Origin of the sequence: Micromonospora sp. NPDC047187, from assembly GCF_040643355.1 — a bacterium.
Classification (GTDB): domain Bacteria; phylum Actinomycetota; class Actinomycetes; order Mycobacteriales; family Micromonosporaceae; genus Micromonospora; species Micromonospora salmantinae.
The window spans coordinates 1-57,671 of record NZ_JBEYUF010000010.1; the positions used below are offsets into that span (position 1 = coordinate 1).

44 protein-coding genes and 2 pseudogenes (1 of these 46 running past the window's edge) are annotated in these 57,671 nt (G+C 67.9%); 15 read left to right on the forward strand and 31 right to left on the reverse strand.

What is annotated here, in order from left to right:
• Both ABZ794_RS17790 and ABZ794_RS17795 read right to left on the reverse strand, forming a co-directional pair.
• Positions 1–751 (reverse strand): ISL3 family transposase (locus tag ABZ794_RS17790; protein ID WP_357516321.1); only part of this gene is annotated, 751 nt, incomplete at its 3' end.
• Between the two features lie 555 nt (positions 752–1,306).
• Complete coding sequence (locus ABZ794_RS17795; RefSeq protein WP_357516323.1) at positions 1,307–2,017, reverse strand: hypothetical protein; 711 nt, start codon at positions 2,015–2,017, stop codon at positions 1,307–1,309.
• A 158-nt stretch (positions 2,018–2,175) separates the two neighbouring features.
• Between ABZ794_RS17795 and ABZ794_RS17800 the strand changes: the two genes are divergently transcribed.
• Complete coding sequence (locus ABZ794_RS17800) at positions 2,176–3,039, forward strand: helix-turn-helix transcriptional regulator (protein ID WP_357516325.1); 864 nt, start codon at positions 2,176–2,178, stop codon at positions 3,037–3,039.
• On the opposite strand, the gene ABZ794_RS17805 is transcribed toward ABZ794_RS17800, so the two are convergent.
• Positions 3,036–3,242, reverse strand: coding sequence for a hypothetical protein (locus tag ABZ794_RS17805; protein ID WP_357516326.1), 207 nt, complete (start codon positions 3,240–3,242; stop codon positions 3,036–3,038). The two genes, ABZ794_RS17800 and ABZ794_RS17805, sit on opposite strands and share 4 nt — an antisense overlap.
• A 291-nt stretch (positions 3,243–3,533) precedes the next feature.
• Between ABZ794_RS17805 and ABZ794_RS17810 the strand changes: the two genes are divergently transcribed.
• The gene (locus ABZ794_RS17810) at positions 3,534–4,514 is read left to right on the forward strand and encodes a DUF6745 domain-containing protein (RefSeq protein WP_357516328.1); all 981 of its coding nucleotides are present in this window, start codon (positions 3,534–3,536) and stop codon (positions 4,512–4,514) included.
• A gap of 674 nt (positions 4,515–5,188) precedes the next feature.
• A complete protein-coding gene (locus tag ABZ794_RS17815) occupies positions 5,189–5,440 on the forward strand; it encodes a hypothetical protein (RefSeq protein WP_357516330.1) in 252 nt (83 codons plus the stop codon).
• 51 nt (positions 5,441–5,491) lie between these two features.
• Here the strand turns inward: ABZ794_RS17815 and ABZ794_RS17820 are convergent, their stop codons facing one another.
• From ABZ794_RS17820 to ABZ794_RS17830, 3 genes are all read right to left on the reverse strand, one after another.
• Positions 5,492–6,160 (reverse strand): HNH endonuclease family protein, encoded by a 669-nt coding sequence (locus ABZ794_RS17820; RefSeq protein ID WP_357516332.1) that lies wholly within the window; start codon positions 6,158–6,160, stop codon positions 5,492–5,494.
• Between the two features lie 190 nt (positions 6,161–6,350).
• Positions 6,351–8,849, reverse strand: coding sequence for a tetratricopeptide repeat protein (locus tag ABZ794_RS17825; RefSeq protein ID WP_357516334.1), 2,499 nt, complete (start codon positions 8,847–8,849; stop codon positions 6,351–6,353).
• Complete coding sequence (locus tag ABZ794_RS17830; RefSeq protein WP_266305468.1) at positions 8,849–9,199, reverse strand: hypothetical protein; 351 nt, start codon at positions 9,197–9,199, stop codon at positions 8,849–8,851. The genes ABZ794_RS17825 and ABZ794_RS17830 overlap by 1 nt, the downstream gene beginning before the upstream one ends.
• Positions 9,200–9,409: 210 nt before the next feature.
• On the opposite strand from ABZ794_RS17830, the pseudogene ABZ794_RS17835 reads away from it, so the two are divergent.
• A pseudogene (locus ABZ794_RS17835) lies at positions 9,410–12,597 on the forward strand (WD40 repeat domain-containing protein).
• Here the strand turns inward: ABZ794_RS17835 and ABZ794_RS17840 are convergent.
• Positions 12,592–12,879: an NIPSNAP family containing protein gene (locus ABZ794_RS17840; RefSeq protein ID WP_357516336.1), complete on the reverse strand. Its 288-nt coding sequence runs from the start codon at positions 12,877–12,879 to the stop codon at positions 12,592–12,594. The pseudogene ABZ794_RS17835 and the gene ABZ794_RS17840 overlap by 6 nt on opposite strands.
• 257 nt (positions 12,880–13,136) lie before the next feature.
• Entirely contained in the window at positions 13,137–14,315 is a 1,179-nt protein-coding gene (locus ABZ794_RS17845; protein ID WP_357516623.1) for an IS701 family transposase, read from the reverse strand.
• Between the two features lie 972 nt (positions 14,316–15,287).
• Between ABZ794_RS17845 and ABZ794_RS17850 the strand changes: the two genes are divergently transcribed.
• Positions 15,288–15,443, forward strand: coding sequence for a hypothetical protein (locus ABZ794_RS17850; protein WP_357516338.1), 156 nt, complete (start codon positions 15,288–15,290; stop codon positions 15,441–15,443).
• Positions 15,444–15,494: 51 nt separating this feature from the next.
• On the opposite strand, the gene ABZ794_RS17855 is transcribed toward ABZ794_RS17850, so the two are convergent.
• From ABZ794_RS17855 to ABZ794_RS17870, 4 genes are all read right to left on the reverse strand, one after another.
• Entirely contained in the window at positions 15,495–17,933 is a 2,439-nt protein-coding gene (locus ABZ794_RS17855; RefSeq protein WP_357516340.1) for an ATP-binding protein, read from the reverse strand.
• A 59-nt stretch (positions 17,934–17,992) separates the two neighbouring features.
• Entirely contained in the window at positions 17,993–18,688 is a 696-nt protein-coding gene (locus tag ABZ794_RS17860; protein ID WP_357516342.1) for a hypothetical protein, read from the reverse strand.
• 20 nt (positions 18,689–18,708) lie between these two features.
• On the reverse strand, positions 18,709–19,323 hold the full coding sequence (locus ABZ794_RS17865; protein WP_357516344.1) for a lysophospholipid acyltransferase family protein: 615 nt from the start codon (positions 19,321–19,323) through the stop codon (positions 18,709–18,711).
• 63 nt (positions 19,324–19,386) lie between these two features.
• On the reverse strand, positions 19,387–20,007 hold the full coding sequence (locus ABZ794_RS17870; protein WP_357516346.1) for a response regulator transcription factor: 621 nt from the start codon (positions 20,005–20,007) through the stop codon (positions 19,387–19,389).
• Positions 20,008–20,474: 467 nt separating this feature from the next.
• On the opposite strand from ABZ794_RS17870, the gene haaT reads away from it, so the two are divergent.
• From haaT to ABZ794_RS17890, 4 genes are read left to right on the forward strand one after another with little or no spacing between them, the layout of a single operon-like run.
• Positions 20,475–23,159 carry a cyclophane-containing RiPP biosynthesis TPR protein HaaT gene (gene haaT / locus ABZ794_RS17875; protein WP_357516348.1) on the forward strand — a complete coding sequence of 895 codons (2,685 nt, stop codon included), beginning with the start codon at positions 20,475–20,477 and terminating at the stop codon, positions 23,157–23,159.
• A gap of 48 nt (positions 23,160–23,207) precedes the next feature.
• Positions 23,208–23,348 (forward strand): hypothetical protein, encoded by a 141-nt coding sequence (locus tag ABZ794_RS17880; protein ID WP_357516350.1) that lies wholly within the window; start codon positions 23,208–23,210, stop codon positions 23,346–23,348.
• 19 nt (positions 23,349–23,367) lie between these two features.
• Positions 23,368–24,462, forward strand: coding sequence for an FxsB family cyclophane-forming radical SAM/SPASM peptide maturase (locus ABZ794_RS17885; RefSeq protein WP_357516351.1), 1,095 nt, complete (start codon positions 23,368–23,370; stop codon positions 24,460–24,462).
• 12 nt (positions 24,463–24,474) lie between these two features.
• Positions 24,475–24,960 carry an N-acetyltransferase gene (locus ABZ794_RS17890; protein ID WP_357516352.1) on the forward strand — a complete coding sequence of 162 codons (486 nt, stop codon included), beginning with the start codon at positions 24,475–24,477 and terminating at the stop codon, positions 24,958–24,960.
• A gap of 346 nt (positions 24,961–25,306) precedes the next feature.
• On the opposite strand, the gene ABZ794_RS17895 is transcribed toward ABZ794_RS17890, so the two are convergent.
• The 8 genes from ABZ794_RS17895 to ABZ794_RS17930 form a co-directional block, all read right to left on the reverse strand.
• Positions 25,307–25,498 (reverse strand): hypothetical protein, encoded by a 192-nt coding sequence (locus tag ABZ794_RS17895; protein ID WP_357516354.1) that lies wholly within the window; start codon positions 25,496–25,498, stop codon positions 25,307–25,309.
• A 322-nt stretch (positions 25,499–25,820) separates the two neighbouring features.
• The gene (locus ABZ794_RS17900) at positions 25,821–26,006 is read right to left on the reverse strand and encodes a hypothetical protein (RefSeq protein WP_204944840.1); all 186 of its coding nucleotides are present in this window, start codon (positions 26,004–26,006) and stop codon (positions 25,821–25,823) included.
• On the reverse strand, positions 26,003–28,120 hold the full coding sequence (locus ABZ794_RS17905; protein ID WP_357516356.1) for an N-6 DNA methylase: 2,118 nt from the start codon (positions 28,118–28,120) through the stop codon (positions 26,003–26,005). Before ABZ794_RS17905 ends, ABZ794_RS17900 begins: the two co-directional genes overlap by 4 nt.
• A 690-nt stretch (positions 28,121–28,810) precedes the next feature.
• A complete protein-coding gene (locus tag ABZ794_RS17910) occupies positions 28,811–29,875 on the reverse strand; it encodes a transposase (protein WP_357516358.1) in 1,065 nt (354 codons plus the stop codon).
• Positions 29,876–30,305: 430 nt separating this feature from the next.
• Positions 30,306–31,181 (reverse strand): IS5 family transposase, encoded by an 876-nt coding sequence (locus ABZ794_RS17915; RefSeq protein WP_357516625.1) that lies wholly within the window; start codon positions 31,179–31,181, stop codon positions 30,306–30,308.
• Positions 31,182–31,325: 144 nt separating this feature from the next.
• Complete coding sequence (locus ABZ794_RS17920; RefSeq protein ID WP_357516360.1) at positions 31,326–31,730, reverse strand: HNH endonuclease; 405 nt, start codon at positions 31,728–31,730, stop codon at positions 31,326–31,328.
• A gap of 407 nt (positions 31,731–32,137) precedes the next feature.
• Positions 32,138–32,728 carry a hypothetical protein gene (locus tag ABZ794_RS17925; protein WP_357516362.1) on the reverse strand — a complete coding sequence of 197 codons (591 nt, stop codon included), beginning with the start codon at positions 32,726–32,728 and terminating at the stop codon, positions 32,138–32,140.
• Positions 32,729–33,015: 287 nt separating this feature from the next.
• The gene (locus tag ABZ794_RS17930; protein ID WP_357516364.1) at positions 33,016–33,720 is read right to left on the reverse strand and encodes a hypothetical protein; all 705 of its coding nucleotides are present in this window, start codon (positions 33,718–33,720) and stop codon (positions 33,016–33,018) included.
• A 349-nt stretch (positions 33,721–34,069) separates the two neighbouring features.
• Here ABZ794_RS17930 and ABZ794_RS17935 point away from each other — a divergent pair, with 349 nt between their 5' ends.
• The gene (locus tag ABZ794_RS17935; RefSeq protein ID WP_357516365.1) at positions 34,070–34,270 is read left to right on the forward strand and encodes a hypothetical protein; all 201 of its coding nucleotides are present in this window, start codon (positions 34,070–34,072) and stop codon (positions 34,268–34,270) included.
• A gap of 57 nt (positions 34,271–34,327) precedes the next feature.
• On the opposite strand, the gene ABZ794_RS17940 is transcribed toward ABZ794_RS17935, so the two are convergent.
• Positions 34,328–34,993 (reverse strand): DUF1524 domain-containing protein, encoded by a 666-nt coding sequence (locus tag ABZ794_RS17940; protein ID WP_357516367.1) that lies wholly within the window; start codon positions 34,991–34,993, stop codon positions 34,328–34,330.
• 792 nt (positions 34,994–35,785) lie between these two features.
• Between ABZ794_RS17940 and ABZ794_RS17945 the strand changes: the two genes are divergently transcribed.
• Positions 35,786–36,013, forward strand: a complete 228-nt coding sequence (locus tag ABZ794_RS17945; RefSeq protein ID WP_357516368.1) for a hypothetical protein — start codon at positions 35,786–35,788, stop codon at positions 36,011–36,013.
• On the opposite strand, the gene ABZ794_RS17950 is transcribed toward ABZ794_RS17945, so the two are convergent.
• Positions 36,010–36,837, reverse strand: coding sequence for a helix-turn-helix transcriptional regulator (locus ABZ794_RS17950; protein WP_357516370.1), 828 nt, complete (start codon positions 36,835–36,837; stop codon positions 36,010–36,012). The genes ABZ794_RS17945 and ABZ794_RS17950 overlap by 4 nt on opposite strands.
• 404 nt (positions 36,838–37,241) lie before the next feature.
• On the opposite strand from ABZ794_RS17950, the gene ABZ794_RS17955 reads away from it, so the two are divergent.
• Positions 37,242–37,451 carry a DUF397 domain-containing protein gene (locus ABZ794_RS17955; RefSeq protein ID WP_357516372.1) on the forward strand — a complete coding sequence of 70 codons (210 nt, stop codon included), beginning with the start codon at positions 37,242–37,244 and terminating at the stop codon, positions 37,449–37,451.
• A gap of 1,536 nt (positions 37,452–38,987) precedes the next feature.
• Positions 38,988–40,754, forward strand: coding sequence for a macro domain-containing protein (locus ABZ794_RS17960; RefSeq protein ID WP_357516374.1), 1,767 nt, complete (start codon positions 38,988–38,990; stop codon positions 40,752–40,754).
• Here the strand turns inward: ABZ794_RS17960 and ABZ794_RS17965 are convergent.
• Positions 40,666–41,124 carry a toll/interleukin-1 receptor domain-containing protein gene (locus ABZ794_RS17965; RefSeq protein ID WP_357516376.1) on the reverse strand — a complete coding sequence of 153 codons (459 nt, stop codon included), beginning with the start codon at positions 41,122–41,124 and terminating at the stop codon, positions 40,666–40,668. The two genes, ABZ794_RS17960 and ABZ794_RS17965, sit on opposite strands and share 89 nt — an antisense overlap.
• Here ABZ794_RS17965 and ABZ794_RS17970 point away from each other — a divergent pair.
• A complete protein-coding gene (locus tag ABZ794_RS17970) occupies positions 41,117–42,151 on the forward strand; it encodes an effector-associated domain EAD1-containing protein (protein WP_357516378.1) in 1,035 nt (344 codons plus the stop codon). The genes ABZ794_RS17965 and ABZ794_RS17970 overlap by 8 nt on opposite strands.
• Here the strand turns inward: ABZ794_RS17970 and ABZ794_RS17975 are convergent.
• The 3 genes and pseudogenes from ABZ794_RS17975 to ABZ794_RS17985 form a co-directional block, all read right to left on the reverse strand.
• Positions 42,129–43,070 (reverse strand): hypothetical protein, encoded by a 942-nt coding sequence (locus tag ABZ794_RS17975; RefSeq protein WP_357516380.1) that lies wholly within the window; start codon positions 43,068–43,070, stop codon positions 42,129–42,131. The genes ABZ794_RS17970 and ABZ794_RS17975 overlap by 23 nt on opposite strands.
• A 267-nt stretch (positions 43,071–43,337) precedes the next feature.
• On the reverse strand, positions 43,338–45,599 hold the full coding sequence (locus tag ABZ794_RS17980; RefSeq protein ID WP_357516382.1) for a restriction endonuclease: 2,262 nt from the start codon (positions 45,597–45,599) through the stop codon (positions 43,338–43,340).
• A 74-nt stretch (positions 45,600–45,673) separates the two neighbouring features.
• Positions 45,674–46,000: pseudogene (locus tag ABZ794_RS17985) on the reverse strand (IS701 family transposase); the annotation flags it as partial.
• A 391-nt stretch (positions 46,001–46,391) separates the two neighbouring features.
• Between ABZ794_RS17985 and ABZ794_RS17990 the strand changes: the two are divergent.
• On the forward strand, positions 46,392–47,312 hold the full coding sequence (locus ABZ794_RS17990) for a hypothetical protein (protein ID WP_357516384.1): 921 nt from the start codon (positions 46,392–46,394) through the stop codon (positions 47,310–47,312).
• Here ABZ794_RS17990 and ABZ794_RS17995 read toward each other — a convergent pair.
• The 5 genes from ABZ794_RS17995 to ABZ794_RS18015 form a co-directional block, all read right to left on the reverse strand.
• Entirely contained in the window at positions 47,309–47,497 is a 189-nt protein-coding gene (locus ABZ794_RS17995) for a hypothetical protein (protein WP_357516633.1), read from the reverse strand. The two genes, ABZ794_RS17990 and ABZ794_RS17995, sit on opposite strands and share 4 nt — an antisense overlap.
• A 61-nt stretch (positions 47,498–47,558) precedes the next feature.
• Positions 47,559–52,487 (reverse strand): DEAD/DEAH box helicase, encoded by a 4,929-nt coding sequence (locus tag ABZ794_RS18000; RefSeq protein ID WP_357516386.1) that lies wholly within the window; start codon positions 52,485–52,487, stop codon positions 47,559–47,561.
• Positions 52,484–55,600: a hypothetical protein gene (locus tag ABZ794_RS18005; RefSeq protein ID WP_357516388.1), complete on the reverse strand. Its 3,117-nt coding sequence runs from the start codon at positions 55,598–55,600 to the stop codon at positions 52,484–52,486. Before ABZ794_RS18005 ends, ABZ794_RS18000 begins: the two co-directional genes overlap by 4 nt.
• Positions 55,601–56,051: 451 nt before the next feature.
• The gene (locus tag ABZ794_RS18010) at positions 56,052–56,456 is read right to left on the reverse strand and encodes a hypothetical protein (RefSeq protein ID WP_357516390.1); all 405 of its coding nucleotides are present in this window, start codon (positions 56,454–56,456) and stop codon (positions 56,052–56,054) included.
• On the reverse strand, positions 56,453–57,671 hold the 3' end of the coding sequence (locus ABZ794_RS18015) for an AAA family ATPase (RefSeq protein WP_357516392.1). The gene runs 1,247 nt beyond the window's last position; the window shows 1,219 of its 2,466 coding nt (coding positions 1,248–2,466); its start codon lies off the right edge, out of view; the stop codon is at positions 56,453–56,455. The genes ABZ794_RS18010 and ABZ794_RS18015 overlap by 4 nt, the downstream gene beginning before the upstream one ends.

Below are 57,671 nucleotides of genomic sequence, written 5' to 3' on the forward strand. Positions count from 1 at the left end.
GTGCCCACGGATGACCTTCTCGATGGTGTCGCTGAGGTTTCTTCAGCAGGTGCCACCGGTCAGCGACCTGAACCGCGTCAGGTGCTCCCTTGCGGACGCCGTCGGCGTAACTGCCGCCGCGATCGCGGCAGATGATCTGAACGCCGGGGTGTTCGCGCAGCCAGGCGGCGAGGGTGTCGGCGGTGCGGTCGGGTAGAACGTCGATCGGCCTGCGGAAATGCATGTCGATCAGCACGGTGGCGTATCGGTGCCCACGACGTCGGGCGAAGTCGTCCACACCCAGCACCGTCGGCGTCACCGGCGGCGGGTCGGGCATCCGCCGGATCATCCGGATCAACCTCATCCGAGACACCGACACCGCCAACCGATGCGCCAACCGGGAGCCCGGTCGACCGCCCAACGCCACCGCGACCGCCTGCAGGTCACCCGCCGCCAGGACCGTGTGACGGGCATACCGCGACGGGTCAACCCGGGCACCTGCTCGACGAACGTCCGCCGCCGGCACCCGACGCTTGACGCAGGTGAACCTGCGAACCGTCAACGCGACCAACACCTCATGGCCGCCCAGCCTGACGTCGGCCAGCCGCCGCACATAGCAACCATGCAAGGTGGTCGACCAGGTGCCGCAGACTCCACACGCGGACCGAACCGTCCGGGTCGCCGCGTCGATCCTGACCCCGACGCCGCGGACCACCACCGCTTCCAGCCGCAGGCCAACCAGGTGCGGAAGCAACGCCACGATGATCTCCACCCCGGCACCCAACCCGAACCCTCAGCGAGCACGACTCACAAAATGTGTGCCAGAGCCAACTTTCAGCCAGCGTTGACACTACTCCGGAATGCCGGAGCTTCGAGCGGTGAGGGATCGCTTCTTAAAGCTGTACGGCGGATGGGGCGCAACGAATGACCAGGCAGAGGAGGCGGTAGCGGCCATGAAGGCTGCGGCGCAGTCGTTCCTTTGCGACCATCCAGCAGATGACCCGACTCCTTGACCCCCAGGCAACCAACACAGCCGCCCGACCTGCTCCCCCATGACTAGTGAGCTGCAAGAACGGTCCTCCTTCGTCCACGCCCGTCCGTCGAAGTCCGTCCCCGTCGTCACTCGGTTAGTCACCCGGCCCCCTCGGGACCCGCACCGCCGACCTGGCGTTGCCCTCTGCCCGACGGCCTGCGTGCCAGCCTCCGTGGCTGGTACCGGGGAACCGATCAGGGACGAGCGGACTCCAGCGGAGTCCGCTCGTCCCTTCCCGCCCCGCTCGATGTTCCCGTTGGTGGGAGCCTTCGCCTTCGAGCAGCGGTGCGCCGGCTACCAGCAGCGGCCGGTCTGGGGCTGGGGGTTCGCAGCGGTGCCGGGCGTGTTGAGGTTGGTGTCGTTGATCCAGCCGTAGGTGTTGCGGTTGACGTCGTAGGCCAGGTACCAGAGCTTGTTGCCGTACTGCCCCGCCGGCCCGCCGAAGAAGTAACAGTGCAGCTGCGCGGTGTCGTTGTTGACGAAACCGAACCCGGCCGCCCACATCGTTGAGGGCGAGTTCCCCCAGTTGACCGTGCTGGCCGCGTTGACGACCTTGAACTGAGGGTCGCCGGGGTAGTTGTAGTCGGACCCGGTGCCCGCCGGCAGGCACGGCTCGGCCTGCGGCTGGGGGTTCGCGGCCGTGCCGGGCGTGTTGAGGTTGGTGTCGTTGATGAAGCCCTGCTCGCCCCGGGTGTAGTTGTAGGCCCAGTACCAGAGCTTGTTGCCGTACTGCCCCGCCGGCCCGCCGAAGAAGTAGCACTGCAGCCACATCGAGTCGCCAGCGCCGAACGTCCCGGCGTTGCCGTAGTCGGTGTGGGGGTTGGCCCGCAGGCTGCCGGAGCCAACGGCGTTCCACCAGCTGGAGCTGACGGCAGCCCGCGTGGTGGTCTTGGTGTCGGCGAGGCGCGGACCCGACTGCGCCGCAGCGGGGCTCGCGACCATGAGGCTGGCGCACGCGGCGAGCACCGCAACGACGGCCATGGTCCGGTTGAGTGGTGCTGACATAGACGTTCCCTCCACAGAGTGAACCGGCTGCCGGAACATTGACACCTCGCTATCCGGCTGGGCCGGTTGTTGACATAGTCCAGCCAAACCGGCCGCAGGTTCTCCTGGGCGGGCGACGGTCTACCAACAGGGACGACGGTCTATCAGGAGGATGTGCGATGCCGCGGCCGCTACGCCCGATTGATCCGAGCGCCGGTCCGGTTCAGGCGTTCGCCGCCGAGTTGCGTCTGGTTCGGGAAAAGGCCGGCTCGCCGAAATTCCTGCAGATGGCCCGGGCATCCGGCCGTTCTCGCACAGCGCTGTCCGAGGCGGTTGGTGGTGATCACCTGCCGACATGGGAAACCGTCGAGGCATTCCTGCTCGCCTGCGGAGAGCCGCCCGGTCCGTGGCAGATCCGCTGGGACCAGGTCCGCGCCCAACTCGAAGCCGCAGTCGCGCCACCAGCTGAACACAGCGCGACCGCCGCCGTCGATCACGACGGCACTGCGGACCAGGACGGCGCCGTGGCTGAGCCGCTTGAGCCGACCAACAACCGTCGTCGAGCGCGCATCGCCCTGCTCGTCCTGGCGGGACTGGCCGCGGTGACCGCGACCGTCATCGTGCTCATTCCTGCGCCGCACCGGCCGTACACCGACGCCCCGCCCACGCTTGCGCCGTCCGGGCCGGTCGCCGCCGTGGTGGCAAACAAGATCGCCACCGGCTCAGACGGGCTCCTCGAGGACTCCACCCCGGCCTACTTGTCCACCAGGCCGATCCCGTTCTGCGCCCGCAACGGATGCCAGGTCCCGGCCACCACGATGTGGGGCGGCGCCATCGTGCAGGTTCTGTGCCAGCGCGACGGCGCTACCATGACCAACGCCGACACCACCAGCACCGGCATCGAGCACAACCCGCACGCCGCCACCTCCAGCCGCTGGTACCTGGCCACCATCCCCAGCGGCGCCACCGGCTACATCGCCGAGGTCTATCTTGCCCCGGCATCCCGCGGCGGCCTTAACCTGCCGCCCTGCCCGCCCGGCTAGCGGGCCGCTGACTTGGCCAGTCGCTGGGCGCGGGCGTAGAGCTCCTCCCGGGCGACCATGGGTGGCGACCAGCCGTCGGCCCAGGTGCTCAGGAACCGTTCGGCTACCTGTTTGCGGGCGGCGGCTGATCCGGCCCGCTGGTAGGCCTGAGACTTCTCCCACCCTCCCTGCTGCCGTCTGCTTGCAGTCGCACGAGTGCGCATGCGGCCAAGGTGAGTGCTCACGCCTGAGGGGCCCTGTCCGTTGCTAGCTAGGTGTGCGTCATCGATGACGTATGAGCTACGACGGTGCCGTCGGTGCCAGGAGCGCCCCGGCGCGTCCCTTGAGACAGCTCCGACTTGACTGCGGCGATCGCCCGGCCGAGAGGCGAAGCAGCGGGGAAGGACCGCAACGGGGCCCTCCCTGTGCCCGGCCGTCGTGGCTCCCCGCACATTCGTCGCCGACGTCCAGCCCGGGTCTCTTGCCAACGACACCAACACGTATTGGATGGAACCGTGGACCCCTCGATCACACCCGCCCACCCCGTTGCCGACGACATCGCCCGCACATGGGCCCGTGCGGTCCTGACATCCGAACCGGCCGACTATGGCCACGCCAAAGCCGCGGCCCGCGCCGCCTATCGCGCCGCTGGCAGGCCCGAGCCCTCCGAGTTCATCTGGTGCCCGTCCCCGTGGGCCGCCCTCGACCTCGTCAGGAGTTTGATCGAGGCCGGACAGGTTCCACTCGTCCATGCCGTGCGTCGCGCGGTGTTGAACAAGGCGCTGTCTACGGCCCGCAGCCCACTGGTGGATCGAGCCAGCGACACCGAGCGGTTGAGCGCCTTCGGAGAGTTCCACTCCTACTTCGAACGCAAGGGGTTCTACGGCGGGCAACGCTACGACGGCATGGACGAGCGGTACGACATGATGGAGCGCCCCTACCGGTGCCCACCGGTCCTGCCGTCCGAGCGATCGGCGCTGCGGCCGGTGCTTCACGCCGTGCACCAGACCTACCGGCACGTCCTGAGCCCAGCGTGGTCGGCGATCGACCGCGCGATCAGCGCCGATTACACGCTCCAACCAGCCTCGTACTGGTCCGACGAGCACGGGCTCGTCGACCAGAACGACGAGGCTCGTGCCGTCGTCCGCTACAGCACACCTGACCTCAACGACCGATTCTTCGACCCGGCCTGGTGCTTCTACCCCGACCTCATGGTCCTGGCGGCCATCGACACCTACCGCAGAGTTTTCGATACGGACCCCGGCGCCGCCTGGCAGGGCTGCCGCGACGTCGCGCTGACCAGCGGACCCTGGTGGCCCTTCCCCGAAACGGTGGTCATGAGTGAGCGACCCATCCTGCTCACACTCGACGAGCAGGACCGTCTCCATGCCGACGACGGGCCAGCTATTCAATGGCGCAACGGTCACCACGTGTGGGCCCATGACGGCGTTCTCATCGACCCACCTCGCTCAGGATCGGCAACGAGCGGCGCATGATCCCAGAAGCCCGCAGTGATCATCTGGCTATCCACAGGCACCTGAGTTGTCCACAGCTAATGCGATCAGGCATTGATCGGCCGGATCACCCCTGCTGAGGTACCTGCCCGGGGACGATGCCACGTCCCATCCAAACGAAGAAGGAGCGCTGCCATGACCCGGGGTGAACGCAGCCGATCACGGCGCACGGATAGGCCGACGCCACTGGAGCACCTCGCCGGTGTCACAGGCCTGGTCGGCGCGACGGCCGCCCTCGTCGCCGCCCGTCGCCGGCTGCTGACAGCCGCCGCCACGCTGACGGGGAATCGCTGATGCCCGCTGTCGAGGCATGGCTGCTCGGCGGACCTGCCGACGGGCGCATCACCCACATTGAGGTTGACGACGACGGGTCCCTTCCGTAGGCCATCGTCCTGCCGCAGAGCGGCGCCTACGTCGGTGCCCGCGAGTATCCCAGCCCGCCGGTGCAGCACCGCTACCTCCGCTGCTCCGGCGACGTCGACCCGCCAGCCTTCCAGTACGACGGCCCTGTCGCCCAGGACCAGTGACGTCAGCATGGGCTGCCAACCGACCAACGCCTGAGCGGCCGGTGTTCCGACCAGAGAACGACACCACCCCAGCCCGGCCGCACCGCTACCCAACATCATCCGCTAATCGAACGCTTGTACGATTCGCTGGTGGAGGATGTGGCGGCGGGGTGGTGGAACGGGATCTGGGGGCGCCTGGGTCGCCGAGATGTCTGGCTCACCCGCGAGGTCCGGTGGAAGGTCACCGCCCGAGCCGGCGACACCGACACCGGCCGGGTACTTCGGTGGGAGTTCGACACCGAAGGCGAGGCACTCGCCATGGTCAAGCGCCTCCTCGCCGCCGACGCGGGCGGCCAGTGGCGCAAGCAGTCCGGCGACAGCCAGCCGCCACAGCAGACCTAGCACCCGACTGACGGTTGCACCTCGGGGCGCAGACCGTCAGCCGGATCGCGCTCAGGAGCTACAGGTGTTGAGCATGCCCTGCAGGGCGGACTTCTCCGACGACTGCAGGGTCAGGCCCCAGCTGTACTTCACGGTGATCCACATCTTGCTGTAGGTGCACCGGTACGACGACAGGGGCGGCTGCCAGGTGGAGGGGTCCTGGTCGCCCTTGGACTGGTTGACGTTGTCCGTCACCGCGATCAGCTGCGGGCGGGTGAGGTCGTTGGCGAAGCTCTGCCGGCGGCTGGTCGTCCACGAGTTCGCGCCGGAGCGCCACGCCTCGGCCAAGGGGACGACGTGGTCGATGTCGACGTCGGAGGCGGCCGTCCAGGTGGCGCCGTCGTACGGGCTGTACCAGCGGCCCGAGGTGGCAGCGCAGGAGCTGTCGACGACGACGGAGGTGCCGTCGCGCTTGAGAACCTGCTCGCGGGTGTTGCAGCTACCGCTGATCGTGACCCAGTGTGGGAACAGGTCACGGGAGTAGCCGCTGGTCGAGCCCTGTGCCGCCACGGTCAGGGCGTTGAGCTGCGACTGCGCCGTCGCCTTCGACGGGATCCCGGGAGGTGCGGCGGACGCGGGCTGCGCGCTGACGCCAACTAGGACGGCGACGGCGGCGAGGACGACTGCGGCGGCATGGCGCGTGACACGTGGGAAACGTGCAGGGACTGGGGTTACCCGCATAGGGGCCTCCTCGGCACTGGGGTGGACGGCAACCGTCTCTGACGATCGTTGCCATCGAAGGGCGCCTTTGTGAAGGGGTGAGGAAGCAGCCAGGAACTTTGAAGCGCTCTGTGGCTGGCGTGCGGCACGGGCCGGGTCGATCTAACGCAGCCTCGCCGGCCGCCTGTTCTGGGCACGCGCGGTACGCCCATCAGCTGTTGAACGACTGCGCGCCCAACTCCCAGCGACGCAGGTCGACCGGAGACTGCTTGGCGCGCATCGCCGCGATGTTCTCCCGGAGATGGCGCAGGTGCAGGGAGAATGCCTGGGGGTTCGCCCCGCCCCAGCGGCCGAAGATCTCCTCGGCCTCGGCGTTGTACTGGAACGCCTCGGTGCGACGGTCCAGCTGCCAGAGGTATCCGCTCAGGTTCGCCAACACGGCGGCCAGGTCGAGTTCGAAGGCCACCGCGTTGGCCCGGACGAGGTCGCGGAAGATTCCGACCGACTCCTCGGCCGCCGCCACCGCGGCGCTCAGCTGCCCCAGCTCGGCGTGGCGCAGGCTGACCGTGTTCAACGTCAGCGCCAGTTCCGGCCGGTACACCGACGGCTCGTCGTCGCTGAGCCGGCGCCAGATCCGCTCCGCACGACGGACGGTCGCCAGCGCCTCCTCGCGCCGGCCCCGATGCGCCTCGATCACCGCCAGGTTGGCGAGCGCCCCGGCGAGTCCCCGCTCACCCCGCGCCGATCTGCGACCACCGGTGAACAACTCGACCGCCCGTCGACCCGCCACCTCGGCTTTCTCGTGCAACTGGACGTGCGACAGCCGGAGAGCGAGATTGTCCAGCGCCTCCGCGAGCGCCCACCGGAACGACCCGGCATCGTCGCCCGGTCCCTCGGCGAGCGGGGTGAGCAGTTCCACGGCCCGTCGCACACTGGCCAACGCCGCGGAGTAGCGGGTCAGGGCGGCGAGTCGGTGAGCCCGCAGGTGCAGAGCCAGGGCGAGTAGCGCGGACGTCTCCGGCGAGGCGGCGGCCACTGCGGCTTCGCCGGCCGCGACGGCCAGGTCGGTCTGCTCCAGCGCGGCCTCACGGTCGCCGGCATTGGCCAATCGGCGCCCGTACGCGATGTGCAACCGGGCCCGCTCGACCGGGTCCGGGTCCCGGGCCAGGCGGTCAGCGGCGAGGCGAGCCACCACCTCGCGCGCCACGTTGTCGAAGTCGACGTGACGTCCGGGCGGCAGGAAGGGTTCGATCCGGGCCAGAAGCTCGACGTCCACGTCCGGCAGGTCGATGATCTTCGCGAGCACCGCCCCGCCGGCAGCGGTGGCGAGCGCCGGGTCGTCTCGCAGGGCCGGCAGGAGCACTGCGGCGGCCACATGCGGCCAGCCGGCGGCCACCTCGGCGAGCACCGTGAGCGCGCCAGCCCGGACCCGGGCCGCCGGCGCGGTGGGCATGCCCGCACCGCGCAGCAGCGCGCGGACGACGCCGACCGCCCACGGCTTCGGAGCGTACGACGACCACCGGTGACCGGGAATTGCCAGCGCCAGGTACGCCTCCCCGAGCCGGTCGGGCTGCAACGGCTCCAACACCCACCCGGCGTTGCGGGGCGGATAGCAGGTCGAGTGATCGGCCAGGAGTTGGGCCACCCTGCCCGGCTCGCTGCCCACACCGGCGCAACCCACGACCGCCTGGCCCACGTGGTACGGGACGGGACCGGCCAGCATCGCGACGAGAACCACGCGATCGAGCTGCTCGACCCCGCTGGTGACGGCGTCGCCGGCGAGCAACTGCCGCCAGTGCCCGACCTCCCGGTCGAGCAGGTATCCGTACATGTCCACCAACGTGGACGGCACCTGCAGGGTCCGATCGTGGCTGACCGCCACCGCGACCAGCGCGGCCAGCTGAAGACTCAGTGCCGATCCGTACGCCGGGTCGGCCAGATCCGGCACACGCACCGCGTCGATTCGCGCATGGGAGACGAGTGCGGCGAAGCGGGCCGCAGCGGTACGGAAGAGCCGTTCCCTGGTGTCCGCGTCGGGTGCCAACGCGGCCAGCTCGAACTCGTCGACCGCCATCCCCAGGGTGGCCCGCAGCCAGTGCCGCAACGCCTGCCACCAGTACCCCACGGCCCGGGCCAACACCAGCACCCGGACCGGGCCCTCGCGGTGCAGTCGAGGATCGGTGAACAGGGCTCGCAGGTCGCTGGCGGGCCACCAGTCGCCATAGTCGACGAGCACCAAAAGCCCGGCGGTGGCCCGACGCTGATCACCCGTGGTGACGCGATCCGGCTCACCGGGATCAAGATATGCCCGCAGCACCTCCCAGCCGGCCTTGCGGGCGGTATCCGCGAACTGGTCGGCGAGGCGTGTCTTGCCCTGGCCGCCCGGCGCGTGGATCAGCTGGACCGCGCGGTCCGGCCGGTCGCGTGTGGCGGTCAGCCACTCCCCCAGTGACTGCTGCTCCTCGTCACGGCCGAGGAATGGCACCACACGATGCCGTGCGTCGAGCAGTTCGGCGAGGCGCAGGGTCTCCGCCGGGCGTGGTGTCCCGCCGGCCAGGGCGGTCAGTCGATAGCGCGGCAGCCCGAGGGTGACGTCGCCGTCGACGAACCCGGAGATGGCGATGCTGCCAGGGGCGTCCGCCCAGGCGTCGCCGGTGTTGGAGAGGGTGTACCCGGCCGGGGTGGGTACGTCGGAGTGGTCGCGGTTCATCAGGGACGGCGAACGATTCCGGTAATCGCCTGTCCACCGTCGCCGGCCGTGGCGTCCCCGGTGCGGGAGACCTCCATCGGCGTGGCGTCGCTGGCCGGGGCGTCGATGCCCGAGTTGGCGTACCCGGCGCCCCGGGCCCACGTCGCCCCCGTCTCCCGGGCGCGGACTCCGGACCGGGCTGTAGGCAGAGCGGCCCACAGGGCCACCCCAACCCCGGCGAGCCCCGCCAACGCGGACACCGCAGTCGCGATCCTGTCGGCCGAGTCCCACCGCAGGACGACGAAGGCGCTAGCCAACACGGCGACCAGCAGCCCCGTGATCAACAACACGATGTGACGACGCGACCTCATAAGGTCATCCTGACGTGCTCGTCAAGCGACGCGCTACCGAGGAACCCCGGGTGAGGCCGTGGCTGTCGGGCGCGGCCGGAGCAGGTCGAGTCGGAGCGCCCCGCAGCAGGCGCAGGAAGGCTCAAGGTCGCCGGTCGGTGCCGCCGTGATACGCGGGCGGGCGCATACCCGCTACCGTAAACCCATCGGGGATCATCGCTGGGAGGGTTGGTGCGGCCGAGTCGACGTCCACCTATTGCCCTTCAACTGTCGCTGCTCATCATCGCCGTCCTGCTGGAGATCGCGGCGAACTTCTTCGCCAATGCCGACACGTCACCCCTGACGGCCGGGATCCGTCAGGTTGCCGGTCCGGCGCTGATCGTTCTGTTGGTGGTGCTGATCGTCGGGAACGGCCTGGTGCTGTGGTGGCAGGCGCCCCGTAGTCCGCGGCCGATGTGGCGGTCGGATCGCAGCCCTTATCCCGGGTTGTCTGCCTTTACGGAGCAGGACGCGTCGGTGTTCTTCGGTCGGGAGGAGCAGGTCGCTGAGCTGGTAAGACGCCTGCATGAGCTCGGTCTGGACGGGTCCGACCGGTTCGTCTGTGTCACCGGCGCCTCCGGCAGCGGCAAGTCCTCACTGGTGCATGCTGGCGTGGTTCCCCGGCTGCGAGTGGGACGGTGGCAGGTGTTGCCAGCGGTCACGCCGGCAGGTGAACCGCTCGGTGTGCTCGCGGACCGGCGGACCTTGTCGCGGTCGTGGAGCAGCCCGCCCAGCTCGCCGGCTTGCGCTTCGAAGACGGTCTCGTCGACCAGATCGTCGCCGACACCGCTACACCGGACGCGTTGCCACTGCTGGCGTACCTGCTTCAGGAGCTGCACCGGGCGTCCGGGCCCGGCCAGACGGCTACCCGCCAGGCGTACCAGGCACTCGGCGGCGTCGCCGGGGCTCTGAGCCGCCAAGCCGACAGCGTCATGGCGGACGTGCGCCACGACAGCAGCACCGAGGACGTCCTGGACACCCTGCTCCGTCTGGTAGCGATGGAGGGCACCGAACCGACCCGACGCCGGGTGCCCCTGCGGGACCTCTCCGACAGTCAGCGTCGGATGATCGCCGTCTTCACCGACGCCCGGCTGCTCACCACCGACGTGATCGACGGTGAGCCCTACGCCCAGGTCGCACACGAGGCGTTGTTCCGCCAGTGGGCGCCGCTGCGCCAGCAAGTGGAAGCGCGGGCGGAGCAACTGCGCCGGCGTACCGAGCTGGAACGGTGGGCGGCAGACTGGGTGCACGCCGGGCGCAGCGCCGACTACCTCCTCACCGGGGAACGGCTTGCGCTGGCCGGGCAGTGGCTGGAAGCAATGGAGTCGGCCGGCCAGGACAGCCCAACCGCCCGCGCCTTGGTGAACGCCTCCCGCAGCCGGGACACCGCGTTCCTGCACCGGGTGTCGGAGACGATCGGTCAGTTCGCACTCGGCAACGTCGACCGGCACCCGGAGCTCGCGGTGCTGCTGACCTCGGCCGCCCTCCAGGAGTGCCCGCCAACGCCCGTTGCCCGCCGGGCCCTGATGGCAGCCTTGGCGTTCAGCCACACCGAGGCAGTACTCGCCGGACACACCGACGCCGTCCGCGGAGTCGCGTGGGCACCCGACGGGGCGCATCTGGCCACCGCGTCCAGAGACGGCACCGCGCGGATCTGGCACGCCGACACCGGCACGGTCGTCCGGGTGCTGCGCGGGCACACCGGCATGGTGGACGCCGTCGGCTGGTCCCCCGACGCCACCCGGCTCGCTACCGCCTCCCGAGACGGCACGATCCGGGTGTGGCACGCGGCAACGGCGGCAACGGTCGCGGTGTTGCCATGCGGAGACGTGGCACGCGGTGTTACCTGGTCACCCGACGGGTCCCGCCTCGCCGGGTCAAGCCGGGACCGGACGGTCCAGGTATGGGACACCGCCACCTGGGAGCTTGCCGCTCATCTGGTCGGCCACGAAGGGGACGTGTGGGGCCTACGGTTCGCCCCCGACTCCCGTCGGCTGGCCTCCGCCTCCCACGACCGGTCCGTCATCGTCTGGGACCTCACCACAGCTACAGCGGAGCAGAGGCTCACGGGGCACGGCGACTTCGTCGAGGCCGTCGACTGGTCCCCCGACGGCAGCCAACTCGTCACCGGCTCCGGTGACCACACCGTACGAATCTGGGATCTGGCGACCGGCGAAACCCGACACGTCATCGGCGGTCAGGGATCACCCGTCTGGTCGGTCGCCTGGTCCCCCGACGGCCGCACCGTCGTGTTCGCCAGCGGCGACGGCAGCATCCGCGCCTGGGACGTCCGCAGATTGCGCGAAGTAGCCGAGCTACGCGGGCACTCCCAGGTCGCCTGGTCCATCGCACTGTCTCCCGACGGGCGACGGGCCCTCAGCAGTTCCGGTGACGGCACCGCCCGGCTGTGGACGATCCAGCCGCATGGCGCCGAACAACGGCTCCTCGCCGGACACGACGGACCGGTCACCGCGCTCCCGCTGGATCGGACGGGAAGGATCGTCACCGGTGGCGCCGACGGCGCCGTACGAACCTGGCAGCCGGACGGCACAGCGGACGTCACGACGTGGCCGGAACCGGTCGTGGCCCTTGCCTGCTCACCGACAGCCGACGTGATCGCCGTGGCCCTGCGCGACGGCTCGGCCCACCTGGCCGGCGCCGACGGCGACGTGCGCTTCGGGGCCGAGGTCGAATCGCTGGCCTGGTCACCGGACGGGTCCCGCTTGGCCGCAGGCTGCAAGGACAACTCGGTACGAGTCTGGGACGTCCGCACACGCAGTTCCGCCGGCGTCCTGCGCGGACACGCCGACTGGGTAGGAGCGCTCGCCTGGTCGCCGAGCGGCCGCTACCTCGCCTCCGGCTCCGACGACCGAACCGTCCGCGTCTGGGACATCGAGCACCCCGGCGACAGCACGGTCCACTCCGGTCACCAGAACTACGTGGACGCCATCAGTTGGGCGCCTGACGAGAGCAGGCTTGCCACCTGCTCCGCCGACTGGACCATCCGCGTCTGGGACCTCACCGGCACAGACCAGCCGCGGGTACTGACCGGCCACGACAAGCGCGTCCGCGCAGTGGCATGGGCACCGGACGGCCAGCGCCTCGCATCCTGCTCCGACGACCGCACCGTACGGATCTGGGGCAGCGCGAACGACGACCACAGTGAGGTGATCGGCGTCCACCGTGACGGCGTGACCAGCCTGACGTGCTTGCCGGACGGGCGGCAGGTCGTGACGGGTTCAGCGGACGGCACTGCCCGCGTCTGGGAAGAATCCGTCGACTTGGCCGAGTTGACCGCGGTAGCGCGCTCGCGGGTGTTCCGCGCGCTCACCGACGACGAGAGGCAGGCGCACCTACTGCCCGGCGATGCGGACTCATAGCGTCTGCTCGACCTCGCGGGTCTCCTCGCCCACCAGGTAATCGTCCGGATCCAAGCCGAGCGCCTTGCGACGCTCCGAGGCCCAGTAGGCAGCGTTGGCCTCATCGAACGACTCAGGGCCCTCGTGCGAGATCACCCAGACGTGCTGATTCCGCGCCCGGTCCTTCCACGACCCATGGATCTCGAAACCAAGATCACGACGCAGCGGGACGACCAAACGCTGCCACCGGTCCACCCACTCATCCAGCAGCCCCGCACGGACCGTGTAGGTACGGATCTGCACAGTCCTTGCCATACCTGTCACCTCATCCGTGGCGCGACCCAGGGCGCCATCGACCCTAACCGAAGCAATGGACCCGCGCCGGCCACCCAGTCCAGCACCGGACGAGATCTCTGGCTCACCCTCTGGCCCTTAGTACTCCAGCCGCACTTGGTGGAGTCGGCATCTTCGCTGGTAGTGGGCTGTCTTGGCGCGGTACTGGTGTCGGCGCTGCCATCGTGACCATCGATGTATGTGATCGAAGGGTCGGATGGTGGTGATCAGGTGTGCCAGCAGACGGCGGACCTCGCCGAGGGTGAGCGGAATGAGGCCGTCATCGTGTCCGGCGCCCCCTTTTTGGCGTGGGCGGCGGTGACGGCGAGGTAGGCGTGGGCGCACAGAACGAGTGTTATGTGGCGGTACCAGGCGACGTACCGACGCACCTGGTAATGATCCAGGCCGACCTCGGTTTTGGCGGTCTGAAAGCACTCCTCGACCGCCCAGCGGGTTCCGGCGATGCGGATCAGGTCCTCGTCCTGGGTGCCTGCGGGGCCGAAGCACAGGTAGTAGGCCAGGTCCGTGGGGTCGGTGATGCTGCGCCGAATCAACAACCAGTGGCCGTATCCGTCGGCGGCGCCGGGCAGGGAGGCCACGGCCCAGTCGTAGAGCCGTGGCCCTTTGGCGCCGTCGCCGCAGCTGCGCCGCTTCCACGCCAGGGCCGGCGCATTCGCGGCGAGGACGTCCGGGCGGGAGTTGCCGGCCGTGGTCGGGATCCGCTGGTTGCGGGGCACGGCGACGACGTAACCGATGTGGTGCTGCTGCAGCCAGGTCCGGAACTTCGAGTCCTGTCCGTATGCCTCGTCTGCGGTGACCCACCTCGCCGGTAGGCCCGCGGTGATGGCGCGTTGAATCATCCGCAGGCCCAGCGCGGGCTTGGCGGCGAACCCACTGTTCGCCTCGATGCCGGCTTCCTCGCGGCGGACGGGGTCGTCGCACCAGCCGCGGGGCAGATACAACTCCCGGTCGATCAGCGTGCGCCCGACCGGGCTGGCGTAGGCCAGGAACACCCCAAGTTGGCAGTTCTCCGTCCGCCCGGCCGTACCGGAGTACTGACGCTGCACCCCAGCCGACTTGATGCCCTTCTTCAGGAAGCCTGTTTCATCGACGATCAGCACCCCGTCGTCGTGGCCGAGATGCTCGCTCACGTAGGCGAACAGGTCGTCACGAACAGCGTCCGGATCCCACGCGGACCGGTTGAGCAGCCGTTGCATCCGGTCCGGTGTCGCATCGCCGGCGGCCTCTGCCAGGGTCCAGCCGTTCTTGCTCGCCAATGGCGACAGCAACCCGACCAGGTAGGTCAGCGCTTGCCGGCGCGGCTCTGCGCGCCCGAACCGGTGCGCAAACCGCGCCAGCAGATCGTCCAACCCAGCCCGCCAGCCCACGATCTCATCGATCATCACAAGCACGGGAGCCTGCCCGCCCTCCGACCAGCCACAACAGACAGACGGTGCGACCACGTACCCCATCCGGCGAATAGCATCGACGTCTGCAGCTGCACGGCCGACATGACTCGGCAGCCGATCCTGACGATGAGCTGCCGAAACTTCAGATCAGGCAAGTGCGGCTGGAGTATTAAGCCGTGACGACCTCAGAGACGTCTCGTAACTCGTGGCAGCTTGGGCGAGGCGATCCAGAGATGGCTGATCGATGGCTGTTGGGTTGCTGGATGGACCGGACGCGCGAGGCGACATCAATGCATGGCAGGGTACTGAGCTCACAGCCGTGTCGGGTGTAGGCGGCGACCATCACGTCGTGGCTACGGGTGGCTTCCGCGAAGTCTTGGTGTCGTCGCTGCCGGTGGTGTAGATCTGCGGCAGGGCCGGGCGATCAACACGCTGGTGGTAGCGAAACAGACGCGCTGCGGCTGTCAGGTGCCTGGAATGGGCTGGCCGAGTAGGAGGTAAAGCCGGCCGGGTCCGGAATCCCCGGTCGAAGACGTCGCCGCCATCGGTTGCCCGATCGCCACGACGCAACGGGCAGGCTCGGTAAGCCGTTCGCTGGGCGACGTCGTAGACCTGTCACGGCGGTGGGCATCTGCCGCATCGACCAAGCGTTGAGCGCGGGTACCGCAACTCGTCCGTCCACTGTCAGGACCTCGCCCACCTCGTCCGGCGCGCCCACGCCGCCAACCCCAGCACCTCGTTGCCGCTCAGTGCGGTGAGTGCAGTCTCATCGACCGTCCGGGGGCCCGCCGGCGTGCCGATCGTGCTCAAGCCAGATGGGCGCGGATCGCGGCACGCGCCGACCGTAAGATCGCTCGCCGGAGGATTGCGGGGGTGATTCTGCCAGGACTGATACCGACAATTGTTGTCTACCCTCCACATTGGCGTTGCCGCACCCTGGGAACCACACGAGAGGCTAAGGGGTGCGAAGTGAAGTTGGTTCTTCGAGCCATGATTGAGATCATGCACGCCGTGCGCGACGGCAGCGAGAGCAGCGCCCGAGCGATTCGCATGTGTGTGCTGTACGTGATCTTCGTCAGCGGATTCGTGGCGACCTTGTGGCTAGTCACGATTCTCGGCATCTAGCGGTTCAGGGCGGGACTGGAGCGCCGGCAACATCCGGAACCGGTCTCGCCCTCAGCCAGCCGTCGGACTTCGCCAACTCAACTGGGTTCTCGTCCCATTGCCGGGTTCAGAACGAATCTTGGCCGAGCCACCGACGTGACTCATGCCAGCGTCGGCCAGGCGCCGGGCGACATCCGCCTGTTTGAGTGTGCCGAGTCCGTGATCTCGAATCACGACCTCGAATCCCTCGCCGGTGCTGCTGGCTCGCACCACTGCGTGAAAGACCGAGGCGTGGTTGACAACGGCCTGCAGCACCCCGTCAACCGCGCTGAGGAAGGCGTTCGAGACGGCACTTGGTGGGTCAGCCGCCAGTTGAGACGTGACGAGCTCAATCCGCAGCCCACCGCTGCGGAATGTCGCTACAAGCCGACCGAGGTCGGCCGCGAACCTTGAGCCGGACCGGCTGTGGTCGATTGTTGACCGGAGGCGGGCCACCTCGTCTAAAGCAATGCCACGTATATCCATGAGATCATCACGACTGATGACACTCTGCGTCTTCACCGTGATCGCGAGCAACGACCGGGACACGCTGGAGTAGAGGTCACGCAAAGCCCACGCGCGCTCGATTGCTAGTCCGGTCTTGATGCCCTCGTCAACTGCCTGCTGGGCGCCCCGCCGCGCGAGCCGGGTCAGGAGCCAGGCAATTGCGAACGTGGCGATCAGCCATCCTTGCCGGGTCACCAGCTGTGGGAGTACGCCGACCGAGAGCGCGGTGTGGTTCGCGATAGTCATCACGACGAGCAGGATGAGCCCGCCCGCCACGATCGCGGCGCCGGCGCGTACGCCACGCAGCCCTGTCCAGAACGCGACTGCACCGAGGGTGTACCCCCAGAGCACCTCGTGACCGGGGGCGAGCAGCGTCCCCTCCGGCAGTTGGTAGGCCGACCAGAGGTTGAGGCCAGCAGTCAGGCCAAGGTCAACCGCAACCAATGCCCACGACCTGAACACCCGGGCGAACCGACCCAGAAGGAGCGCGATCAGAAGTGCAAAGTCAAATGCCAGAACGCCAACAACCGCCACGAGAAAAAGCCACTCCTGTCGACCGTCCAAGTTCGCGAAGAGGCCGCTCACCTGCAGGGGGCTCAGCGCAACGCGATAGGTGAGCGCGACGACCACGAACCAGGCCAGCGCCTGATTAGTCAGTGCATCCACGCTTGTCGAGGTCGTCGGGCTCAATGCGATCGCCGCGTGTGGGGCCACGCCTATTCGCATCTTGCGTACCGCGTCGAAGTTCACCACAAGCTTCACCCGCGTACCGCCGCCTGGCTCCGACCAGATCGCGGCGTGGCCGCCGACCTCCGTCATCCGCCGGTGAATCGACTCCGGTATGCCGACACCGGATCGCCGTGCCGTTGCGTCGAACCCCCGGCCATGGTCGCGGATCGTCACCTCGTATCCGGCGCCGTTTGTTGCCGCATGGATCACAGCCCGGTCGACCCCGGCATGTTTGCCAACGTTGGTGAGCGCCTCTCGGGTAGCAGCGAGGAGACGGTCCGCGACTGCCCGGGGCGGATCCGCGGCGAGATCGGCTGTGACCAGTTCGACTCGCAGGTTCTGGACGTCGAGGCGGCGCACAAGATCTTGGAGACCGTCAACCAGACCGGTTCGTTGCTGGTCGTCGAGGAGGATCGCCCGGTCAAGCGAGGCGACTTGGTCGGCCGCGAGACGGTGGATGTGGCGGGTTCTCTCTTCGATCGGAACTTCACTGGCGACCGCCCGTTGAGCGATCTGCGCCAGGGTCTGCAACACCGTGTCGTGTATCAGCCGGAGGGCCTGGATCCGTTCCAGGGCTCGGCCGGCTCGACGGCCCTCGGCGTTGCCGAGCCCGACGCCCTGCCTGGCCAGCCGCATGATGACGACCGGCAGGGGAACTGCGGACACAAGCCAGCCAAACCGGGCCAGGATGTGGCCGACGCCGGGGCCGGCGATCGGCGCCTGGTTGATGGCGACCATGCCCAGCTGGACGAGTCCGCCGCCTACGACGAGCCAAAGCCCGAACCGAGCTCCCTTGAGCGCAGTCCATACCGCGACCGTGCCCATCGCGTAAATCCAGAAGACGTCGTGGTACGGCTGGAGGAGCGCACCTTTTGGCAGGATCGCGGCGCCCCAGAGGTTCACTAGAGCGGCGGGGGCGATGTCGATGGTCGCGAAGGCCTGGTTGCTCATAAATGTCCGTAGCCTCGGCCGCAGCACCCCTACGGCCAAAAGCCCGTTCCACAGCATCAGGCCAACGACCACCGGTAAGTACTTCTCCGCAGTAGTTCCCAGGGTTGAAAGGCCTCCGATCAGCGCGAACGGCGCGACAACGACGCGATAGACGAAGCACGCAACGACGACCCAATCGGTGGTACGGACGGCGAAATCCTCATGCAGGTCATCCCGAACAGCATCCCGGAGGCCAATCTTCTCCAGATGTGCCGGCAAATCCGTCCGCAGGAAACTGTCGATCATGCGGACCGCGGCTTGCACGGCGCGCACGAGACGCGCGACAGTGACGGAAGGTGGCATGGCTACGCCGCTGCCTCGGCGACCACCGAAGGCCCGGCGAGCAGCGCCCGCCCCAGAGCGCCGATGACTTCGGGACACGCAAGGTACGCCGACAGCTTGTGAGGGTTGCCTGATGCCAACCGGATCGACCGTTCCTCGATGCGCGTACCGTCGCCAAAGTGCCGACGCAGACGCCACCAGGCCACCGGGTCCCGGCCATCGACGAAGTTGCACCACCACTCGACGGTCCTGGGCCACGCATGCCGGCCACACGCGGAGAACGTTGCTAGACGCCCACGAACATATACCGGGATCGCCAGCGGCGAGCCGAGGGTGAGAAAGTGGGTCACGTTGTGCCGCGGCAGTAGGCAGAGCGCTTCGTAGGCCGCCACAGAACCCCACGAGTGCGCGATCACGATGCGGGTATCCGTGCTGATCGACATCGCCGCGGCCTCGATGGCGCGGACTCGCGCATTGGCGTCAGTCACCAATCGGTAGACCTGTCGGGCAATCAGCGCCGGCAACGCCGTCGGCGGCCGGTGCTTTCCGCGCGGCAGAACCACGGCGTCGACAACCTCCACCGCGGCGAAGTTTCGCGGTGCGATCAAGGGCAGCCCCGCCGATTGCAGGCGGTTGTTCATCGCATGTATCGCCATCTCCCGGTGGGCGTCGGCGCGCGATGCCCGGCCGCACCCATACACCAGGATGCACTCAGCCATGATCTCCCCCTACTCGCCGGCTATGGCAACGGTCGATCGGCGGTGCGAACCGCGTCGGATAACGCGTCCTGGAGGCGCGCCATGATGAGGGCGACAGGCTCGCCTCGCGCCACGGACACATGGTTGATCGCGACGCCTACCACCGGCCGCGCCGACTTACGTGCTCTGATCCTTGGTAGGCGGGTTCCGTGCGGCCATACCGCGTCCGTGTTGACAAGGCCTATGGCAACGATCGGGGTGCCGAGCTCGGCAGCGAGACGACCCGTGCCAGTCCGTAGGTCACTGACCGCGCCCCGCCGGTCGGCCGCACGCGCGACACGCCCCTCTGGGGCCAGCGCCACGATTCCGCCCGCCTGGAGTGTGGCCGACGCCGCTTCCATAGTTGCCCGCGCGGTATCCCGGCTCGCCGGTATCGCGCGCAGCAATCGCAGCAGCGGTCCGGCGACCGGCGTAGCGAAGTAGCGCGCCTGCACCAACATGCGCGGAGCGACGCCCCAGTGCCAGAAAAGCGCAAGTCCGACAAGAATGTCGACGACGCTGCGGTGATTGGCGACCAGGATGAGCCCTTGTCCGGGTCTGGGCTTCAGTTCCAGATCGACCGGATCCAGGCTCGCTGCAGGTCGTAGCAGTAGCATGGCAATCAAGCAACACAGCCGGAACGCGAATCGTCGCGTGCTCCGCACCTCCACTCGTGCCGGTTACCTCTTAGGTTTGCGGCCGGGCCTAATACCCTTCTCGAATGCAAGTCGGGTAAGGTCCGCCTTGTTGCGGTAGCCAGTTTTGTTCCGGATGTTCTCGAGGTAGCCGTTGACCGTGCTGACCGAGATGCAAAGCTGCCGCGCAATGTCGACAGCCCTCTCACCATCGGCGAGCAACGCGAGAACTTCGATCTCCCGGGCGGTCATCTGACGCTTGTCACGAAGCAGATACCCGGCGACTGTCGGGGAAAAATGCGTTCCGGCGTCCGCAACGGCACGTACGGCCCGAGTGATCTCATCCGGCTCGGACTCCTTGGTGAGGTAGCCGTGCGCCCCCGCTTGGATAGCCTCTACGACAGGCACCTCCTGGCTGGCCATAGAAACGACAAGAACCCTCAGTCCAACTCCGACGAGTCCGCGCACGGCGGCTGCACCCTCAATGCCACCCCCACGAAGCCCGAGATCAAGAAGCACAACGTCAAGGTCAAATACCCGCTGCCGCATGAACTCCTCATATGACCGTGCAACCACGTCAAGCCGAAAGTCATCTTGCGTCTCCACGATGGCCTTGAGCCCGATCTGGTAGCCAGGGTCGTCCTCAACGATGCCAACCCCGATCATGCGGACCTCCTCCAGATGCCGATGCCGCAATTCCACCCCGTCGCACTGCATCGTGCCAGGGTGAAAATGCCCCTTCAGACGCAACCGACCTACCGGGTCCATCCACAGGGGATGCTCCGCATTGTGCTCGGCACATCCATGACAGGTTCGTCGAGTTTGCCAGCGACTACTACGAAATCGAGGCCGACCGGTCCTTAGTTGAGCACGTCATCGCCCTCCGAGCACCGGCCGACTCCGTGATACGGGCGTTGAACCCCCAGGCTCACCCTCGCCGACCTCCCGGACGACATCGTCGCGACGCAGCGGCAGGCTCGGTAAGCCGCCCGCTCGGGCGAAGACGTAGATCTGTCACGGACCATGGACACTCCCCCGCAACGCCCTCGGCGCACGATCCTGTCGGTTCGGTGGGGCGATGACGTCCATCGGCGAAGGACACGTCGTAGTGCTTCTTGTCGATATGCCTTACGGTGCTGATCGTGAAGTTGCGCCGAGTAACCGTTGCGGGACTGGTTGCTGCAGGCGTTGCCGCAGTGACCCTGATGATCGGCCTGGTCACTAACGCCGCCTCCAATCAGCAGCGGTGGCCCGGCTGGTTGGCGCTGGTGCAGCGGTACCCGTGGCAGTCGTTTCTGATGCTGGCGGTCGTTGCCGTGGCCCTCGCCGCATTGCTGCCAGGCCTGACCGACCCCGGCCAAACCGGCATGCAGAAAACTGACGGGGAGCCCACGCCCTCGGTGGGGTCGGCGGCGGTCTTGCGGACGTTGCCGCGCGACGTCGCCGGTTTCACTAACCGACGGGCCGAGATCGAGCAGATCCTGAACGACGCGTCGAAAGATCAATTGATCATCCCTGTCCGCACCATCGACGGCATGGCTGGCGTCGGCAAGACCGCCTTCGCCATCCACGTCGGCCACCTGCTGGCGCCGAAGTTCCCGGACGGGCAGCTGTTCCTGAACCTCAACGGGCATACGTCTGGACGTGGGCCGGTCGGACCCGCCGACGCCCTCGCATCGCTGCTGCTCGCCGACGGCGTCGCCCCGCAGAAGATCCCGAACAGCGACGATCAGTGGGCGATGACCGAGGCGCGAGCGGCATTGTGGCGCACCCGGGTCGCTGACCGGCGGATGCTGCTCATCCTCGACAACGCCGCCTCGTACGCGCAGGTGGAGCAGCTGCTACCGGGCGCGGCCGGCAGCCTCGTGTTGGTCACCAGCCGTCGTCGGCTAGCCGCACCGGACGCGACGAGTCTGCAGATGAGCGCATTGTCTGCGACGGACGCCACCGCGTTGTTCATACGCCTGGCCGGCCGTAGCCGGCTCAGCAAGGAGTCGGTCGGTGAGCTCGTCGCTGTCTGCGGCTACCTTCCGTTGGCGGTTGCCCTGCTCGCCGCGAGGCTACGGCACCACCCGTCCTGGACCGTCGAGGATCTCAAGGATCGCCTGCTGTCGGAGCAGCACCGCCTGGTGGAGATGCAGGCGGGCGAGCGCGCCGTCGCAGCCGCGTTCGACCTGTCGTACCAGGATCTGCCAGTCGAACGTCAGCGGTTCTTCCGTCGACTCAGCCGGTTCCCAGGGCTCGACGTCGACGAAGAGGCCGCGGCGGCGCTGGCGTCGGTCACCCGGGAGGTGGCGCGGTCCGAGCTTGAGGCGCTGTACGGGGATCACCTGCTGGATGAAACCGGGCACGGACGGTACCGGTTCCATGACCTGGTCAGGGACTATGGACGCAGCCTCGGGGAAGACGGGCAGGACGGGACGATGTCGATCAAGAACCTCGCGGGACACTACCTGGAGACCATCGACGCGGCGAACACCCACATCAGCCGTGGATCCACGACCACCACGGCCCGATTCGACTCGCTGGTCACGGCCTCGGCGTGGCTCGACGCGGAGCGCGCGAACGTTCTCGCCTGCGTCGAGGAGTGCGTGCGCCGCGAGCAGCACGCCCTGGTCGTGAGACTCGCCGCCGCGATGGCGCCGTACCTGCGCCAGGCCGGCCCGTGGGACCAGGCCGCCGAACTGCACCGCACCGCGGTCGTGGCGGCACGCCGCGCGGGTGACCGGAAGGCAGAGGCCGACGCGTTGGCGAACCTCGGCGTGGTGTCCCGCCTCATGGCCCGGTACCGGGCGGCGGTGGAGACCCTGGACGAGTCGCTCGCGATCTACCGCGCTCTCGGCGATCTGCGTGGGCAGGCGTCGGTGCTCAACCAGCGCGGCATTGCGCATTACCTGACCGCAACGTACGACGAGGCTGCCCGAGCCCAGACGGAGGCGTTGAGTCTCTGCCGGAAAGCCGGTGAGCTGCTGGGCCAGGCAAACGCACTTGCCGACCTGGGCATGGTGCGGCGCATGACCGGTGACCTCGGCTCTTCCGCCGAAGCGTCGACGCAAGCACTGGAGATATACCGGCAGCTCGGTGATCGTTACGGCGAGGCCAACGCACTCCGCGACCTCGGACTGGTCCGCTCCCTGACCGGCGACTACGCCGAGGCCGAGCACCACGCCCGCGAGGCGCTGAGGATCTACACCAGCATTGGCGATCCGGTACACCAGGCGTACGCGCTCAACGAGCTGGGCGTCACCTGCCGTCTGAAGGGAGACCTCGACGGTGCGACCGAATCGCACGAACAGGCACTGGCCAAGTACGCCGAACTCGGAGACCGCTTCGGCGAAGCCAACGCCATCCGGCACCTCGGGGTGCTGCACCGGCTCCGAGGGGACCAGGTAGCGGCGGTCGAGGCCCAGGATCGGGCCGTGACCATCTACGCCGAGTTGGAGAGTCGGGGTGGGTTAGCCGCCGCCACGGCCGAGATGGGCGTCCTGCGTCGTCTCGAAGGCAACCTCGTCGGTGCCAGAAGCGCGCTGGACAGCGCCGCGGCGTGGTACGCCGAGCTCGGAGACCGCACTGGTCAACTCGAAGTGCACAACCACATCGGCGCGTTGCACCTCGACGCCGGTGAACTCGACCGGGCGACTGACCGATACGAGCTCGCGCTGTCCCTCGCCCGCGAACTGGGCGTGCCGCTGCAGGAGGCGCATGCGCTGGACGGCCTCGCGCGCTGCGAACTTGCCCGGGGGCGGCCTGAGCAAGCGGCCGACCTCCGCAGCGCCGCCCAGATGCTCCACGAGCGGCTCGGAGATCGGCATACGTAACTTCACTGCGTCCCGGTATCGTCACCGTCAGACAACAAGGAGGCGACCATGCGGCAGTCGACGACGTCAAACGTGCAGCCCGTGCTGGCGACAGTGGTCCAGCGGGTCCGCGCCCGAATCGCGGCCGAGCAGGTCAAGCCCGAGGCCGTTCGAGCCGCGCACGCGGCGTCGATTCCCGCGCAGCCCTGAGCAGTCGCGGAGCGCGGGCATGCCACCACTGCGGACCTTCATCCTCAAGGTGGTCAACCGTTGCAACATCAACTGCGACTACTGCTATGTCTTCAACGGGCCAGACCAATCCTGGCGGGAACTGCCCGTACGGATGAGCGTCGAGGTGGCCCACACCGTCGCGCGGCGAATCGCCGAGCACGCCACCGCCCACGACCTCGACTACGTGCACGTCGTTCTGCACGGCGGCGAGCCCTTGCTCGCCGGGCCGCGCCACCTCGGTGTCATCCTGCAGATCCTTCACGACCAGGTGCCGTCCGTCCGCTTCGAGTTGCAGACCAACGGCATGCTGCTCAACGACGACTGGTTGGACCTCTTCGAACGGTTCAACGTCCGGGTCGGCGTAAGCATCGACGGCCGGCCCGCGGCGAATGACCGCCACCGGGTCAGCCACCGCGGTCGGTCGACGTCGCACGCGGCGGTCCGTGGTATCGAGCTGCTCCGGAACCGGCCCCACCTGTTTGCCGGCGTCCTGGCCGTCGTCGACCTCCACAACGACCCCGCCGACGTTCACGACTATCTCGCGTCACTCGGGCCTGCGGTCATCGACTTCAACCTGCCCCACGCCACGCATGACACCCCACCGGTACGCACCAATCCCGCTGAGCCGGAGTACGGCCGGTGGCTAAGCGACGTCTACGACGCCTGGACCGGCGCCGCCTCCTACACGCACTCGGTGCGCATCCTCGAAGACATCGTGGCCCTCAGCCTCGGCGCGAAAAGCTCCGTCGAATCGCTCGGACTCGCACCGGCCGACATCGTCGTGGTTGAGTCCGACGGCTCGATCGAGAACGTCGACACGCTCAAAGCCGCAGCCCCGGGCGCCGCAAACCTCGGCCTCGACGTCTTTTACCACAGCTTCGACGAGGTGGCAAACCACCCGGCGATCCAGCGACGGCAGGTCGGAGTGGCGGCCCTCGCAGAAGAGTGCCAAGGCTGCCCGCTGGTGTCCGTCTGCGGCGGTGGGTATCTGCCGCATCGGCTCAGCGCTGAGCGCGGATACCGCAACCCGTCCGTCTACTGTCAGGACCTCGCCCACCTCATCCGGCACGTCCAAGCCACGCTTCCGGCCTGAAGGAGAAGCACAGTGCAGCACCTCGTCGTCCGCCACGCCGAGCCCAGCGACGCCAAGACCGTCGCCGGGATGATCGAGGAGATCGAGCGGTACTACGGCGCCACATCGATCCAGCCGTTCAATGAACGACTGACACAGGTCGAAGCCGCCCTGTTCGGCACGCCACCCCTGGCATACTGCGTGCTCGCACTTAGCGGCGACGAGATGCTGGGGTTGGCGGCGTACTCCTTCTTGTGGCCAGCGGCCGGATCGACGCACTCGCTATTCATCAAGGAGCTGTACGTACGGCCGGACGGCCGGCGGCTTGGCACCGGAACGCGACTCATGCGGGAGATACAGGCAATTGCGGCCGCCGCGCCGGGGTGCAGTCGAGTGGAGTGGATGACCGACCGGGACAACGACGGCGCACGCGCCTTCTATCAAGGTCTCGGATTCGAGGAATTTGAGGGAAAGGTGAATTACCGCGTCGGATTCGACATTCCGGAGCCGCTCGGCTGAGTCGACATGCCAGGCTCCGGCAAGGAGTCTGATCGGCATCAGCAGCGACCGCTTCGGTGCGGTCGATGTCAGACCGACCTCCGCAGTGCCGCAACACCACGGGCTGCCTCAAACATGACCGCGATCAGTTCGATCCACAACCAGGGCACATCCCTGCTCGGCCGTACACCGATCGACACCGCCAACGCCAGCTGTGCCAGCAGGGCCAGGCAGATGACGACGCCGAGCGACCGTTACTTGTTGCCAAAATCGGACCAGAACACCCAGGTGCCGTAGATGGTCGGAACTACAAACAGCAAGCTCAGGCCGATCAACGGGACGGCCAGCCGCCATCGCATGCTGGCGCTCACCGCTGCTCCTCCCGGCCCTCGCTGGCGGGACTGCCCAGGGTCTCCGCCTCGACGGTCAGCTCTGCGCCCGCCTCACGAAACTGCTGCGCCTGACGCTCCCATTCAATGCGCTCGTCGCGCGTGAGGGCGTCGCGCTCGTTCAGCGATGCCGCGAAGGCGTCGTCCAGCGCCTGGCCGTGCCAGGACAACGCCGCTGCGCTGCGCAGGTAAGCCTCGCCGCTGAGGACGTGCGGGCCAGGGAACCCAGCGGGTCGTTGCCACCGCGGCTCCTGGCGAGTGTCGTCAGGACCGCGCGGGCCAGCGGCTGGCGGTGGATCTCGTCGGTCATGGCCTATCCCTACTGTCCGGGGTGCTGACCGACGACCAGGAAGGCCAAGCGCCCACAAAATAGCGATATGGGCTAATGCACGGATGAAGCATCAGTTACGCACCGAGTCGGGTAACTCATTTGCCGCCGACCGAGTGTCACGGTCCGTCGCAGGTGGCCTGGACGTCCTGCCAGGTCTTGCCTCACAGCGTCCCGAGGATGCCAAGACCTAAACCGAATGCGGTCGCGAAAGCAGCTCCGGCGGCCATGGTGGCCTCGGCCGCTGAGGAGCCGGTGCTTGTCTTGAGCATCGCGGTGATGAGCGCTACGACGAGTGAGGAAAGGCCCACCACGAGGATCCACAGGTGGGTGCTGCTGGAGCTGCTCAAGAGGGTTCCACTCCGTTCAGAACGACGGTGCCGTCGGCGAGGTGCCGGGTGAAGGCTGTCTGGGTGGCACGGGCAGTGGCGAGTCGTTTGTCGATCATGGAGATCTCGTCGTCGACCAGTTGAAGTGCGTTGAGGATCCGCCGCTGATCGGCGACCGGAGGTAGCGGCATCACCAGGTCGCCGAGTGTCGTGGTGCTCAGTGAGGTGGTGAGCGACCGGACTGATCGGTCGCGGATGCGGGCCTGCACGGCCGTCTGCGATAGGTACGCCAACAGGTAGGCGGGATCCAGCTTGGCCGGTTTGGTAACGCGCAGTCGGAGCAGGTTGGTGTGTGGCAGCCAGCCGGATTCGCTGGGGCGCACGATTGCCGTCTGTCCCATAGCTCCTGTCCGGACGTAGAGCACGTCGCCGGTCTGTAGCCGGTGCTGCTGCTCAACGGTGTCGAGGTCTGCGTCCGGTGCGTCGCCCGCCGCGATGAGGCCGTCCCGCAAATGCCGCGGGTGGACGACGGGCACTGCCTCCCGTGCGGTGTGCGCCTGGGACATCGCCCGTTTGATCGGGCGTGGCGGCACGCCGCTGCGGATCTCGCAGAGGTCGCGCAGACGATGCTCGGGCCAACCTTCATCGGTGCCCGTCGTGTAGGGGGGCAGGTCGAGAACGGCGGTCAGCGCGTCCAGCTCCGCGCGCGCGGCATCCGCGGAGGCTCGGGCGAGCGTGCGGTCCTGGTATTCCGGCGGGTTCAGCGAGTACCCGTGGGCCCGGACCTCGTCCGGCGCGACCACGACGCTGAAGCCGGATTGTGGCTCGGCCGCCGTGAGCGTCGCCGCTATCGTCGCGATGTCCGCCGGGTCAAGGACGTACACGCCCTTCGCCTGGGGGCCGGACGGTCGGCCTAGATGGCGCGCGTCCACCATATGTACCGGCGCGGCGCGGCCTATCGGCTTTCCCAGCAGCCAGACGCAGACGCCGATCGAGCTCCCTGGAAACATCCGCGCCGGTAACGCCACAACAGCGTGCACAGCACCCTGTTCGACGAGTTCACGGCGGGTGTCGTACGCCCGGGCACCAGCGGCGTACCCGGCGCCGTAGGGCATGAGCACAGCGGCACGACCGTCGTCGGCGAGTGCGGCGATGCATCGTCGCAACCAGGTGGGCTGTTCCTTCTTGTCGAACGGCGGGTTGGTCAGCAGGACGTTCGCCCCACCCGGTGGCGGCGAGGACGTCACGGCCAGTTCGGGGGTCGCACCCGTCGCCGCCAGCGACATGCCAGCAAGGCGCAGGTCGGCCGGGTGTGGGTGCTCGGCATACACCTGTACGACAGCCTCGCCTGCGGAGGTCCGCGTGAACTCGGCCAACAGCTCTCCGAAGCGAGCGAAGGGGTCGTAGACGGCCACTTCGCCCCGCACGGTGCGGCCGGTCAGCAGGGCGACCATGGCGCGGGCGACGCTTGTCGGCGTAGATATGACGCCGTCGCGACCGCGCGTCTCCCGCACATATTCGGCTAGAAGCTGGTGGTATGCGCCAGGACCGAGGTTGGCGCTAAGCACGACCACCTTGCGCACCGGCTCGAAGGTGCGGGGCCGTAGCCGCGTCGGCGGGGCATCCGAGCTGCTGAGCAGGTCCGGGTGACCGAGGGACGCGTCGACTGTCGCCACCACGAACCGCAGCAGCTTCCGGGCCGTTCCCGCATCACCGGCAGCGGGGAGATGCCGGGTCACCTGCATCCAGCGATCCTGGTCATTCAGGCGTAGGAACGCCAGGCAGAGCAGCAGGTAAAGGAAATCGGTCCGGGGCGCGTCACCGCAGACGTCGGAAGCCAATGCGCGCAGCGATTGGGGGATCGGGTCTATGTCGGCGCGCGGGGCGGGACGTAGGCGTTGCCTGACCCGATCACCATAGGTGGCCCCGACACTCTCGCCCGGCACCTGGCGGTTTGCGGGAATGCGCCGCCCGTCGAGCCAACCGATCACCTCGCCAAGATGGAGCCGGTCGCCGCTACCGCTCACCGGCGGCGGGAAGTCGTCGTGCCCGCGCCATTGGGTGACGGCAGCCCTCGTGACTCCCGCGAGCCTGGCCACGTCTGCCTGAGAAACCGTTCTCGCAAAATCGTTCACGAGGCGAAGCTAAAGCCCAACCTGGAGGGCGTCCAGTGTGCACTCGACGGTGCGCCGGGATCTGTTAACAAATAAGGGTCAGGTATCGGGCATCTTGGACCTATCGACAGTGATCCTAGTCAGGCCATCCGGGAGGATCCCGGTCGGCCAGCTCCGACGAATTGCCGCAGTTTCGGCAGTCAGCACGAACCGGCGGGACGGCTTTACTGCCGTCCCGCCAGCGCTGCTCTCGCTCCCGCCGCTGCAGCACCCGATGGAGCGTCAGTCCTACCAACTCCACCAATCCTCAGGCGCGGGCTGAGTCGGCACCTCCGACGACGAGTGGTGTCACGCCTCTCCGAGGTCGCTGCCCACGTCGCAGTTGCGGAGAGGTCCGTCGTCGCCGTGCAGGATGGGCAACTCGTGGTCGAGCTCCCGCAGCCAGGGCAGCATGCCGGTCATCTGGAGGCGGGCTTGTTCCCAGCCGTACTACAGGGCTGTCAGCCGTGTGACCGCTTCGTCGTGGCGCCACCCACTGCTCAACCGTCGAGTACAGCGGCGGCTGATCATCCCCGTCCCCACCGTGGGCGCGTTCGGCACGGGTCTGCCGCAGGGACGCAACTTACGCCGCCAGTCTCCCCACGTCAGCAGCGAGCTCGTCGAGTTGGGTAGCCACGTCAGTGCGGGTCCGTTGCGACGTGGTGGCCGTCATCATGTCCTGCCCCGCATCGGCACCGCGGTGACCGCTGCCGCGGGTTGCTTCCCGGCGACTACGGAGCTGACCTGGGCTACGCGAAGCTTTGGGAAGGCCTGCACCCAAGCCGGCGTCGCGAGCGTGTCAGCGTAGTGGACGGCAGCCGCAGAGACGACGCTGTGATCGGCATTGTCGTCGTGAAGCATGCCTGCCGACTGCCCGGCTGCGTGCTCGTTAGCCGAGGTACGGGGATCGTCGATTGTCCCGCCGTCGCGGACTCCTTCGCCGCGCTCGGCAGCCGCTCGGCCCTGCAAGTCGCGGGCCAAGGCCTCCTCCACGTGGCTCTGCGCGAGGCGGATCGCCTCGACCGGCCGCCCTTCGGCGTCGCCAGCCCTGACCGCCTGGTTCATCTCTGCGGCGAGGTCGCGAAGCAGCTGCACCGGTTCGCCAGCGGGGAGTTTCCCTGTGGCGCGCCATTGGCGCTGCGACTCGTCGAGGGCCTCCGGCCGGACGTACTCGGCTAGCTTCATCGCCTCCTGCCTAACGGCGGCATCGAAGCCGTCGACCGGTGCACGGCCACCCGGCGGCAGTGCGGCCGGGCCGTCCGGGGCGATCCCCCGCAGGTTGGGCGTACCGCCGTGCGCGCGAGTTCCGCCGTGCTGACGGCGACCTGAGCGCGCGTCGCGCTCCCACACCTCCCGGGCAGCACGCCATCCCCGCCGCCGGGGGCATCCTCTGGGACAGCGTCCTGGAGCCTGGTCGGTTTTGCGGCCGTGTCCGGTCGAGAGCATCCGGACGCGACGGGCAAGCTTCGCGGGTACATCGACCACGTCGATGTGGTCGGTAGCTAGTTTGGCGGTCAGCGTGGCGCCGAGGCTGGTGGTGCCTTCGATTGCCCAGGAGGCGTGTGACCAGCGGCTGGCGAAGCGACGCAGCTGCCGATAGCCGTCGCGGTTGACCTCGACGCGGATCGCGGCCAAGGGCTGGAGTCGGTTGTCGACCGCGACGGCGGTCCAGGACGCCTTGTGGGGATCAACCGCGATGATGACCGGAGCTGGTGCTGAAGGCGGGGCGGGGGGCACGGAGGTCTCCTCGGGGGCCGGGGGAAGGGGGATCCGGCGAGGAGGGCAGACCAACTTCGGGCTAAACAGACCTCTCTCGAGCCACTCTCGCCGGCGGTCGTGGCCGGGGCGCAGGCCGTTCGAGGGCCAGCCCGTGGGCGGCAGGTGTTTCCCGAGCGACCCCGACCACAACCTCGAAGATCATGGCTGCAGACCCTGACCTCCGCTGCCAATTCAACAAGTTGGAGACCTCTCTGTTGCCAACGCATTGACACAGAGAGGTGCCGTTATATCCACAGTCCCGGATCTCCTGCTGGAGCATTAGGCGACTGCAGGAGACGCGCGGCGATGCGGGACCATTACCAGACGATGCTGCGCCGTGAGTTTCCGTGGGACTTGAAGCGCGGGCGCGACCTCGCCTCCATGTCTAAGAGCCTGGTAAATAAGGGTTTCAGGCGGTTGTGTGTCGGGCGAGGCGGCGGGTCATGATGATGATCATGGCCCATTGGACCATCGCGGCGTGGTGGTCGGGTAGCCGTTCGTAGTCACGGACGGTGCGTCGGCACCGGTTGATCCAGGAGAAGGTGCGTTCGACCGCCCACCTGCGATGTAGGACGACGAACGTGGTCTGCCCGGCGAGTTTCGCGACGATCCGCATGGTCAGGGTGAGGTGGGTGGTGGCCCAGTTGACGAGCTTGCCGGCGTAGCCGCTGTCGGCCCAGACGAGACGGATGCCGGGGAAGCAGGCGTGTAGTGCCCAGAGCAGGGGTCGGGCGCCGTCGCGGTCCTGCATGTTGGCGCCGGTGATGAGGATGGCGAGGAGCAGACCGCAGGTGTCCACGGCGATGTGCCGTTTGCGGCCGTTGACCTTCTTCCCGGCGTCGTAGCCGCGGCTGGCCCGCCCGACGGTCTCCGCGCCGCGTACCGACTGGGAGTCGACCAGCGCGGTCGACGGCTGGCGGTCACGGGCCTCGACCTGCTGGCGGACCTGTTCACGCAGGCTGTTGTGCATGCGGTTCAACGTTCCGTCGGCGGTCCAGGTCTTGAAGTAGTGGTAGACCAGCTTGTGATGGGGGAAGTCGGCCGGTAACGCGTCCCACTGGCAGCCGGTGCGGTCGAGGTAGCGGATCGCGTCCACGATGTCGCGGCGGGGGTAGATGATCGGCCGGCCGCGTCCGGTCCCGGCCGGGACGTGCGGGGCGAGGATCGCCCATTCGGCGTCGCTGGTATCGGACAGGTAGTGCCGTGGCCGGGCGGTGGGCAGGTGAGCATCAAGGGTGGCCAGGGTGGTGGATGCGGCGACACCGGCGACAAGGTATACAGACAGGGTTGGGCCTTCGGTCGTGCTGGTTTAGTCGCCTTTGCTCGTACCGGAGGCCCTTCCTCATGTCACGCCACCACGCCGGCACCACCGCCGTAGTCGATCTTCGTTACGCCCAGCGATGGCCTGAAACCCTTATTTACCAGGCTCTTAGACCGTTAGCTCCTTGTAGGCAAGGAAGTCGAGTAGGGACTTGGTCCCCTTGCTGGAGTTGCACGGCTTACAAGCCGGTGCCAGGTTCATCCAGTCGCTGCGGCGGCTTCGGGAGACAGGGTCGATGTGGTCGACGGTGTCGGCCGGTTCGCCGCAGTACACGCAGGGGTCGTGGCGGATGATCTCCCAGTAGGCCAGCGCCTCGTCGTCGAACGGAGCCTCAACCCGGTTCACGTGAGCGTTCTTCCGTGCGACCGGGTTGCGCCGGCGGTACCGCTCCTGGTTGGCGCGGAACTTGTCGGGGTTCTTCAGGCGCCACTCGTTGTTCTCGCGAGTGATCGCCTTCTTGCATGGCTCGCAGCGGCAGCCGTACTTGTACCTGCCCGGCGTCCCATGCTCCATGCGGGTCCCGCGCGGCGAGCACCTCCGAGGCTTGGGCTCCGGCTTCGGCGCCAAGGCCCGGTACTTCCTCGACTCGCTCGCGTTGAACGTTTTGCACGCTTCGCAGCGACACCCGCGCGCGTACCCGACTCGCCTGCCGTGCTCGTCGGGCGCCACCGGCCGTGACTTCGCGACGCTGTTGTTGAACACGTTGCGGCAGGTCGCGGTGCAGAACTTCTTGCGCGCTGGACTTCCCGCCGGAATCGGCTCGTCGCAATTTAGGCAGAGCCTGGGCGTACTTGCGGTCATGAGTCGGCAAATCCTTGGCGCGACGGGGTGTTGGCGAGGCCCTGCGGGGTGCAGTCGCAAGGGGCCATCACTGTCTCAGTCGGATCCGACAAACTGCCGACCGTTGGTGCCAACTGCGTTCAGGGCTCACGCACCGCGACCGGCACGCCGGACTCCGGCAGGAGGTACGCGCCGGGCAGGTCGAGCACCGGGACGGCCAGGTCGACCTCGATCTCCTCCTGCTTCAGGCAGGCCGGGCAGTGCGGGCAGACCTGCGCCCGGCCGTTGTCGTCGCGCACCGCGCGCCAGGTGTGCAGCCGGGCCCGGCCATCGGATTCCTGGCGCACTCTCAGGGCGTTGCCGACGAGCACCGTGTTCGGGTGGATGCCGTGCGCCCGGACGAACGCGTCGACCGCCTGCCGCTGCTCGGCGGGCAGCTCGAAGTAGCGGCCGGAGTCCCACTGGTAGACGAGAGTCATCGCGGCCGAGCCAGGAACTCGCGGGTCTCCAGGTGGGTGCGCACCGCGGCGACCTTCGAGCCGCCCGTCTCCGCTCATGAGGAAGTGAACGCGCATGACCGGCACCGGCGATCGGTTCTGAATCTTGAACCGAGGGAAGCTGGGATCAGGGCTGAGCGGTTGCGGGTCGTGCCAGAACGACACCCGCGCTGCGTACCGCTCGTCGTACCGCTGCCGCTCGAGACGCGCGGACTCCAGCTGCGCCTCGCTCACCCGGACCTGATCCTCGTACGCGCCTTGGCCGCCACCCACACCGCGGGTGCGGCCACCACCATCGCGACGACCGCGGAGGCTGGCCTGGATCCAGTCGGTCACCTTCGGCTGGTGGCCCGGCGCCGCGCGCCGGCGGCGCATCGGCACCACGCGCCTGCGCGGTCCTCCTCATGGCACTGCGCCCCTCCCCCACTCCAGCCCCGGACCCTTCATCCTGGCCCGCAGCGATCAGCGCCGCGTCCGCCCCCGAGTGTGTCGCACGCACCGTTCGGGCCACAGCGCCGGCGTCAGCTGCCGCATTCGGAGCTCATCTCACGCGTCCCCGGCACCTCGACCGCATCCTCGGTAAAGGTCTGAAGCGGGGGATCGTCCTTCTCGTTCATCCGGTGCACCCCAGCTCCCGTCACCCAGAGGCCTTCGCCGTCGAAGTAGGCCAGGCTGGGAGGAAACCGAACGTCGGCCTCAAGGATCCGGCCACCCGACTTCGGCGGCGGCAGGGCGAACGTCAAGGTCGAGCATGGCGGCACGCTGGGGTAGATGTCGAACTGGTACTGCTCCAGGTTCCCGTTTACGAGCGTCTTGGCCTTGTCAACGAACTCCTCGTAGGTGACCTCGACGTAGACCGGGTTGATCTGCGCCGCCGACGCGTTCTGCAGCTTGAACTGCACCCGACCGTCCTTGGACGGCTCATCCGACCACCAGACCCACACCCGGGAAGCGAACCGCCTCGCCTCTCGCTCGTGCTCCAGCTGCGCCAGCTGCAGCTGCGACCGGTTGATCTCCTGTTGGTCGCGGTAGGTCAACAGCGCGACCCCAAGCGCCGGGATGGCGAAGAGGACGGCGATCAGACCCGACAGCGCTTGGACCCAGTCGGTCAGCTTTGGGTGCTCGCTCGGCGCGCTCGGCGCGCTCGGGCCACTCGGCGCGCTCGGGCCACTCGGCGCGCTCGGGCCACTCGGCGCGCTCGGCTCGCGCCGGCGCCGACCGGGCATGACTCGGCCGCGCGGTCTCTCTCGACTCACCGCCTTCTCCCCACTCCAGCAGCGACTCTCCATGGTGGCCTGCCGGCGCCAGATGCGCCGCTATCCCCCCCCGCCCCTTGGGTCGGCCCGCAAATGGCCGCCAGTGTGCAGCTCAGCGGGCCGGAGGGGCGCCGCAGACGGCGCGCCCCGCGAAGGTCGCCGAAGTTTTCCAAACCGGACGGATCGCGACACCCAGTACGCCCCGGGCCCGCCGCGCGCTACCCGTACGGGCCTCCCTCCCCTACCCCTGGCAGGGCGACCAGGGCGACCAGGCGAGGCCGCCGGCAGGGGCGACCGGGCGAGGATGTTGATCAAGGCTGTGACCAGCCGGGATGTGTCGTTGACCCGGGAGGTCAGGTGGAAGGTCACCGCTCGTGCCGGCGATAGCGAGACCGGCCGGTTGCTGCGGTGGGAGTTCGACACCGAGGACGAGGCCTTCGCCATGGTCAAGCGCCTGCTCGCTGCCGACGCGGGCGGCCGGTGGCGCAAGCAGCCCGACAGACCGCCGCAGCAGGCGTAGGGCCCGGCTTGCGGTCCGGCGCCCCGGGGTGGCACGGACCGCAGGCCGGGATCGTGGTCAGGCGCTGCAGGTGTTGAGCATGCTCTGCAGGGCGGATTTCTCCGAAGTCTGCAGGGTGAGGCTCCAGTTGTATTTAGCGGTGATCCACATCTTGCTGTAGGTGCACCGGTACGACGACAGCGGCGGTTGCCAGGTGGACGCGTCCTGGTCGCCCTTGGACTGGTTGACGTTGTCCGTCACCGCGATCAACTGTGGCCGGCTCAGGTCGTTGGCGAAGCTCTGCCGACGGCTGGTCGTCCACGAACTCGCACCGGAGCGCCGCGCCTCGGCCAGGGGCACCACGTGGTCGATGTCGACGTCGGAGGCCGCCGTCCAGGTCGCGCCGTCGTACGGGCTGTACCAGCGGCCGGAGGTGGCCGCGCAGGAACTGTCCACGACGACGGAGGTGCCGTCGCGCTTGAGGACCTGCTCGCGGGTGTTGCAGCTCCCGCTGATCGTGATCCAGTGCGGGAACAGGTCCCGCGAGTAGCCGCTGGTCGAGCCCTGCGCTGCCACGGTCAGGGCGTTGAGCTGCGACTGCGCGGTCGACTTCGACGGGATCCCGGGAGGTGTGGCCGACGCCGGCTGCGCGCTTACGCCGACCGGGCCGGTGGCAGCGAGGACGGTCGCGGCGACGTAGCGCACGGCACGCGGGAAATAAGCAGGGGATTGGGCCATCGGCATGGCGGCCTCCTCGACGTTGGTGGATGGCAACCGTCCCCGACCATCATGTCCATCAATGGTCTCGCTTGTGAAGTGGCGGCGAGCCGGCCACGGGGGGCCTCCGAGCCGAGACCCCGCCCCGTTGAAGCGGCCATCAACACCCTTTGCCGGCAGGCTCGTGCCGGAGCTCGCCTGCTGTTCAAGGTCTCGACGCAACCGGCGATTAGACGTTCGTGGAGCTTCGAGACAGCTGCGGGGACACCACTCCTACTTGGCTGGGATCTTGTGCGGGGCGTCGGCAGCACGAGCGCCCGCTGCCCGGCGGCTCCCCGGCAACGGGCGCTCGCATGTTCGACAGCGGCATCGGTCGACCTGCTCATCTCACGGTTTAAGTGAGGGCTACCAGCAGGCTGATGGGCACCGGCGGTGAGGTGCGGGAGAGGACTTACGCGACCGCAGGCCAGCAGAGGCCTGAGAGCGCCACATGATCACCAGCAGCAACGGGAGCAACACTCCGCGTGTCGCAGCCCTTCCCCGGCCCCATCCGCGTAAATTGCATACGTCCGATCGCCCAGGGCAGATTGGGAGTTGCGGACGGCAAGTGCATACCGCGTCTTGCTAACCCCTTACAGACATAGGAGGAGCGCACTCATGGTGCGTTCACAGGAAGTAGCGACGGGTCACGAGCCGGTTGTGGACCTCGCGCCTTCGGCACAGGTCGTGACCGTCGTTCAGACGGACGGAGCCGGTTCGGCCGGATGGCCCACCTACTCAGTCGGCGGCCGTGGCCGGTGTGGGTCGTTGAGTGCCGTCGTGGCCGTGGCGGTGCTCGTCGGCATGCAAGTCGATGATCTGAAAGTGGCTGGTCTGATAGGGCTGCTGGGCGTCCTGCTCGAGTGGTTGGCGGCGCACCGGACGACCTTCGTCACGCAGATTCGTGTGTCCACCGTGCTGGTTTCGAGGCGACTCAACCAGGGTGATCTGGGTACCGACGGTTTGCGAGTTGACGTGCCCAACCCGCGACACTCTCGAGAAAGCTAGGCGGGTGCCTGCTCCCGTAGAGAGGCGCCGATGTTCTCGAGTATGCGCCGGGCGGCGTCGCCCGCCGCTGCCTGGCGGTAGAGATCCTCGAAGGAGCTCTTATAGCCGGCGACCACCGCGTGGTCCTCGACGAGTGCGACGTCGTCCGGCAGGTTGTCGAGGTAGACCACGTCTGGATCTACCTCTGACTCGAATTCGTGCAGGGAGAACGGCCCGACAAGGACAGAGTTGGCGGCCGTGTCCCGGCGGAGCACAACGAGATCGAGCTCCGGCAGGCGGGACAGCACCTGTTCGACCTGTTCGAGCATGAGGTCGGTGTTCTCTACGGACTTGAGGGCACGTTCGTCGAGGACGATCCGCACCTCACATCGCCGCGACTGCGCGAAAACCCGACTCTGGCGTGCCATGCGCAACTGCACACGGGCGTCTGCCGCCCGATTGTCGACGCGATATTGCGGTCCTGTGGTCACCACAAGCCGGGCGTAACGCTCCGTCTGGAGCAAGCCTGGCACGAGGAAGGGATGGTATTGGCTTATGCGACACGAGTCGTCTTCGTAGCCCAGGAAGTCCATATAGGACGGGGACACGAAGTCTCGATACTCTGCGGCCCAATGACGCCGGCGTGCCAACCTTGCCAAATCGAGCAGGTCGCGCACGTGATCAGCGTCGCGCACCTGGTAAAAGTCAAGCAGGGCTCGCAGGTCGTTGACGGAGATGCTGACCGAGCCGTTCTCGATCCGTGTCACCTTTGACAGCGACCAGTCCATCTCTTGGCGCACGTCCTCCAGCGAGAGCCCGCGATCAAGGCGCAGTTGGCGAAGCACGAGGCGCAGGCGCCTTCGATTCGTGGTAGGCCCTTGCCCGCCCGTCGTCACGTCTACGCCCTCCAGTCGGCAACTGCAAAAGGCAAAATGAATGAGGAAAATTGCCTAGAGCAATTCTCTTTAGGCTGTCGGCTTGCCGCTGAGGGAAATAAGCTATCAGACCAGCCCTTCGGACGCCGAATCGGGTGAAAGAGCCAGACATTCATGGCTGAACTGGTCATGGTCCTGCTACCGTACTTACATAGCGCGACACAACCGAAGACGGTCAGTAAAGCCCTCCTCGCGTCCGAGGCTCGGCTCGGCACCCAAGCAGAGGCGAGTTCCGCATAAACCGTCATCAGCATTGCGCTTCCATTCGTCAAAACCGCCGATAACAAACCGTCGACCCCAGGAGAATCGGAAAAATGGAAGAAGACCGTAACTCCCACCCCATCTGGACCCGTCGCAGCTCCCGGTGCCAGAATGACCACTGCGTCGACGTATCTCGTTACCCCACGACGGTTGAGGTGTGCAACTCGGCCGCCGCCCACACGCTTCTTTCGTTCTCAAACGATTCCTGGCGAAAATTCCTCCACGCCCTCGGAGACAACACGCTTCAACTGCCGAACACGTAACCGACTAAGGCCAGCATTCGTCACGATCGACGCCACGAATACCTTTCAGCCTCGGCAATTTGTCGGGAAGCCGACACCCGCCGTGCTGGAGCTCGGGCGGCACCACCGTGCTGCACCTGCCTTCCCAGCCCGCACCTACTGTGTATCGGTAGCAGGCCCGGGAAGCCAAGGCACACCCGCCCACCCTGTCTCGTTCTGCTGGTGGGACTCTACGAAACCCCGAGCCGTGGGTACAGGCGACACGGCGAGTCCTCAGCGCCTCGCTCACTCAGGCGCCGCCTCCACGCAATCGACGGGTTGACAGCTCGCTCGCGTATTCTTCCCATTAGAAAAGGCGCTTCACGCATGTCGGTACTGAAATGTCTTACCCCTTGGAGCGAGCTTGCGTAGATGCCATAACTCCCGCCTAAAACGGTGGAACCTGCCTACTCGGCGTCAGGGCGGTCACCCGCCCTAATCAAAGAGAGCGGGTGATGAAAGGCGGCCGGCACGACGGACGACCCTCTCTGCTGTGCGGCGGCCACGATGACCTGACCGGTGACCGCCGAGATCAGCCCGGCGACGGTCGCGGGCGGCCAGGCCGAATGTTCGATTCTTCGAACGCCTGCCCTCGATATACGGGGCGATCCCGTAGCCGAGGGACCGGGAGCCGGTGTCCGCGCCGGGTGTCCTGATCAACACCGCCGTATGCTAGACGAAGTCACCGCGAAGATTGTTCGATGCCGCCAGCGGCGTGCTGGCCATGGCATCCTTCGGTGCGGGCCAGTCGGGGCCGCTGCCCGACCGCGATCTCTGTGCCGACCGTAGAGGAAGGGTCGGCTTCTGCGTCAGCCGGAGCCCCTCTAGCCGTCTCCGACAACTTGATGCTGACTGGCTTTGCCTCCCACCATTCGCGGCAAGAACAGCGTTCTTTGGGGCGGCATGTCTTAAGACACTGTGGCGGTGCCGCATGGCCGTCATTCGAGGGGCAGCCTGTGTGAAGGGTTGCGGTCCAACGAGATCGTGGGGCATCTAACGCTCCTACCAGCCGTTGACAGAAGAAGTGCAACTGTCGTTCGCCGAGTGCCGCCACCGCGGCAGCTCCCACGATTGGCGGCCTACGGGTAGCGCCGACGGGCACCCGGCAGTTCGGGCAGCGCCACCCAGCGGCTGCGGCGACCGCCCGCCGCAATCGTCGAGCTGTCGACTCCAACAGCAGGACTGCGCCGTCAGGGAGGTGGCTACCCAGCCCAAGCGCGGCACTCAGCTGGCCGCAGCCCAAAACCGGCGGTCCATCGGCCTCATGGAGTCGCCGAGGGACCCATCCACCCTTACCCCAGCGAGGTTGTTCATCACCATGTTCACCAACTCCTCAGCGATCCCGAAGAAGCAGTTCATGGAATCGCAGGACTTTCAAGCGGCAGTCACTGAGGCGGTCGTCGACAACCAGGAGGCTCACAACACCATGGCCGACTAATTCTTCAGCGACGGCCCGCGCTTCAGCGCTGTCATCACGGCGCTCGCGGAGGCCTTCTATGAGCCCGGTCGATGTCGGCTATGCTTTACGACCAGCCCGGGGGGCGGGGAACAGACCTACCGGTCGTCGTCGAGCCAGGAGGTGCCGAGATCGGGGCCTGGTCGATCACTACCCGGCAGCGTCGGGAGCTCTACCTGCTCATGCTGGAGGCGTACGGAAGCCGGGACACCCTCGAACGCCTCTTCTACCTGCGGCTTGGGCGGCGGCTTGGCTCCGTCGCCCCCGAGGGGCGAAACCACGAGCAGCTGATGCTGACCGTGCTGCAGACGGCAGAGGACGAGAGCTGGGCAGACGATCTCGTCCGCGCGGCCGTCGAGGACAGGCCGGAGCACGCCGAGCTGCGCTCCTGGGCTCGCGACAACCTACCCGGCACCCACGAAACCGCGCCGGCGCAACCGTACGACAGCCAACCCGCAGCCGTGTTCAACCTAGACGAGCTGCGGGCGATCGCCGAGGAGGCGGTCGGCGGCCGGGCCCAGATGACGCTTGACTCCGTCGAGATGCGCGGGCGGACCGCCACGTTCTTCCTCAGCCAGCAGGGGACGGAACAGCTCACCGTGCTGCGGGTCGAGGGAACGCCCCTGACCCGCGGGCACGACCAGGACCGCTTCCACACCCAAGTAAGACAGGCTCGCGAAGCGGCGCTGCACCCACGCGTCGCCGATCTGCTGGTCTCGGGGTTCACCGCTACCAGCCAGCCGTACGTCGCACAGCTCATCGATAAGAAAGTCGTTGCCTACGACCTGCCGCTGCCCGCCGCCGATGTGATCGACATCGGAACGCGGCTGGCCGACGTCCTGAGCGTCGCCCACAACTGGGGCACGACATTCGGCGAGATCGAACCGTCGGGCGTACTGCTTGCAGCCGACGGCGAGCCGATAGTGGTCCTGCCGCACCTGCCGATGTTCCTGCGTCCGGGACGTCCGGGCCTCAAGCCGCACGAGGAGGTGCGCCGCCTCTGCGAAACTCTGCTGGCCATGCTCGCCGCCGAGAGCCGGCCTGAGGAGACCGGGCTGGAGGCAAAGCTCCGGGAGAGGCTGGCGCTGGCCATGCGGGGCGAGCTGATCGCAGGGGCCCTACGCGATCAGCTAGAGATCCTGCGCCGGGAGTCGGCGCTGGCGCAGGACGCCGCACAGCTGTTCCTGCGCTGGCCGTTGAACAGCGGTGCCGGCGATCGGTGGGTGTCCATTGTTCAGGGTGACTTGTTCGAGCAGGACGCAGACATCGTCGTCGGCTTCAGCGACACTTTCGATACGGCCACCGCCGGCAGCCTCATCATCAGCAGCGCGAGCCTGCAGGGCCAGCTCGTGCAGCGGCTCTTCGACGGCGATGTCGAGGCGCTCGACGCCGCCCTCAACCGCGCGCTCGTGGGTGTGCCGGTGGAGTCGATGGAGAACCGCGACGCCAAGCCGCATGGCAAGCTGTTGCGCTATCCCATCGGCACCGTCGCCGTCCTCGACCACGGCGGGCGGCGGATCTTCGCCGTGGCGTTCAGCCGGATGGGCAACAACCTCACGGCGGGCTCGAACACGGCCTTCCTGCGCGCGAGCCTGGACAATCTCTGGCGGTCGATGCAGCCCCAAAGCCTCGACCGGATGGTGGCCATGCCGGTGATTGGCGCCGGCCTGTCGCGCATGGAGCTGAGCCGCGAGGAGCTGCTCGGGCTGATCGTGTCGTCCTACCAGGATCAGACACGGGTCATGCCGGTGTGCCGGGAACTGCGGATCGTCGCCCACCCATCGGACCCATCGGCCACAGGGCTCTTCCGGATCGCGAGAACGCCCTAACCGGGACGTAGACAATCGGCTTGTCCAGCGCTTTCGCATAAGCGATTTCCTGCGCGACGCCATCGGCTGCGGCGGCCTCGGAGCTTGCCAGCACGAGCACCACGGCGCTGCGTTCGAGGTGAGGGAAGATCTCTTGCTGCCAGAGAGGGCAGTGCAGCTGCGGCCCGGAGATCCAGGCCGGCAGCCCGGCAAGGCGCAGCCACGACACAAGAGTCTCGGCGTCGGCCCGGTTGCGCCGACTGTGGCTGACAAAGATGGTGCCGTACACGTCTGTCACCTCCGCCGTCGCTGCGCCTTTGATGGTACCGGGCGGCCAGGCAGGGCGGCTGCCCGGCCGTCCGGCCGGGTGGCAGGATGCGGCGATGGCCATCGACCACCTCACCGTGCGGCTGTTTAGCGAGGCGTTGCTGGACGCCTTCGAGCCGGATCGACTGAAGCAGATGCTCTTCTACCGGCTCGGCAAGCGCCTGGACCGGATCACGATGGCCCGCGACTACGAGTCCATCGTGTTCGAGCTGATCATGGGCGCGAGGTCCGAGGGCTGGGACGACAAGCTCGTGCTGGCCGCCCGGCAGTCGCGGCCGTCCGACGCCCGGATCTTCGAAGTCGCCCAGCGGCTGCACCTGACCGTCAAGTCAAGCAGCCTGGAGAGCATTCTCAACACACGTGCCCCGGAGATCCGGCCCGAGCGGTTCCGGGCCGCGCTCGCTGCTGCCGAGGGCCAAGTGTGCCGAGTCGAGCGCCGCACCGCGGTGGGCTCGGCCGCGCTGGGCACGGGCTTCCTGGTTGGTCCCGGCCTGTGCCTGACCGGCTATCACGTCGTCCGTGGCCTGTTCACCGGCGGCCTGTCCGCCTCCGACGTGGCCCTGCGCTTCGACTACAAGTACGACAGCCCTGGCGGCACCGTCTTCGGGCTGGCCGGCGACTGGAACGTCGCTTTCGCGCCAGCCAGCGCATCCGAGGAGCAGCCCGGCCCGGCTGATCAGACACCCGCGCTGACGGAGTTGGACTTCGCCCTGCTGCGCGTCGCCGGTGAGCCCGGCCACCAACCCGTCGGCGCGAACGCCGAGCCCGGTGCCGAGCGACGCGGCTGGATCGAGCAAGTGTTCCGCGAGCCGTTGCGGTCCGGCGACGACCTACTCGTGCTTCATCACATGCAAGGCAAGCCCATGCAGCTCTCATTCGGGCAGGTGCTCGAGGTGAACGCGAACGGCACGCGCCTACGTCACTCGGCCAACACCGAGAAGGGATCGTCCGGGTCACCGTGCTTTACCCTGGGCATGGAGCTAGCCGCGATCCACCAGGCCGGCGACCCGGATACGTCCACCTGGCACGTGCCCGATCACAACCGGGCGGTCCCGGCTGGGGCGGTGTTTAGCACTTTCCCACTGTTGTGAATCGCAAGATGTCGCTAACGGGAATCATCTCAACGGTGCCGTCGTCGGCCCGGCGCACTTGGAGGACGGCGTCTGTCCTGGACGATAGTAAGGTGCCGCAGACAATCGCCTGATCGCTCGTCGTCACCTTGAGGATCGGCGCCTCGGGCTTAGCCGGGGGCAGGAACCAGGTGAGGCCGCCGGCCACGGTCAAAAAGGCCAGGACCAGTCCGGCGGCCGCTGCCGCTTCTCGTAGCCGAGCTGCGGTGATCCCGGTCTGGGCCTGGTGATCGTCATACCAGGCCCGCAGCTCGGCGTCGTCCGAGATTGATCGCGTACGGGGCCAGCCGTACGCGGCCTGGTAAGCGCGCACGATCGCCACCCCAGCAGCGACGACCGCGACGGCGAGGACCACGGCGACGGTGACGCGACCGCCTAGGGCCAGCTTGCGGATCTGGTCGGCGCTCAGGGTCAGGCCGAGAACGCCAAGAACGCCGAATAGCGCGGTGATGCCGGCTATCCACTTCTCGCCGGCCGAACGGAGCCGTTCGAGCTGCCCGGCCTGCGACAGTCGCAGCGCCTCGGCCGCCTCGGCCAGGAACGGGTCGTGGGGCGGGACGATCGTGACGCGGCCGTCGACCGCCACCTGAACTGTGCCGGTCCAGGACCGGCCGCAGCCCTTCGGCGGGGCCCCGGGCCAGCCGGGGTGTGCCCGCCCGCAGCTGCAGTGGATCGACACGGTCAGTTTGTCGGGCTGCGGCTCACGGTCCGTGCCCTCCAGCGAGGTGCTGGTCAGCGACACCACTGTTGGCATGTCGTGGTGGCAGGCCGGGCAGGGGCCGCTTAGCCGTAAAGTCGAGCCCACTTTGGAGCCCCGCCAGGCGACGAGCTGCGCGCTGGAGACGGGGATGTGGTCCGAACTATAGGCGAGATGCGCCATGGTGTCCCTTCACTTGAAGACCGACCGGTAGTAGAGCTATTGAGCGGCGGATGGGTGTCGCCGCAATCGCGCGTGCGCCAGGTCCCGGGGTGCGGCAGAGCGGGGGTCGACACAAAACCGATTACTGGTACACGCGCTGCGGCCATGCTTCCCGATTACGTCCGTCGGTTAGCTCCTTGTCTGAAGTTGCCCCTGGTTGGCTGCCCGTGCAGACTGCGAGCCCGTCCAACGCATCCGCCGCCTCGTCACCGATCCGCGGCTGTCGCTCTAGCTGGCGTCGGCGGCTTTATCGACGTCGACGAGATTATTCATGAGCCGTGACACGGACGCTCGGTCCCGCTCGACATCATTACGGGGAAGCGGACCCGCCTGGTGCGGAGCAGGCTGCTTCTGGCGTGCCTCGAATCGGTCGATCTTGCCTTGGACAACGACAACCTCGTCGTCGTCCAAGGTAACTTGCCCCCGTAGAACGAGGAAATCCAGCACGTCATCCATGGCTGCGACGTCCCAGTGCTGCAGGCGTTCTTCCTCGGCCCCGGCAAATTCGGACAGTCTTTCCAGCGCCAGTTCCACGAGTTGCGCTGCTGCGGGTTCCGCGGCTTCGTCCGACACTCGCTCCAGCATGGCGAGCGACTTACGAGCGTTATCGAAGTGACGATCAGCGATCACCTGGCAGAGGTCGTAGCGGATTTGGTTCGCCACATCCCGCTGAAACTGCCTGCTGTGGCTCGCAGGAATGAGCTCACTCTGCCGAAGTCGCTCGGCCAGTTCGACCACGTGCGGGAGGGGTTGTGAATGGGTGATGTGCTCGTCGGTCTGCCTGACGATGTAGCAGGCTAGTTCGCGTGAGTCTAGATCCTCGGCAATCCCGACGAGGCGTACGAGATGTGCCGCGAAGCTGTCGTCCGCCGGGGATAGGGACTGCTCGACTGTGTCCTCGACTCCGGCAAACATTGCCGCGACCTGTCGTGGATGCGCCCTGAGCTGAGCGAGGATATGCGTGCCGTCGGCCATCCCAGCTGCCTCCACGAGCCGGTACGCCTGCTTCACGTCGACGACCGCAGCGATCAGGGCAGGAATGTCGGCGCGTCCTGCGTTCAGGTGCCGTCGTAGGTAGTCGGCGATGGATGGGTTGTGGAAGGCGATCTCACCTACATCGATTCGCACCATCGTGCCATCGAGCACTTGGAGCGCGCCCCGGATGACTCGGCCATCGTTCGGCTTCCCCATCTCCGTGCGGTACCACGACCAGGATTCGCGCAGTTCCTCTACGGAGGCGCTCTCAAAGGTAAAGAGCACCTCTAGGACGTGCACTGCCCCCTCTTCAAGATCATTCTCGACGATGCGGTCCCAGATGCGCCACGGATCGGCGAGGTTTGCCAGAAGTGTCGCGGCGACGTCGTGGTCGTCGGAGCCGGCCAGCCGGAGAGTCTCTTCGATCGGACGGGGGTTGAAGTTCGGGTGCTCAACGATAGGCCGCCACACCGCCAGCTCGGCGAACCGCGCCTTCTGCGCCCTGGATACCGTGCTTCGATACACGTGGTTGTAGAGAATCTGACCGCGGACGAGAAGATCGAGATCGTCAAGGCGGACGGTGCTGGTGATGAGTGACAGGGCGTCCTTTGAGAGTTTGTCGTACTTACGGCGAGCCTCTTCGAGAATGTAGTCACGAGTCGTCATGATGAGTGCCTTGCCCGGCGTTTGGCGGATCCGGTGGATCAGCAACAGCAGCCGACGGTCCTCGTTCTTACTCAGTAGCCGGTCCAGCGTCGTCCCGCCGAGGAAGTCGTCGTAGACGAAGACCTGCGCTTCGTCCTCGCGCCACAGGTTGAGCACCTCTGAGGCATTCTCGGAGACCTCATAAAGCTGGTGACCGCGGCCCATGAGCCAAGCCGCAAGCATCATCGCCGTGGTGGTCTTCCCCACGCCGGGGGTGCCGGTGAGGATGCAGACGCGCTGATCTTCGAGCACGCGCCGGGCTCGTTCGAATCCGGAGTGGGGCACGAACGTAGTCGCCACGTGCGGTAACTCCTCACGGAGCCAGGAAGCCCGCAGGTAGTTCTCCTGATGCAGCACCCCCTGCAGTACCGCTGTCCCGCTCATCCAAAGGCGGAAATGCCGCTCGACGATGCCGGGTCGCTCGCGGAGGGCTGCCACGATGTCGTCGAGGCCAAAGATGTCGCCGGTGGTCTTGACGTAGGGATCGAATTCACGGCGGATCCGCTGCTTACTCGTATCAGTGAGCTCGACCGAAGTTGCGATGATGTACCGGTCGGGACGTGCATCGCGGACCTTGGGAAATTCCTCGTTGCGTAGATGACTTTCGAGCTTGGAGCGGCCCGACTTCCACCAGTGCTTGCATTGCACGATGGTTGTCGTTCCGTCGGTGGCCATATGCCGCAGATCGATGCCGCCGTCCGGCCCGCGCGGAAAGATTTCCAGCCGGAGGCCGAGAAGCTCACCGAACAAATCGCGACACACCTCTTCGAAGTCATGGTCGGTGAGGCGTCCGAGGTCAAAGCCGTCCATTCGCATCCTTCCTCGGGGCCCGAGCGGAGCTTTCGGTAGGGATTGTCTCGCATCGGGGCCCTAATACTCCAACGTCACTTGGCCTGTCTGCGCTGGTAGTCGGCTAGTCGGGCTCGGGCTTGGGATGTTCGTCGCCAGAGCGACCAGTGCAGGGCATGTGCTGGTGGGAGCGTCACGGCTAGGACGAGGGCATTGAGGAGTCGGCGGATTTCGGCGACAGTCAACGCGATGGTCTCCGGGTCGGTGTCGGGTTCCTGGGCGGCGAGGATGGTCAGGACGGCCAGGGCGAGCATGGCCAGGGTGTGAAGCGGTGCCCAGCCGGTCCAGCTGTGGACCTGGTAGTGGTCCAGGCCGACCTGACCTTTGCCGGTCTGGAACAGCTCCTCGATATTCCAGTGGGAGACCACTTCCCGGCGACGAGATGCCGGTGCCAGCGCAGCAAAGTGGGCGGGGTGACGAAGAACGTCGACCAGCGCGAGCGAGGCAGCAGCCGAGACAGGGATGACAGCACGGGCTCGGTCAGTGGGCTCCGAGTCCAGGCGTGCGACCTGGCGGCGGGGAGAGAGGACGGGCGTGTCAGATGAACTGTGGGTGAGGGGTGGCCCAATCGGGCGGGCAGGATGTGTCTTGCCTGTTCAGGGAGGGTTTCATTCATGGCAGTTATGGATGTTTCTCAGGAATCGGTGGACGGTGTTGAGTCGTCTGCGCCGCCGGCGGTGATCGTGGATAGCGAGGCTGCGGCGAAGGCCGCGGGACTGCTCGCTCCGGAGGCGATCGACGCGCTGTTGGCCGATGCGCGCCGCCGGGGCCTTCGGTGTGCACGAGGCCTTCGGCGCGATCCGGAACCGCCCAGGCAGCGACGCCGGCCGGCGCACCATCACCGTCAACCTCTGGCAGCCGGGGGCCAGCGCCGACGGGCCCGAACTGACCCACGCACCGGGAGCCTGGTGGATCGTTGGCCTCGGTCACCTCGGCCAGGCCTACGCCTGGGTGATGTCCTGGCTCACCTACGCCGACCCGTCCCGGGTCGAGGTGGTCCTGCAGGACACGCAACGCGTCGTGGACGCCAACCACAGCACCGGCCTCCTCACCCCGATGAAGCCGGTGCCGGTCCGCAAGACCCGTCTGGCCGAGGCAGTCCTCGAGCGGGCCGGTTACGACGTCGTCATCCTCGACCGGAGACTCGATCACACCAGCCGCGTCCTAACCGAGAACCACCATGTCGCGCTGCTCGGCGTCGACAGCCTCGACCCTCGCAGGCTCATCTCCGGAGTTGGCTGGAAGCTGGCCATAGACGCCGGACTCGGCGTCGGACCGGCCGACTTCAACGCCCTGCTCCTGCGCCGATTCCCCGCTCAGGTCCCCAGCGACGAGGTCCCCGGCTGGAAGGAGAACGTTTCGCAGCAACGACGTGCTGCCACGGCCGCCCTCGCCGACCTTGAGCGACGCGATCCCTGCGGATCGGTACAACTCGCCGGGACCGCCGTCGGCGCCGCCTTCGTCGGCGTCGTCACCGCATGCCTCGGAGTCGCCCAAGGCGCCCGCGCCGCCCTGCTTGGAGACGGCTTCGACGTGATCAACCTGCACCTGCAGACCGACGACGTCGATCTCGCACCGGCAACCCGCGATGTCGATGTGTTCGGGGGCCGCCTCTTGCCCATGAGTGACCGGTGCCCGGCCATCTCCGGGACGGCGGCGGGAGAAGGCAGTTAGGACATGGTGGCGAGGTGGCGCCCGGCGTCGAGGGCGGCGGCGCAGCCGGTGCCGGCGCAGCCGGTGCCGGCGCAGCCGGTGCCGGCGGCGGTGATCGCTTGGCGGTAGGTGTGGTCGACGAGGTGACAACAATGTGAAGCGAGCCCTAAGAATGGTTGACGAATGCCGATGACCGAAGTCGTCACGCTCCAACGGGGCCACGGCGACGACCAGGGAGGGGCATCCGGAACTGCCGCCAGCCCCACATCACCACACAGCAACGCCCACCAGCATGAGATCGTCTGCACGGTCATCCAACGGCGCTCCGGCTATAGGCTGCAGGCCCGCCCCGACCACACCGTCGGCATCGCGCCGTAGCCATAGCCGCCCCACCGCGGCGTCGCCGTCGCGGCGGGCGAGGACAACACGACCTTCGTAGAGGTCGAGTTGCCCGGAGGTGACGGGCTCGAAGACCTCGCCGGGCGCCTCCGTCACGAGGAATCGGCAGGTCGCGGTAAGTGCGGGCCCGACGTCCGAGAGCGAGACCCGCAGCGCTCCGACGGGTGCTTGGTCGTGCTTGCCGAGGAGGCGGCTGAGCACGTCCGCGGCCACGCCACGACGTAGCTGCTCGTGGTAACGCTCGTTGCGGAACACCCGCAGGCAGCGGTAGCAGCTGGTTTCCGGGCCGCATTCACAGTCGCGGACCCGCTGGAGGGCTTGGTCGAGGACGCCCCGCAGCCGCTCGGCGATGCGCCGGACGTGGCCGGCTCCGCCGGGCACGGTGTCGTAGAGCATGATCACGCTGCGGCCGGCTTCGGTTCGGTAGACCGTCGCGTCGATGTCGTCGCGGGAGATCTCGAGCGCGCGTACCGCGCCCTCGACTAGTGCGTACGCGACCGATCGCCAGGCGTTGTCCTCGACTCCGATCACGACCGCACCGTCGAAGCTCAGGTCGAGGACGTCCGTCTGATATTTGTGGGCTAGCGACAGGTTCTCCATGCGGCCACGGCACTCGCGGCCGCTGAGTGGACTCTGGTGGTCGACCCGACCGTCGATGGCCCGGTTGGCGAAGCCACAGGTCGCGCAGACGAGAAAGCCGCGTCCCATCGCGCCGTCGCTGATTGCTACCAGCTCGCCCCGTGCACCGGCCCGGATGGTGATTGCACCTCCGGCGAGGTCCAACTTGTCCGCGTAGAGCTCAGCGCCGGGCGACACGACATGGGTTGCGCCGTGCCAGGCCCGTCGCGGCGCACTGGTGGGTCGCCGGCCGGTACCGCGTGCCGCGACGAACCCGAAGACGGGAATGGCGTACTGACGGGGTACTCCAACGAGGGCGGCGCCGCAGGCCGGGCACTCTTGGTCGAGGCGGTCGATCGAGTCGCGGTAGTGGCCGCATCCGTCGCACACCGCGTAGTAGCGTCGCTCAAGGTCGCGTCCGGGCAGCCGGTACAGGCCGGCCGACTGCCAGACCAGTCCCCCGGCGACGACCTCCGCACCGGGCGCGTACTCGTAGATGGCCGACGAAAGGTCTCTAGACAGCTCCAGTTGCTTGGCGATGGGGGCGTCCGCGAAAGCCAGCCGCAGCTCGACGGTGTCGACGGGAAATCCGTACTTCGGCAGGACGTTTCGGTTGGCGAGCAACCCGAGCAGCTCGCGGCGAGTGATCGTGTTCATCACCCGGCCGTACCGCGCGGCCTTGTCGTCCTGCCGGGCGCTGAAGGCCTCCTGCCGCTTCTGCTCGTACGTGTCGACATCCTGCTGCAGCTCGGCCCGGACCGACTCCAGCAGGTCGACCAGCTGCTTGACCCACTCTTCGGAGTCGACGCCGATTATGTCGCGAACCTCGGCCGGCAGCACTTGCCGCAGCGAGTCGGTGACCTGCGGCGGCACCGGTGTAAGGAAGTCGCGGACCAACGTGACCGGGGCGATCCCGTTGTCACCTGGCAGGAAGAACTCCCCTGCTGTACGCCAGATGGTGCCGTGGAACCGGAATTGCTGCCGGAAGAATGCAGCGAGCGCGACGGAGTGGGCGTGCCGCCGATCGATGCGCACGTTGGTCAGGGGCACGTACGGCGCCCGGACCTCCCCGGCGATCATCCGGTCAGGCTCGGCGAAACGGGATAGGTCATGCGAGCGGCGCTGGGCATAGGTGAGCACGAGCGCGGCTGAATCGGTTCGACGGCCGGCCCGACCGGCCCGCTGGACGTAGTTCGCGGTGGTCGGAGGCATGTTGCGCAGCATGACGGCTTGCAGCTCACCGACGTCGACACCGAGTTCGAACGTGGTGGAGCAGGAGAGGGCGTTGACTTCGCCGCGGACGAATTGCTGCTGGATTTCAGCGGCTCGTTCGCTGGTCCACTGGGCGGTGTGTTCGAGGACGCGCAGCGGCACTGGGTTCATGTCCCGGTAGACGTTGCGGTAGTGGTCCGGGTCGGTGTCCGCAGCAGGGAGCGTCCATGGTTCGAGGTCGCCGGTGCAGGCCATGGTGGGGCAGGTGGCGCGCACGTTGAACGGGGTGAGCTTTCGGCACCTGCTGCACTGCCACATGCTCAGGCCGCCGGCCGTCGGCGTGCAGGTGATCAGGGCGGAGTCGAGTTGGTGGACCTGGCCGATGCCGGCTTCGGTGCCGGCGATCAGCCACTCGGCCTGTGGTCCCTTGGTCAGTAGGCGCCACACGCCCTCGAGCAGTTGGATCGGGTCGGCCTGTTGGTCTAGCCGTGCAAGCACGCGGGTCACGAAGTCGGCCCGCCGGTTGGTCCCCTTGGTCGGCAGCCAGCTGAGGACCTTGCGGCGGGCGTCGGAGCCGGTGCCGCGTACGTAGATCGGGCCGAGCCGCGGCTGGAACGCCTCGTCGCGGGGGTCCACTCCGTCGAGTGCACCGACGGCGCCCTGGAGCCGAATCGATCGGATCAACTCGGAGAGCAACGCCCAGACCTCTTCGTCGGTGAGGCCGAGGGCGAGTAGCGGCTGGGGTGGTAGCCAGGCGGGGTCGCGGGACATGTCCCAGGCGATGAGTCCCCTGCCCTCCAGGGAGTTGCGTTCGTCGACGCCGACGGCCTCGATCTGTGCCCAGAGGGCGACCTGCCTTTCCCGGGCCTGTCGGCTCTGCCGCCGTTCGAAGATGCCGTAACGGTCGGCTACTCGGGAGGTGTGGTAGATGACGTCGGTGAGGCGAACCTCGTCGTCGGCCGCCGCAGCGGCGACGGCACCCTCGTGGAGCAGCCGCCGGCGCTGCACCCGCTCGTAGGAGTCTTCGAGGTACGGCGCGAAGTACGCCGCGGACTGCCGGCTGTCGCTGAACAGCAGCAGCTTGCGCCCGCCGCCTCGTAGGCCCCGCTGGATGGGGTCAGAGGCCACGGGCAGCTTCTGATAGAGGGCGGTCGCGAGGACCGAGGCGGATGCTTCGTTGCCGCTGGCGAAGAGTCGGATCAGGCCGGCTCCGCGTCCCCCGCACGAGAGGCATGCGGTGAGCTCGTCGCTGCGCTGCCGTAGGAAACGTACGGCCCGCATGGCGCCGTCCGGGCAGCGCGGGCACTTGGCTGCCTTACCGATCTGGAACACCCCGCAGCGGGTGCACAGCGCGCCCAGCTCGCCGGCCGCCTGGGCGGCACCGCTGAACATCTCCTCGTCCTCGTCGGTCGCCACGTCGTCGACCAGCGCCATCCACACCTGCTGCTCGTCGCGGGAGCGGCGGGAGCGGAACACGGTGAAGGTGCCGACCCGCTCCAGTGTGCCCATGAGGTAGACGGTGCCGCAGCGGCGGCAGGTGCCGAACTCGAAGGCGGCGTCGCCGCATCGTCCGCAGCGCTCGTGCCGGGTCAGACTGACGTGCGGCCCGTTGGCTCCGAGGCAGGCGAATGCTCCTTCCGTCGCGCGGGCGAAGAGGTGGTAGCGGGCGGAGAGCACCGGGGTGCCGTCCTTGTCGTGCACGCTGTTGGCCAGGGCGACCATCGAGGCGGTCTCGGACGCGCCGCTACCGGGGAACAGGGCCTGGGCGACCTCGTGCAGCGGTATCGGCCCGTGGGCGAGTAGCGCCTTGAGCCGGCGAACGCGCTGCTCGTACGCCAGCGCCTCGGCGGGGTCGTCCCCGGCGTACCCGTGCTCGCGGGCGTGGGCCACGACGGCGCCGGCGGGATCCGGCGCGTTAAGCAGCTTCTCGTACGCCGCGGCGGGCAGGGGTCCCCACTCGGGCCCGGGTGGCAGCTGGACCCGGTCGGCGGTGATGACGTCCTGCCTCGCGTCATCGGCGGGGTCGTACTCGAAGGGGACGGGGAAGAGGGAGGCAGCGAAGTCGACCACGGCGGACATGTCGCTACCGACGGTCGCGCTCGTCGCGATGCACTGCACCGGCCGGCCCGAATCCACCCGATCGGCGAGTCGGCGCAGCAGCATCGCGAGCTCGGCCCCGCGAGCCCCGTCGTAGACGTGCGCCTCGTCGACGACAATGAACTGCCAGTGCCCGGCGTGCTTACCCTCGAACAGGTCCATGTCCAAGGGCCGCAGCAGCAGGTATTCGAGCATGGCGTAGTTGGTCAGCAGGAGGTGCGGCGGTCGCTGCTGCATCTCCTCCCGGCTGAGCAGTTCGTTTGGCAGCGGCTGCTCGCCAGGGTTCTGCTGCTCGAAGACCTCCACGGCCTCCCGGCGACTGCGGCGGGTCTCACCCGTGTACCGGCCAAAGGTAATGTCCGGCGCTTCGGCCAGCAGGCCCCGCAGCCGCTTCATCTGGTCGTTGGCCAGCGCGTTCATCGGGTACAGCAGCAGCGCCCGCACGCCAGGCCCGAGGGTGCCCGCCGCACGTTCGGCCATCAGCCGGTTCAGGATGGGGATGAGGAAGCTCTCGGTCTTGCCGGATCCGGTGCCGGTGGCGACGACGATGTTGCGCCCTGCGGTTGCCTTCCGGATCGCCCGCTCCTGGTGTTGGTAGAGCGGACGGTCCATGGCCAGCCCGGCGCGCAGGCTGGCGATGCCGGGATCGAGCACGCCCGCGTCGATGAGCTGCCGGGGCGTGGCGCTGGTGACGTAGGGCGGGGTCGCCTCGAGCAGCGGTCCCTTGGTGATCTCCTGGTTGATCGCGTCACCGATCGCAGTTTCGAGCGCGCTCGCGAGCCGGGGATCCTTCGGCTCCACGAGGGAACGAAGATAGCGCCGGTAGGTGGAGACGATCGCGTCGCTGGTGGCGAGGGGGTCGAGGATCATTCGGCTGCTCCGGCTCCGGTCAGGAGGAACTCCGCGAGGAGAAGGTCGATGGCGACGAGACGCGGCGCGCTGCGGGCGAGGGTCGCGTGTAGGGGAAGGATTCGTGGCAGCAGCCCGGCCGGGGCCGCGTGCCCTCGGGCGGCCAGCCGCGCCACGAAGGCGAACGCCAGCGACAGTGCGGGGAGAGCGAGCCACCCTCGAGTCGGGTTGCGGGCCTGCAGCGCGGACACCGCCCGCGGCCCACCGCACTCGGCCAAGGGCTTTTGCAGGGCGCGCAGCAGCCCCTCCGCGTTACTGGAGAGCCGTCCCAGGCCGGGCCGCACCCGTACCTCGAACAGGTGGCGGGCCGCAACCATCCGTTCGTCGGCGTCGAGCAGGCCGCCGGGGACGACGCGCATCGCCCGCCACACCCGGTCGCGTTCCTCGGCCGGCAGCATCGCGAACACCTCGGCCGACTGGTCGAACCTGCCGACCGTCTCGTGCGGATCGGGGCCGCCGGCGAGCAGATGTGCTGCCACTTCCCCGCACACCGCGGCGATCTGTTCGCCCAGATCGGCATGGGAGGCGATGTCAGGCAGCCGGTGGGCCGAGGCGAGCATTGCGGCCAGCGGGATCGCCGTCCATAGCCGCGCCTCGTCGGACGCACTGACGTACCTGTCGGGAGGCAGGGCGATCAGACCGGAGTGCACCAGGGGCGCGACCACCTGGTCGGCCGAGGCGCGGTGCTTGGTGAGCGCGGCCAGCGCGGCGGCGGGATGCGGGCGCAGGAGCGCTGCGGCGCCCCGAATGTTGGCCGTGACGCCCCGGGCATAAAGGTCGTCCGCGCGCGGGTAGAGGTCGAACAGCAGCGGCGCGATGTCTGGTCGGTCGGGCAGGGCACTTGCTCCGGCCAGGTATGCCGAGACCGCCTCACCCGCCGGGTCCTGGCCGGTCGGCTGCCACTTCAGCTCGGCGAGGTCGAAGGCGTTGTCGCGGCCGGGCCACTCCGGCCAGTCCGACGGCAACCACGGATCCTCGATGCGCAACAGCGCCACGAGGGGCCCCGCCGTGGTGACCCGCGTGGGCAGTGGGTCGCTGACCAGGTCCGCGCTGAGGCGTGCGAAGTATGGCGGCTCCCACGGCGCGTACACCTGGTACAGCGCGGCCGTCAGCCCTTCGGCCCGCACACCGTCGACCAGCACCAGCCGATCGTCATCGAGGTGCACCGCGCTGGCGAGGCGTCGAGGTACGCAGCGCGCTGCCGGGAAGTCCTGCCCATCAAAGCGGACGTCAAGCTGAGCGAGCCCGTGGGCGCCGACCGTGTCGGCGATGGCCGCGAGCTCAAACCGGGCCATCGGCTGCCCATAAGTCTCTCCGGACGGAACGGTTTGCAGCTCGCGGCCCCCGGAGCGGACGATCAACCGTGCGTCCGCCGCCCGCGGCAGCCGCACGAGCAGTTCGCCCTCTCCGATCGTCTCGGTGTCCAGACGCAGTGGTTGCAGGGACCATTCGCCGCGGCTGCCGCCGCCCAGCCGTTGGAGCGCCATGTGGGCGGGCGTGACCCGTGCAGTGGTCGCGCCGCCCGGGCTGTCGAGCTGCAGCTCGACAGCGGTGTCGGCGGGGCCCAGGTGGGTCATTGGGGGCGTGACCGACAGGTCGGGCAGGGTGGCGTCGGCCCCTACGGTGGCCGGTTCCAGCCCGTCCGCCGTGATCTCTCGCCAGGCGGGGTGGGAGATGACGGACAAACCCTCGGCGAACTCCAGCGTCCGGGCCAGGCCGCGGCCGAGCGGACCTCGAACGGTGATCTCGTAGGCGCCGACCAAGGGGCGGGCAAGGTCCCGCCACGGGTCGACCGTCGTGTCGTGGTTGGAAGAGAGGCTCTCGGTGTGCAGGAGCTGACCGGAGCCGGGTCGACGGATCCGGATCGACCAGTCGGTGCTCACGCCGGGCTCGGTCGGCAGGGTCAGCCGTGGGGCCGTCGCGATGACTGGTCCGCCGGCGAGGCTGCTCACTCCGGGCAATGGCTGAGCGAGTTGTAGTTGGGCGCGGCGGGCACCCTTGACCCGGCGCGGTACTCCGCGGCCAAGCCGCAGTTGCGACACCTGACGAAGGTCGGCGCGACGCAGCGTCCAGCCGAGCCAGCCATACGGGGCCGGCACGTCGTAGGTGTCGACCAGGTCGCCATCCACCTGCAGCTCGAGCGGCCCACCGCCGTCGCTCTCTTGCGGGTACAGCAACCAGACCGGCTCGGGCGGAAGGCCGGTGGTAGCCGGTACCCGCCGGCCGTCCTCGGTGAAGACCAACAGGGGATCTCGCGGGTCAACAACATCCAGCTCGTACTCCTGGTCGTAGCCGGCCAACTCGACAGTCACCTGACGCGCGGGGCGTGCGATGGCTACCACCGTTGCGGGTGCCGTCTCGCTGGTGCCAGGCCAGCGGGACTGGCTGACAATCGATTCGACCTCGCCATCGAAGCGCAACTGCCACATGACGCGACCGTCCGGCGCGTCGTGGACCGGCGGCAACCACACCATCAGGCCACGGCCGAACGGCTCCAACTCCAGGTGAGGGCGCTGCTGCGCCGCCACCCCAGCCGATTCCATGCGCTCTGAACTGCCCGTCCAGTCGAGCTGCTTCGCCTCCGCGAGCGCCTGAGCTCTTTCGATCAGGTGTGGGGAGAGTCCGAGTCCGTCGGCGGTGAACCCCGGCTGCCGCAGCCGTTCCAACAGGTCAAGGCAACGGTCGACAAGGTCCGCGGCGTAGTCCTCGCCGCGCTGGATGAACCGCTGCACCGGCTTGTCGGTCCCGTTCAGCCGCGACTCACGGCCCGGCGCGAGCGCCCAAGCGAGAAAGCTCTCGCCAGTGAGTCCGGGCTCGCGGGCCTGGCGGTGCAGGAGGAGATTCAACAGGTCACCGAGGCAGTACGCGGGGACCCCGGCATGCATGAGGATCTCACCGACGTAGACCTGCGGCAGACCAGGGAACCGGGCCAGCCGGAAGTGGTCGAGGTTGAGGCGGAAGGCCCTCCCCCAGAACGTCTGGTCAACCTGACCCGGCGCCTCGTTGTGGACGGCGCTCCAGTAGTCGCCGTGCTCGTACCCGACGGCACCGAGCCCGGCCAGTCCGACGACCAAGCACGCGGGGTAATGACGGGTGAGCAGCCGCTGTCGGTCGAGGGGGGCACTGAGCCAAAAGACTCGTCCCAGGGCGCGGATGACCTCTTTGGCGTGGTCCTCCGGTGCATCAATCTCGGCGACCAGCGACACCGCGCGCAGGGCTGGCGCCCACTCGTCTTCCCGGAGCCGAAGTATCTCGGTTGCGTGTGACACGGTCTCCCTCATGTGGATTGGGGTGGTCAGCGCGGTAGGGCGACTATGCAAGCAAGCCAAGGCGTCTTCAAGACCAAAGCATCGCCTCGGCGTCCGCCCTGCCCGATCGGTCACTGAGGTGGAACCGGTCGGCTGCAGCGGTGGACAGGTCAGATAGGACGCCGCACCACTCAGGGGAGTGCGAAGTGGCGGCGTTGACTTCTCGCGCGTGGCGGGCCGGTCGCCTGGCGGGCAGGTGGCCGGCCCGGCACGCGGATCACTGGATGGCGGCCGCGCCAGGCCGTGACCCCGTCGGGTCGGTGGGGTCGGCCTGCTCGAGTTGGGGTAGCAGTGCGGTGACGTCCTGGTGCCAGCCGCGGAGCTCCGCGACCGTGGGTGCGAGTTCGTAGGTGTGGTGGTGCATCGCGCGCGACAGGCCGTGCCAGGCGGTGCGGGCCCTCGCGGCTGCCTCGGCACCGGCGAAGGTGGGCAGAACGAGCAGTTGGTTGCGCATGGGGCGGTCGACGACGGAGGGGGCGACCCGATCCCAGTAGTGCCGCAGCCCTTGTTCGAGGGCGAGGCGGGTCAGGCAGGCGGATCCCCGTTGCCAGCAGCGGCGCATGCTGGACGGCGGGTGCAGCAGCAGCGCACTGGCAGCGCTCAGATACGTGTGTGGGCTCACGGCTGGCTCAACCTCCCCACCACCGCACGCGCGTCGGACACGAGCCCGGCGAGGTCGCCGGAGCTCCCGCCGTGGGCACCACGGTTGGCGAAGGCGACCACCCGCCGGGCTGCGGGGTGCAGCCGCTCCAGCGGCTGGTTCAACTCTTTGCCGGCCCGCCGGTGATCCGACAGGAGCGTCAACGCGAGGGTCGGTCGCAGACCATGCGCCTCGCTGATCGCCGCCTCGGTCTCCGCGATCGGCAGCCCGGCCCGGAAGTCACGGGTACGGATCCGCTCGTGGCAGGTGAATTCGAGGGCGTCGCGGATCAGGTTGCAGACGACCGGACGGCGGACCTCGTCGGCCATGTCGTCGTCGCGAACGATGGCCGCCGCGTCGTCGAGGTAACGCCGGGCGGGGTCGCCGTGCGCGTCACCGGTGACGGTGACCTGGGACTGCGCCAGTCTGCTGACGATGCGGATCCGGGCGTCGAGCTGCAGGTGTCGCACTGCGGCCGGAAGGCGGTCATCGTGGGTGAACACGATGACCTGCCGGTGCTTCGCCACCTGGTCCAGGACCTTGGCCAGCCCGTAGACCTTGGCCGGGTCCATGGACTGCACCGGGTCGTCGATGACGAGGAACCGGAACGGGCTCTCGGGCATCGTGGCACGGGGCAGGAAGAGCGCCAGGGCGAGCGAGTGCAGTTCGCCCTGGCTCATCACTCCCAGCGCCGCCCCGGGTACTCCGTCGACGTTGACCTTCAGGTCCACCCGCCGGTTGGTGCCGGTGCCGGCTAGTTGGATCGCGCCGAGGTCGACGTTGCTCTCCTGCCGCAGCGTGTTCCAGATCTCGGTCGCTTCCGCGGCCACCGGTGCGAGCTTGTCGTTGCGGATGCTCCCGCCAACCTTTTGCAGCCAGGTGACCGCGGCCTTCAGCGCCGTGAACATCTGGACGGACTGACGGCTCGCCTGTTCGGTGTCGATCCAGGCGCGGATCTGGTCGGCGAGCGGCTGCCAGGCGGCCTGCCGGCGTTCGAGCGCCTGCCGTGCTGCCGCCTTGACCGGCTGCAGGACGGTGGTGAGCGCGTCGAAGGTGACGAGCGCCGCCTCGGCGACCTTGTGCGAGTCGACCGACCCGATCAGCTCGGCCCAGTGCTGCCATCCGACCCGGGCGTCGCCGGTGTCCACCCCCTCGGCGGTGAGGTCGACGGCGAGTACGGACGGCAGCTGGGGCAGC

What these genes read in the sequence shown, in the direction of transcription:
- ABZ794_RS17795 (WP_357516323.1), bottom strand. Translation starts at nt 2,017, where the DNA reads ATGTCAGCACCACTCAACCGGACCATGGCCGTCGTTGCGGTGCTCGCC.
- ABZ794_RS17960 (WP_357516374.1), top strand. Translation starts at nt 38,988, where the DNA reads ATGCTTTACGACCAGCCCGGGGGGCGGGGAACAGACCTACCGGTCGTC.
- ABZ794_RS17975 (WP_357516380.1), bottom strand. Translation starts at nt 43,070, where the DNA reads ATGGCGCATCTCGCCTATAGTTCGGACCACATCCCCGTCTCCAGCGCG.
- ABZ794_RS17920 (WP_357516360.1), bottom strand. Translation starts at nt 31,730, where the DNA reads ATGGAGCATGGGACGCCGGGCAGGTACAAGTACGGCTGCCGCTGCGAG.
- ABZ794_RS17805 (WP_357516326.1), bottom strand. Translation starts at nt 3,242, where the DNA reads ATGCGCACTCGTGCGACTGCAAGCAGACGGCAGCAGGGAGGGTGGGAG.
- ABZ794_RS17880 (WP_357516350.1), top strand. Translation starts at nt 23,208, where the DNA reads ATGCGGCAGTCGACGACGTCAAACGTGCAGCCCGTGCTGGCGACAGTG.
- ABZ794_RS17965 (WP_357516376.1), bottom strand. Translation starts at nt 41,124, where the DNA reads ATGGCCATCGCCGCATCCTGCCACCCGGCCGGACGGCCGGGCAGCCGC.
- ABZ794_RS17940 (WP_357516367.1), bottom strand. Translation starts at nt 34,993, where the DNA reads ATGCCGATGGCCCAATCCCCTGCTTATTTCCCGCGTGCCGTGCGCTAC.
- ABZ794_RS17970 (WP_357516378.1), top strand. Translation starts at nt 41,117, where the DNA reads ATGGCCATCGACCACCTCACCGTGCGGCTGTTTAGCGAGGCGTTGCTG.
- ABZ794_RS17955 (WP_357516372.1), top strand. Translation starts at nt 37,242, where the DNA reads ATGGAAGAAGACCGTAACTCCCACCCCATCTGGACCCGTCGCAGCTCC.
- ABZ794_RS17930 (WP_357516364.1), bottom strand. Translation starts at nt 33,720, where the DNA reads ATGCCCGGTCGGCGCCGGCGCGAGCCGAGCGCGCCGAGTGGCCCGAGC.
- ABZ794_RS18000 (WP_357516386.1), bottom strand. Translation starts at nt 52,487, where the DNA reads ATGATCCTCGACCCCCTCGCCACCAGCGACGCGATCGTCTCCACCTAC.
- ABZ794_RS17980 (WP_357516382.1), bottom strand. Translation starts at nt 45,599, where the DNA reads ATGGACGGCTTTGACCTCGGACGCCTCACCGACCATGACTTCGAAGAG.
- ABZ794_RS17830 (WP_266305468.1), bottom strand. Translation starts at nt 9,199, where the DNA reads ATGAGGTCGCGTCGTCACATCGTGTTGTTGATCACGGGGCTGCTGGTC.
- ABZ794_RS17855 (WP_357516340.1), bottom strand. Translation starts at nt 17,933, where the DNA reads ATGATCGACAGTTTCCTGCGGACGGATTTGCCGGCACATCTGGAGAAG.
- ABZ794_RS17870 (WP_357516346.1), bottom strand. Translation starts at nt 20,007, where the DNA reads ATGATCGGGGTTGGCATCGTTGAGGACGACCCTGGCTACCAGATCGGG.
- ABZ794_RS17885 (WP_357516351.1), top strand. Translation starts at nt 23,368, where the DNA reads ATGCCACCACTGCGGACCTTCATCCTCAAGGTGGTCAACCGTTGCAAC.
- ABZ794_RS17825 (WP_357516334.1), bottom strand. Translation starts at nt 8,849, where the DNA reads ATGAACCGCGACCACTCCGACGTACCCACCCCGGCCGGGTACACCCTC.
- ABZ794_RS17990 (WP_357516384.1), top strand. Translation starts at nt 46,392, where the DNA reads ATGCGCGCCGCCGGGGCCTTCGGTGTGCACGAGGCCTTCGGCGCGATC.
- ABZ794_RS17860 (WP_357516342.1), bottom strand. Translation starts at nt 18,688, where the DNA reads ATGGCTGAGTGCATCCTGGTGTATGGGTGCGGCCGGGCATCGCGCGCC.
- ABZ794_RS17820 (WP_357516332.1), bottom strand. Translation starts at nt 6,160, where the DNA reads ATGCGGGTAACCCCAGTCCCTGCACGTTTCCCACGTGTCACGCGCCAT.
- ABZ794_RS17800 (WP_357516325.1), top strand. Translation starts at nt 2,176, where the DNA reads ATGCCGCGGCCGCTACGCCCGATTGATCCGAGCGCCGGTCCGGTTCAG.
- ABZ794_RS17865 (WP_357516344.1), bottom strand. Translation starts at nt 19,323, where the DNA reads ATGCTACTGCTACGACCTGCAGCGAGCCTGGATCCGGTCGATCTGGAA.